Raw genomic sequence first — 57,671 nt, forward strand, 5'->3', positions numbered from 1 at the left:
TGGCGGGGCCGGGCGGAGCCCGGGGGAAACAAAGGGAGGGTGGGTGGGAGAACCACGGTCCTCTTCACGAGTTCACATTCGCGCGTCCACCTTGCGAGGACCTGCGGTGATGTTGTGTTCGGTGTGAAGGTGGGCTTGGGGGAAGGGGAGAATCGAGGTGGGCGGGTTCCCTCGCCGGTACCGTGGCAGGGTTGGTGGGAGAGGGCCGAGGCGGCCATAGAGGAGTGGGACGTGCGTGACGCCACGCGGCAGACCGTTGTATGGGACGCGCTTCGCGTCGCGCTGGCCGGGCGGGAGACCGCGACCGGGCGGGAGGCGCTGGACATCGTGGACGCGGGAGGGGGCACCGGGGGGTTCGCGGTGCCGCTGGCGCGGCTGGGGCATGCGGTGACGGTGGTCGATCCGACGCCTGACTCGCTGGCGGCGCTGGAGCGGCGGGCCGCTGAGGCGGGTGTGGCGGTCAAGGGGATCCAGGGGGATGCGGGAGATCTCGGGGAGCTGCTTTCGCCCGGGAGCGCCGATCTGGTGCTCTGCCACAGCGTGCTGGAGTATGTCGAGGATCCGGCGGCGGCGCTGGCCGCGATCGGGGGGTTGCTGCGGGCGGGCGGGGTGCTGAGCGTGCTCGCGGCCAATCCGGTGGCGACGGCCATTCACCGGGCGGTGGCCGGGAACTTCGGTGAGGCCCGCCAGGTGCTGGCCGATCCGGCGGGACGCTGGGGCGAGAAGGATCCGACGCCGCACCGGTTCACGGCGGCGGGGCTGACGAGCCTGCTGGGGAGCGCGGGGTTCACGGTGGGGGAGACGCACGGGGTGCGGATCTTCGCGGACCTGGTGCCGAGCCGGTTCGCCGAAGGGGATCCGGACGCGCTGGTGGCGCTGGAACAGGCCGCGGCCACCCATCCGGTGCTACGTGACATCGCCACCCAACTGCACCTCCTGGCATACCGATAAGCGGCTCGCGCCTGTGTCTGGACCGAGAAGTGCGGGTCGTGAACCGACTATGGGCAATCTCCGCGCCGTAGGTCGTGCGTCGCGGCTTGCCGTGCCTGTGCCTGGATCGAGAAGTGCGGGTCGCGAAGCAACTATGGGCAGCCTCCGCGCCGTAGTCGTATGCCCCGGCTTGGCCGCGCCTGTGTCTGGACCGAGGGACGCCGGGGAGTGACGTGACCCGGAGTGGCGAGGGAAGACGCAAGCTGAAGGTCGGGCGATTCGGGGGATTGGCTATGAGCATAGAACGGATGTTCGGATAGGCTGAGATTGTGTCCAGGAAACAGGTGCGGCCGGGTGGTGGGGGCGGTCTCGCGGATGACGCGGGGTGTCCGATCCTGCACGTGGACATGGACGCGTTCTTCGCCAGTGTGGAGCTGGTCGATCGGCCCGAGTTGCACGGGCTTCCGGTCATCATCGGGGCCGCGGGGGCGCGCGGTGTGGTGCTCAGCGCCACCTATGAGGCCCGGCGGTTCGGTGTGCACTCGGCGATGCCGATGACCAGGGCCAGGCGGCTGTGCCCTCAGGCCGTGGTGATCCCCCCGAGCCACGGGAAGTATGGCGCGATCTCCAAAGGTGTGATGGAGATTTTCCACGCGATCACCCCCGAGGTGGAGCCGCTCTCGGTGGACGAGGCCTTTCTGGACGTGGGCGGGGCCAGGCGCAGGCTCGGTTCCCCGGCCGGGATCGCGGCCATGATCCGCGAACAGGTGGCCGAGCGGTTCTCGATCACCTGTTCCGTCGGGGTGGCCAGCACCAAGTTCGTGGCCAAGCTGGCCTCCCGCGAGTGCAAGCCGGACGGCCTCCTGGTGGTCGCCGCCGACGGGGTGGCGGAGTTCCTGCACCCGCTGCCCGTGGCGGCCCTGTGGGGCGTAGGAGAGCGCACCGAGCAGGCCCTGACGCGGCTGGGCATCAACACGGTCGGCGATCTCGCCCAGGTGCCCGTGACGACCCTGCGGCGGGAGTTCGGGGTGGCCGGGGAGCACCTGCACGCGCTGGCCTGGGGCCGGGACGAGCGCCGGGTGGTGCCGCATACACCGGACAAGAGCATCGGCAACGAGGAGACGTTCGCCCAGGACGTGGACGATCCCGAGGTGATCGAGCGGGAGTTGCTGCGGCTGTCGGAGCGGGTGGCCTCCCGGCTCAGAGCGGCGGATCTGGTAGGGCGTACAATCAGTGTGAAACTACGCCGATCGGATTTCACCACGATCACGCGGTCTCGCACCCTGCGCGAGGCCACCGACGTGGCCAAGGAGATCCACGCCACCGCCTGCGACCTCTACCGGGCCGCGGGCCTGCAGCGGATTCGGCTGCGGCTGGTGGGAGTCCGGATGGAGAATCTCCGACCGGCGGGCACCGCGACCAGGCAACTGGGCCTCGGTGAGAAAGAGACCGGCTGGCGGGAGGCTGAACAGGCGATGGACAAGGCGATCCAGCGTTTCGGTCCGGATGCGGTGCGCCCGGCATCGCTTGTTCGCCGACCGTTTGGTCCAATGGATCTATGACGTCACCTCCGGTTTGTACCGCGCTTGTGGACGTTGTGACCGTTTTCTTTCGTCTACGTCTACAGACTCGTATTCTGGGGATAACCGACCGCAGGGTTCGGACACCCCGTGTCGTCCGTTGCCGTCTTCCCCGTAGTGGGGCTGTCCTTGGGAGGCGCCGTGCCGCTGTCTGAGCACGAGCAGCGCTTGCTCGACCAGATCGAGCAGGCGCTCTACGCCGAGGACCCGAAGTGGGCTAATACCGTCCGGATCAGTGATCCACGCAGCCATTACAAGCGCCGCCTGGTGAAAGCCTCCATTGGCTTCACGCTCGGCGTCGTCCTGTTGATGGTCGGCGTCGTGTCGAACACTATCTGGCTCGGCGTCGCCGGCTTCGTGGTCATGCTCGCGACCTGTCTGTGGGGTCTGTCCAGCTGGAAACGCATGAACGGTTTCGGCGGAGAGACCACGTCCCCGGCCGCTCCTCCCCAGGGCGGTCGCCGTGGCGGACGCCGGCCGGGCTTCATGGAGCGCATGGAAGAGCGCTGGCGCCGTCGTAACGACGAGAGATAACGAAAGGCCCGGGGGTTCGAAAACCCCCGGACCTTATCGAACTAGATATCGAGCCAGGTCGAATTAGCGCCGAGTCCCGGCCAGCGGGCGTTCCGCTGTGGGCTCGGCCTTCTCTGTCCGACCAGCCTTCCCAGCGCGGCGGGGCCGCCAGCCGATTCCCTCCAGCCGGTCGAACCCGTCCAGCAGCCCTTCGCCGATCGCCCTGAGTCGCAGCAATGCCGACACGGGCGTCAGCAGGGCGCCGATCCTGCGCTGCCAGGAGACGGTGGCGGCCAGCGCGCTCCTGGCCGTCTGGAGGTCGCTGACCAGCGGACCCGAGACAGCGGGGACCCGGGCGTACCGCAGCCGCTCCTCGGCCGAGGAGATCCTGGCGATGGCCGCCGCGGCCTCCCGGTCCAGCTCGTACCGCTCGGTGAGGCGGCGCCCGAGCGCCCGCGGGGTCTCGCTGGTCTGCCGGGCCATGCCCAGGTCGGTCAGCGTGTCGCAGAGCTCGGCCCAGGCCGCCTCCACCGCCGGGACGGTGAACTTGGCCGGATCCACGACGGGACGGTCGTCCGGATCGGCGGCGGAGCCGATCTCGTCACGGGTCCACCCGTCCGATTCAGGTTCTTCTCGTGTGCTCGATTCGATGGACCCAAATCCCGCCGCCCGGTTCACGATCCGCCGCCGCCACAGCCACAGGATCAACCGCAGCAGCGCCGGGATGAGGGACAGCAGCAACGCCACGCCCACCCCGATGAGGATCTTCACGATGAGCGGCAGGCCCGGATCGACCGCCGCCCCCGACGTGCCGGCGAACGGGTCCTCCAGCTCGCGGATGTTCCTGGCGGCCTCGGAGTTCGCGCCGGCCGGGTCGGTCGCCCCCGTCGACGGGTTGACCGAGGCCGTCGCCGTCGGGCCGGCCGTCGGGGTCACCGGCAGCGAGTACTGCGGCACCCGGGCGGTCGCCTGCCCGCCGCCGCCCGCCGGGGTCGGCTCGAACCTGAGCCAGCCCGCGCCCTCGAAGTAGAGCTCGGGCCAGGCGTGCGCGTCGTGGGTGCGCACCACCCAGCGGCCGTCGATCTTCGAACCGCCGGTGTAGCCGATCGAGACCCGGGCCGGGATGCCCAGCAGCCGGGCCATCACGGCCATCGCGCTGGCGAACTGCTCGCAGTAGCCGGTCCTGCTGTTCAGCAGGAACTCGGCCAGCGCCTCGTTCCCCGAGCCCCGGGTGGTCAGGCTGTAGGCGAACTGCCCGGTCTTGGTGAACCACTCCTGCAGCTTCACCGCCTGCTGGTACTGCGAGGACGCCCCGTCGGTCACCTCCATCGCCAGATCCATGATCCGGGGGTCGAGCCCGCGCGGCAGCGCCAGGAAGCGGGACTGCACCTCCACCGGCGCCACCGGCGCCTGGTCCAGCGTCTCGAACGTCGGCCGCAGGTCCATGCCGGTCACCTGGTATTCCAGACCGGCCGCCTCGTCGCGGGTGGAGAAGACCATCAGCGTGCTCCGGTCCGCCCGCCAGTCGCCGTCCACCGCCACCTGGGTGGCCGGGTACGGCAACGGCAGGAACCGCAGCTCCTCGATCTCGTCGCTGATCTGGATGGTGGTGGAGGTCCTGGTGGTCGGCGTGGTCGGGGACAGGCCCGGCACCGGCGGCATCGGTCCCTCGTCCACTTTGTCCTCCGGGCGCCCCTTCAGCGAGCTCGGCTTGAACTGCCGCCCGTCGAACACGTCCAGCGAGTAGATGCGCAGGTAGCGCGGGGTGTCGTCGGCCGAGGTGTAGCTCATCACGGTGGCGTTCACCGGCTGGGTGAGCTGCCCGCTGAGCTTGGCCACCGCGTCCGGGATGCCGACGTTGTTGCCGCCGTCGCCCAGGCCGTTGCCGACGCCGAAGCCGAACAGCGGGTCCGGGGTCAGCGTCGGGATCAGCGCGGGGATGGCGATCGACAGCGCGATCGCGGTCACGCCGACCCGCTTGCCCGACAGCGCCAGCCGCCCGGCGTCGGCGGTGGTCGTGGTCTTGGACCGGCGCACCAGCACGGCCCGGCCCCAGTGGCTGACCCGCTCCCGCCCGTCGGCGACCAGCAGCCCGACGTACCCGAGCGCGCCGATCACGAACGCCGGCCAGCCGATCGGCTCGTTCAGCACGGCGGCGGGCACGGTGAACAGGGCCAGCAGCGGCAGCCCGGCCAGGGCCGCCCGGCGCGCCCGCACCGCGAACAGGTCCACCAGGACCGCGATCAGGCCGGCCCCGCCCGCGGTGAGCAGGGTGATGCCGGGGTTGGCGGGCACCGGGGCCGCGTACTGCTGGATGTCGTCGAAGCCTTCCACCAGCAGGCCGGCCAGGGCCAGCACGGAGTCCTTGGTGGGGATGACCGCCAGCCAGGCGTCGTCCCTGGCGTACACCACGGTCAGGAAGATCCAGATGCCGCCGAGCATGCCCACGGGGGCCAGCCAGTCCGGGAGCGCCAGGCGGGTGATCAGCGTGGCCACCAGGGTTGTGACGATCAGCACGCCCAGGCTGGTCCAGAACCAGGCGCCGTCGGCGAACAGCGGGTAGAGGGTGAGCGAGACGGCTCCGGTGGCCAGTCCCGCCGAGATCGGCAGCCTCATCACGCCGCGCTCCTCTTGTATGCCGCGTCCGGCCAGACCGCGGCCAGCGACGTCCCGGCGGGCAGGCGCAGCACCCGCCAGCCCGTTCCGGTCAGTACGGCTTGCGCCTGCTCGAACCGCTCGTCGCTCGCGCGGGACTGCTCCCAACTGGCCACGTCCAGCATGACGGCGACGCCGGTCATGTGCCCGTGCCTGAGGCGGGCCAGCGCCTGCGCCTCCTCGGGGTCGATCGCGCCCAGCACGGCCACGATCAGGCCGTCGCCGCCGCCCTGGCGGAGCGCCGCGACGCCCTGCTCCAGGCTGCGCGACTGGCTCTGCCGCACCACCGCGAGGGTGTCGAGCAGCGACCAGGAGACGCCCTTGTCGGTGAGGTGCTGCGGCCCCTGGTCGGTGACCAGGCGCAGGCCGAGACCCTCGTGGGCCAGGTGCACGCCAATGGACGCGGCGGCCGAGACGGCCACCTCGAACGAGGAGCGCGGCCCGTCGCCGCGGTGGGCGGGGCGGCGGGTGTCCAGCAGCAGGGCGCCGCGGCTCTGCCACTGCTGCTCCTCCCGGCGCACCATCAGCTCGCCGTACCTGGCGGTGGAGCGCCAGTGCACCCGGCGCAGGTCGTCGCCCTGGCGGTACTCGCGCGGCGCCACGTCGTCGTCGCCCGCCGCCGCCACCGACCGGGTACGGCTGTCGCCCCCGCCGGTCCACTCCCCGGACAGGCGCACCGGCGGCAGCGGGATCACCTGCGGGGTGACCACCAGCGAGTCGGTCACGGTGAACGTCCTGGCCAGCTCGACGAGGCCGAACGGGTCGGTGATCCGGATCGCCAGCGGGCCGATGGTGAACCGGCCGCGCAGGTCGGAGCGGACCTTGTAGTCGATTTCGCGGACGCCCTTGGCCTCCACCCGGTCCAGCACGAAGCGGGGGCGGGTGCCCAGCGCGTACTGCAGGGTGTCCTCGATCAGGAGCAGGCCGGTGGGCAGCCGGGTGACGTTCTCCAGGCGGAGCGTCACCGTGCTGTCGCTGCCCGCCTCGACCCTGGCCGGGTCGAGACGGCGGGCGCAGCTCAGCCGGTACCTGGTCCTGGCCACCACCATCGCGGCCAGCAGCGGCAGCGCGGCGATCAGCACGGCCACCCGGAGCAGGTCGTGCTCGCCCAGGAAGAAGGCGCACAGCAGGGCCGCGAAACCCGAGGCCAGGAACGAGCGGCCCCGGGAGGTGAGCGCCTTGAGCCCGGTCATTTGCTGTCCGGCACCGGCACGCGCCGGACCAGCTCGGTCATCACCTGCTCGGGGTGACGGCGCTGGCCCTGGGCCTCCAGGCTGGGCAGCAGCCGGTGCGCGAGCACGGGGACGGCGAGCTCCTGCAGGTCGTCCGGGATGACGTAGTCCCGGCCCGACAGCGCGGCGTGCGCGCGGGCCGCCCGGACCAGGTGCAGGGTGGCCCGGGGGGAGGCGCCCAGGCGCAGGTCGGCCGAGTGCCGGGTGGCGCCGACCAGGTCGATCGCGTACTTCTTGACCGACTGCGAGACGTAGACCGCGCGGACGGCCCGGATCAGGGCCTGCACCTCGGCGGTGCTGGCCACCGGGTCCAGCTTGCCCAGCGGCTGCGGCGCGCCGTGCACGTCGAGCATCTCCAGCTCGGCGGCCGGTTCCGGGTAGCCCATCGCGATCTTCACGGTGAACCTGTCCCGCTGTGCCTCCGGCAGCGGATAGGTCCCCTCCATCTCGATCGGGTTCTGGGTGGCGATGACCATGAAAGGCGACTCCAGCGTGTACGTCACGCCGTCCACGGTCACCTGGTGCTCCTCCATGCACTCCAGCAACGCGGACTGGGTCTTCGGGGAGGCCCGGTTGATCTCGTCCCCGACCACGATGTTGGCGAACACCGGGCCCGGCTTGAACTCGAACTCCCGGGTCTGCTGGTTGTACGCGCTGACGCCGGTGATGTCGCTGGGCAGCAGGTCGGGGGTGAACTGCACGCGCCGGACGGGACAGTCGATGGATCGTGCCAGCGCTTTCGCCAGCATCGTCTTGCCGACCCCCGGCACGTCTTCGATCAGGAGGTGGCCCTCCGCGAGGAGAACTGTCAAGGTGAGCCGGACAACGTCGCTCTTGCCCTCGATAACCGATTCGATCGCGGTGCGGATCCGGTGCGCGACCTCGACCAGATCCTCAAGCCGTTCCGCGTCGACATCGGTGTCGGCGCCGTGTGTTACTGCCACCAGGCCTCCAGAGGCGTGCCGTATTACTGGGGGTTTGCCATTCCTTATCCATTGTGTGTACCGACACTATGCCGCGATGGGTTCCTGAGCGACTTTGTGCGAAACAACCGGGAACTGCCCCACAGTGTCGTGAACTTGCTTCTCGATCGGGTGGTACGGATGTCCAAATTCCGTGACATCGGGCCATCCGTTGCTGGTAATGGCCTTGATCCCCTCCATTACGCTCCACCCTGACCCGCCGGGAACCCCCGCGATCGGGGTTTTCGTGTCAAGTAGCGCCCGCGACACGCCCAAACACGGGGCACGGGCCGCACCCCGCCCCACTTTGCTCCACCCTTTCTGACCTGCGGAAACGCGAATTTAGCGCCGTCTCCATACCGTTTGAATCAGTTGACGGTGGGGAGAAGTGGAGTATGGTGGAGCCCAGTGGAGGGCCGTGGCTGCAGAGCTAGGTGTTCCGCAAGGTACGGGAGGTGGGGCCGGTGTTCCTCGGCACCCATCAGCCGCGCCTCGACGACAAAGGACGACTGTTCCTGCCGGCGAAGTATCGCGAGGAGCTGGCGGAGGGTCTTGTGATCACCAAAGGCCAGGAGCGCTGCCTCTACGTCTTCCCCGTAGAGGAGTTCCAGCGGCTCACTGAGGCTTTGCGCACCGCGCCGGTGACAGCCAAGGCCGTCCGCGACTACAGCCGCGTCTTCTTCGCCAGCGCTTCCGACGAAACGCCCGACAAGCAGGGGCGGATCACCATCCCCCCGAGCCTCAGGCAATACGCGGGACTGGAACGTGACTGCGTCGTCATCGGAGCCAACACCCGACTGGAGATCTGGGACGCCCGAGCCTGGGAGACCTACCTGGCCGAACAGGAGCCGGCGTTCGCCGATCTGTCGGAGGAGGTGTTGCCCGGAGTCCTGTAACCGGCGATCAGCCGTCCCTGGTGGGGTTATCGGGACAAAACCGATTGACCACACCATCGGCCGTACTGATCTTATTGTGACCCGTCGGTGACGTTCGGCGAGGTCTCCACCCGCACCCATCCGGCAGCTGATGCACCTTCCCCGGTGTCAGGTGCCGAGCAGCGGTCTGCGGATGGGGACCTGGCCGGACGGGTCGGCTCCCCGCCTGGGGCCGATCAGGGTGGGGACTAGATCATCGAGGGTGTGCGCCGCGTATCCGCGAGCCTAGAAGCGGCAGTCCGTTGGGGGTTGAACGATGTCTGAGGAGCGTCAGCAGCCGGGGGGTCACGTCCCGGTCCTGCTGGATCGTGTGCTGGAGCTGCTGGCCCCGGCGCTGACCGGGCCAGAGCCGGTCGTCGTCGACGCCAACCTCGGCCTCGGCGGGCACGCGGAGGCGCTGCTCGCCGCCCACCCGGCGCTGCACCTGATCGGCATCGACCGCGATCCCGTGGCCATCGAGCGATCCACCGCGCGGCTGGCGCCGTTCGCGGAGCGGGTCACGATCGTGCGCGCGGTCTCCGACGAGCTGGCCGGGGTGCTGGCCGATCTCGGCCGCCCGGTCGTCAACGGGGTGCTCTTCGACCTGGGCGTGTCCTCGCCCCAGCTGGACGAGGCCGAGCGCGGGTTCGCCTACTCGTACGACGCCCCGCTGGATATGCGGATGGATCGGGAGCAAGATCTTACCGCGGAAAAAGTGGTGAACACGTACCCGCCGGGCGAGCTCACCCGGATCCTGCGCGACTACGGCGAGGAGCGCTTCGCCTCCCGGGTGACCGGGCTGATCGTCAAGGAGCGGGCCAAGGAGCCCATCACCTCGACCAAGCGGCTCGCCGACCTGGTCAGGCAGGCGATCCCCGCGGCCACCCGGCGTACCGGGGGAAACCCCGCAAAACGAACTTTTCAGGCATTGCGCATCGAGGTGAACGCGGAGCTGTCGGCGCTGGAGACGGCGCTGCCGGCCGCGCTCGACGCGTTGGCCGTCGGCGGGCGCGTGGTCGTGCTCGCCTACCACTCCTTGGAGGACCGGCTCACGAAGCAGGTGCTCACGGCGCGGACCAGGGACACCGGCCCACCAGGGCTGCCGGTCCCGCTGGAGGCCCACCAGCCTCGGTTCCGCCTCCTGACGAGGGGAGCAGAGCTCCCGGACGACCACGAGGTGGCCCGCAACCCGCGGGCGGCCTCGGCCCGGATGCGGGCGGCAGAGAGGATCCGCCAGGGATGACGACCGACCAGGACAACCGGCGTGCCGGCACCGACATCCGGACCCGGGCACGGGTGCCGGGGCGGATGGTCCCCCCGCCGAAGCAGGCGCCCAAGCCGCAGCCTGCGCAGGTGCCCAACCCGGTGCCGAAGCAGACGCCCAAGCCGCAGCCGGAGCCCAAGGCGCCGCGACCGGCGAAGCCGCAGGCGACCCCCAAGGCTCCGCAGCCGCGGCCCCAGCCGAAGCGGCCGCAGGAGGCCGCGGCGGCCAAGCCCGTGCCGAAGCCGGTGGCGGCGCGGCTGGGCGACCGGCGGCCGCCGCGGGCGCCGTTCGTGCTGCTCGTGGTCGGGCTGCTCGGCGGCGGCCTGGTGAGCCTGCTGCTGCTGAACACCGTGCTCGCCCAGGACTCCTTCAAGTACAACGAGCTGCGCCGGGTCACCGAGCAGCTGCACCAGCAGGCCAACCAGGAGGAGGGCCGCATCCGCGACGCGCAGCAGCCCTCCGGCCTGGCCGAGCAGGCGGACGAGTTCGGCCTGCGGCCCGACGACTCGGCGCCGGAGTTCGTCGGCGAGGGGCTGCACCCGGCCAGCCTGGGCGAGCGCATCGCCGAGCCCACCGCCGACCCCGCCGCCGAGTCCGGGGCGCCGAGCCCCGCCGCCACGACGGAGGGCACGGTCCGGTGAAAGACGGCGGCGGCCGGCCGCCCAGCGCCGGCCGCGGCGGCCCGGGAGGCGGTTCCCCGGGCGGCCCCCGCGGTGGTCCTGGGAGCGGTTCTGGAGGCGCTCGCCGCACTCCCGGCCGCCCGAGGCCGCCCCTGCCGCCCCAGCCGCGCCCGGGGCTCCCACGCGAGCCCCGGCCCGCCCCGGGGCAGCCTCGCCCTGTCCAGAATCCGCCCCAGAACCCCGCTCAGCGCAAGGACGGTCCGAACAAGGACCCGCAGAACAAGACGGCACAGAACAAGACGGCACCGAGCAGGACGGCACAGGGCCGGGACGTCCGGGGCCGGGATACGCGCGACGCTCAGGGGCGTACCGTGCCGATCGGGCCGGGCAAGGGACGGGCCGGGGGCCCGCCGCGCCCGCCCGCGCGGCCCCCGCGCCCGCCCGCCATGCTGCGCCTGGGCGATCCGTCCCGGCGGATCAACGTCGCGCTGGTGGTGATGGCGTTCGTGCTGTCCCTGTTCGCCGGGCGGCTGGTCCAGCTGCAGGGCCTGGACTCCAAGTCGTTCCAGGCCAAGGCGGCCCAGCAGCGGGTGCAGCCGGAGACGCTGCCGGCCAGGCGCGGGCCGATCACCGACGTGAACGGCTACGAGCTGGCGCTCACCTCCGACGCCCGCGAGATCTACCTCGACCCCTACGAGGTCAGGCCCGCCCAGCGGGACATGATCGCGACCACGCTCGCCGCCGAGCTGGGCCGGCCCAAGGAGGAGATCGCCGCCAAGCTGGCCCAGGCCGACAAGCGCTACCTGGTGGTCGCCAAGGACGTGGACCCGCTCCGGGCCCGCAAGATCATGGGCCTCGGCTTCCGCGGGGTCGGCTCCAAGGCCACCTACCGGCGGCTCTACCCGGGCGGTTCGCTGGCCGGCGGCCTGGTCGGCTTCGTCGGCGACGAGGGCTTCGGCCTGGAGGGCCTGGAGCAGGCGCACAACAAGCTGCTGTCCGGCCAGGACGGCCAGCAGAGCATCGAGATCGGCCGCGACGGCCAGCGCATCCCGATGACCCGCAGCACCAGGGTCGCCCCCGTGCCCGGCCGCGAGCTGCGCCTCACCATCGACCGCTACATCCAGTGGGCCGCCCAGCAGGCCATCGCCAAGCAGGTGAAGGCGACCGGCGCGCGCAGCGGCAGCGTGATCGTGATGGACACCAAGACCGGGCAGATCATCGCGATGGCCAACGCCCCCGAGGTGGACCTGCGCAGCTGGCAGAAGGTCCCGGCCGAGCAGCGCGGCAACCGCGCCGCCGCCGAGGTGTTCGAGCCGGGCAGCACCAACAAGGTCATCACCGCCGCCGCGGCGCTGGAGGCCGGGGTGGTCGCCCCGCAGACGATCTTCACCGTGCCGGACCACATCCAGTGCGCCGACCGCACGCTGCGCGACGCCCACCCGCACGCGACCGAGCAGATGACCTACGCGGAGATCCTCGGCGAGTCCAGCAACGTGGGCACCATCCTGGCCGGGCAGAAAATCACCAACCAGCGCCTGTACGACATGTTCCGGTCGTTCGGCTTCGGCGCCAAGAGCGGCAGCGCCCTCCCGGGCGAGGAGGCCGGGCTGCTGCCCAAGTGGCAGGACTGGAGCGGCAGCCAGCGCTGCACCATCATGTACGGCCAGGGCATCTCGGTCACCGCCCTCCAGATGGCCAGCGTCTACCAGGCCATCGCCAACGGCGGCGTCAGGATCGCCCCCACGGTCGTGGCCGGGACGACCGACCAGCACGACCGGCTGGTCCCGGCCCCCCTCGGCAAGTCCACCCGGGTGATCAGCGACCTGACCGCCAAGCAGCTCACCGCGATGCTGGAGGGCGCGGTCTCCGGCACGGACGGCACCGGCAACGCCGCCGCCATCGACGGCTACCGGGTGGCGGGCAAAACCGGCACGGCAATGCGGTATGACCAGAAATGCGGAGGCTACTGTGGCTACACGGCCACTTTCGTCGGCTTCACGCCGGCGGAGGCTCCCCGGTTGCTGGCGCTGGCCGTGATCCAGGACCCGAAGAAGGACCACTACGGCGGGACGATCGCCGCGCCCGTGTTCAAGGACGTCATGACATTCGCGTTGAAGACCAAGAAAATCCCGCCTACCGGCTCGACGAGCGTTCTGCCGTGACCGGGAACGATACGCTCTCGCCGTGAACCAGCCCGCAGCGCATCCCACGGGCCATCCCGTGGATCACCCGATGCGCCCGTCCGCCACGCCGGCCCGCCCGCTCTCCGGGCTGGCCACCCTGCTCGGCGCGCCGTCCGCCTCCGGCCGGGTGGCCCGCGGCGTGATCACCGGCGTCACCATCGACTCCCGGCGGGTCCAGCGCGGCGACCTCTACGTGGCGCTGCCCGGCAAGGCCGCGCACGGCGCCGCGTTCTCCGCCGCGGCCTGCTCGGCGGGCGCGGTGGCCATCCTCACCGACGACGCCGGCCGCGACGAGGCCGCCGCCACCGGCCTGCCGGTGCTGGTGCTGCCGGATCCGCGCGCCCTGCTCGGCCAGGTCGCCGCCTGGGTGTACGGCCAGCCCGCCACCGACATCCTGGTCATCGGGGTGACCGGGACCAGCGGCAAGTCCACCTCCTCGTTCCTGCTGGAGGCGGGCCTGGCCGCCGCCGGGCACCGGACCGGCCTGGTCGGCGGGGTGGAGATCCACGCCGGGGACATCCGGATCACGCCCGAGCTGACCACGCCGGAGGCGAGCGATCTGCAGGGCCTGTTCGCGCTGATGCGCGAGCAGGGGGTCACCGCCGCCGCGATGGAGGTCTCCAGCCACGCGCTGGCGCTGGGCCGCGTCGACGGCATCTTCTACGATGTCGCGATATTTACGAATCTGTCCCAGGATCACCTGGACTTCCACCGGGACTTCGACGACTACTTCGCCACAAAGGCGCGGCTGTTCACCCCGGAGTTCGCCCGGCTCGGCGTGGTCAACACCGACGACCCGCACGGCCTCGAGCTGGCCGGGTTCGCCAAGATCCCGATCACCACGTTCTCGCCGGCCGGCGGCCCCGAGGCCGAGTGGCGGGCCGTGGACGTGCGCCTCGGCTCCGACGGCAGCGCCTTCCGCGTGGTCGGCCCCGGCGGCATCGAGGCCGACGTGTCGGTCGCCCTGCCCGGGCCCTTCAACGTGGCCAACGCGCTGGGCGTGCTGGTCGCGCTGGTCGAGACAGGCGTGCCGCTGCAGACCGCGGTGGCCGGGGTGAGCGGGTTCGCCGGGGTGCCGGGCCGGATGGAACGGGTGCCGTCCTCCGGCGGTTTCGAGGCGATCGTCGACTACGCCCACAAGCCCGGCGCGGTCGAGTCGGTGCTGCGCTCGCTCCGCGAGGTCACCGAGGGCACGCTGACCATCGTGCTCGGCTGCGGCGGCGACCGGGACCGGGGCAAACGCCCGCTGATGGGCGAGGCCGCCGCCCGGCTGGCCGATGTGGCCATCTTCACCAGCGACAATCCGCGCAGTGAGGACCCGCTGGCCATTCTGTCCGCGATGATGGACGGGGCGCTGGAGGTGCCGCCGCCGGAGCGGGCCCGCGTGATCGTGGAGCCGGACCGGGCCGAGGCCATCGAGCTGGCGATCTCCCGTGCCCGCGCGGGAGATGTGGTAGTTGTGGCCGGCAAGGGCCACGAGCAGGGCCAGTATGTCGCAGGCGAGGTCGTGCCATTCGACGACCGCCAGGTGGTCGCCGCCGCCATTCGCAGGAGGAACGCATGATCCCGTTGCCTTTGGGCCGGGTCGCAGAGATCACCGCGGGCGCCCTGATGGGCCTGACCGACCCCCGGGCCGTGGTGCGGGGTCCGGTCGTGATCGACTCCCGGGCCGCCGAGCCGGGGTCGCTGTTCGTCGCGCTCAAGGGCGAGCGGGTGGACGGGCACGACTACGCGGTCCAGGCCTGCGAATCCGGGGCGGTGGCCGTGCTGGCCGCGCGCCCGGTGGAGGCGCCCACCGTGATCGTCGGCGATGTGGTGGGCGCGCTGGCCGAGCTGGCCAGGGCCGTGGTGGCGGAGCTGCCCGAGCTGACCGTGGTCGGGGTGACCGGGTCGGCCGGCAAGACCTCGACCAAGGATCTGCTGGCCCGGATGACCGCGCGGATCGGGCCCACGGTCTCGCCCGCCGGGTCGTACAACAACGAGATCGGGCATCCGCTGACCGTGCTCAAGGCGGACGCGGAGACCCGGTATCTGGTGCTGGAGCTGAGCGCCCGCGATCTCGGGCACATCGCGTATCTGGCCGGGATCGCGCCGCCCAGGATCGGGGTGGTGCTCAACGTGGGCACGGCGCACCTGGGCGTGTTCGGCGGCAAGGACGTGATCGCGCGGGCCAAGGGCGAGCTGGTGGAGGCGCTGCCGAAGGACGGCGTGGCCGTGCTGAACGGCGACGACCCGCTGGTGGCGGGCATGGCGGAGCGCACCGAGGCCAGGGTGACCTGGTTCGGGCGCGGCGCCGGGGCGCACATCAGGGCCGAGCACGAGCGGCTCGACGAGCGGGGGCGGGCCGCCTTCACGCTGCGCACCCCGACCGGCGCGGCCCCGGTCCGGCTCCGCCTGTACGGCGCGCACGCCGTCGCCAACGCCCTGGCCGCCGCGGCCGCCGCCTACGAGCTGGGCCTGCCGGTGGCCACCATCGCCGACGAGTTGTCGCAGGCCGAGCCGCGCAGCCGCTGGCGGATGGAGGTGACCGACCGGGCCGACGGCGTCACCGTGATCAACGACGCGTACAACGCCAATCCGGACTCGATGCGGGCCGCCTTCGCCGCGCTGGACGCGATGGCCGCCGGGCGGCGCAGGTTCGCCGTGGTGGCCGCGCTGCGCGAGCTGGGCGAGGACGGACCCGAGCTGAACGAGGGCGTCGGCCGCCTGGCCGCGAGCGCGGGCCTGACCGCGCTGCTCGTGGTGGGCGAGAACGCCGGCGAGATCATGGCGGGGGCCCCGGACGCGATCCACGCGCCCGACGTGGAGGCCGCCGCTGCCGAACTCGCCGAGCGGCTCCGCCCGGGCGACGTGGTGCTGATCAAGGGTCCGCGGGCCGCCGGTCTGGAACGGGTGGCGCAGCGGCTGACAGGGGGTGACGCCCAGTGAGGGACATCCTCGTCGCCGCCGCGGTCGGCCTGGTGCTGTCCATGCTCGGCACGCCGCTGGCGATCCGGCTGTTCGCCCGCCGCGGCTACGGCCAGAACATCCGCGAGGAGGGGCCGTCCGGCCACCACGACAAGCGCGGCACCCCCACCATGGGCGGCACCGTCATCGTCATCGCGGCCCTGCTCGGCTACGGGGCGGCCCACCTGGCCACCCTGCTGTCGGCCGATCCGGCCCCGCCCACCGCCTCGGCGCTGCTGGTGCTGTTCCTGATGACCGGCCTGGGCATGGTCGGCTTCCTGGACGACTTCATCAAGATCTACAAGCAGCGCAGCCTGGGCCTGCGCAGCGGCGCGAAGGCGCTCGGGCAGCTGGTCGTGGGCGCCGTCTTCGCGGTGCTGGTGGTGCAGTTCCCGAACGCCTACTCGATCACCCCGGCCGAGACCCGGCTGTCGTTCCTGCGCGACTTCGGGCCCCCCATCGGCCTGTTCGGGTTCACCATCTGGGTGCTGATCATGATCGTCGGGTTCTCCAACGCGGTGAACCTCACCGACGGCCTGGACGGGCTCGCCTCCGGGGCGACCGGGATCGTGCTCGCCTCGTATGTGCTGATCGGCAACTGGCAGCTGCGTAACAGCTGCACCACCGCGATCCTCGGGCCGAACTGCTACATCGTCCGGGACCCGCTGGACCTGGCGGTGGTGGCGGCGGCTGTGCTGGGCGCGCTGGTCGGCTTCCTGTGGTGGAACGCCCCGCCCGCGAAGATCTTCATGGGCGACACCGGCTCGCTGGCCCTCGGCGGGGTGCTGGCCGGCCTGGCCATCACCACCAGGACCCAGCTGCTGCTGCTCATCCTGGCCGGCCTGTGCGTGGTGATCACCTCCTCGGTCATCATCCAGGTGGGCTTCTTCAAGATGACCAGGAGACGCATCTTCCGGATGGCCCCGCTCCAGCACCACTTCGAGCTGAAGGGCTGGGCGGAGACCACGATCGTGGTCCGGTTCTGGCTGATCGCCGCGCTCAGCGCGGCCGCCGGTCTCGGCCTGTTCTACGTGGAATGGATGCCGAAACTGTGAGGGGCTGCGTCGTCGTGGCCGGGCTCGGTCTGTCCGGCACCGCCGCCGCGCGCGGCCTGGCCAGGGGCGGGGAGCGGGTGGTCGTGCTGGAGCAGCGCGAGCGCCCGATCCCGGAGATCCTGTCCGAGCTCGGCGTGGAGGTCAGGTTCGGCGAGCAGGACCTGCCCGCCAGGACCGAGCTCGTGGTCACCTCGCCGGGCTGGAAGCCGGACCATCCGCTGCTGCGGGCGGCCGCCTCGGCCGGGGTCGAGGTCATCGGTGAGGTCGAGCTGGCCTGGCGGCTGCGGCACGAGGGCGCGGCGCCCTGGCTGGCGCTGACCGGCACCAACGGCAAGACCACCGCGGTCCGCATGCTCACCTCGATGCTGGCCGCCGCCGGGGAGCGCGCGCTGGCCGTCGGCAACGTGGGCGTCCCGATCGTGGACGCGGTGCTCGACCCGGGCGAGACCACCGTGCTCGCCGTCGAGCTGTCCAGCTTCCAGCTGCACTGGTCGGCCAGCCCGGCCCCGAAGGCGGCGGCGATCCTGAACGTGGCGCCCGACCACATCGACTGGCACGGCTCGCTGGAGGAGTACGCGCGGGCCAAGGCGCGGATCTTCGCCAAGGCGGAGCGGGTGATCTACAACGCCGACGATCCGTGGGCGGCGCGGCTGGCGGAGCCGTACCGGGCCAAAGGGGATGGCCGCTCGGTGGGGTGGACGCTGGGGGTGCCGCGGGCCGGGCAGCTGGGCGTGGTGGAGGATCTGCTCGTCGACCGGGCGTTCACCGGGGACCCGATGCGGTCGGCGGAGGAGCTGGCCGCGCTGTCGGACGTGCACCCGTTCGCGCCGCACAACGTGGCCAACGCGCTGGCCGCCGCGGCGTTGGCACGGTCCCACGGGGTGCCCGCCAGTGCCGTACGGCAGGGCCTGGCGGACTTCCGCCCCGACCCGCACCGGATCGCCCACGTGGCCCGGGTCGGCGAGGTCGACTACGTGGACGACTCCAAGGCCACCAACCCGCACGCGGCGGCGGCCTCGCTGGCGGCCTACCCGTCGATCGTCTGGATCGCCGGCGGCCAGCTGAAGGGCGCCGACGTGGAGGATCTGGTCCGGCGGGCCGCGCCCCGGCTGCGCGGCGCGGTGCTGCTGGGCGTGGACCGGGAACGGATCGCCGAGGCATTGGCGCGACACGCGGCGAATGTCCCCGTGCTTGAGGTGGCCGGGGACGACACTGGGGTGATGGATCGTGTCGTCACCGCAGCCGCCAGGCTCGCCTCCCCCGGGGACACCGTGTTGCTGGCCCCCGCCGGGGCCTCCCTGGACATGTTCCCCGGCTACGGCGCGCGAGGGGAGGCCTTCGCGCGAGCCGTCCGCAATCTGACCGGCCTGACCGGTCTGGTCGAGCGGTGACGGCCGCCACAGGGCCCGCCACGGAGGCCGCCACAGAAGGAGAGCGGCGCCGTCCCAGCTGGAGCAGGATCCAGCTGGCGCTGCTGCGCGAGCTGCTGAGCCGCCCGCTCACCTCCTACTACCTGGTCCTGGGCTGCAGCGCGCTGCTGCTCGCGCTCGGCCTGATGATGGTGCTGTCGGCCTCCAGCATCGAGGCGCTGCAGATCAAGGGCGACCCGTTCTACTGGTTCCTGAAGCAGTCGCTCTCGGTCGCGCTGGGCATCCCGCTCATGTACGCCTGCAGCAAGTTCCCGCAGCGCTTCTTCCGGCTGGCCGGATACCCGCTGCTGGCGCTGTCCATCATCGGCCTGGTGATGGTGATCTTCATCGGCTCCACCGAGCTGGGCGCGCAGCGCTGGATCTACATCGGCAGCCTCACCATCCAGCCGTCGGAACCGGCCAAGCTGGCCCTGGTGCTGTGGGGGGCCGACATCCTGGCCCGGCACGCGCGCGGCCGCCTGATGGAGTGGCGCAACCTGCTGATCCCGCTGATGCCCGGCGTGGCCATCCTGGCCGTGCTGGTCATGTGGGGCCGCGACCTGGGCACCACGCTGGTGCTGATGATGATCTTCCTGGCCCTGCTCTGGGTGGTGGGCGCGCCGGTACGGCTGTTCGCCGGCCTGCTCGGCGTGCTCGCCCTGGCCACCGTCTTCATGATCATCTCAGAGGGTTACCGGTCCGAGCGCATCACCGGCTGGCTCAACACCTGGGAGAACGCCCAGGGCTCCGGCTACCAGGCCGCCCAGGGGCAGATCGCGATGGGCTCCGGCGGCTGGTTCGGCCTGGGCCTGGGCAGCAGCAGGCAGAAGTGGGACTGGGTGCCGCACGCGGAGAGCGACTTCATCTTCTCCATCCTGGGCGAGGAGCTCGGCCTGATGGGCACGCTCGTCGTGATCGCCCTGTTCGGCCTGCTCGGCTACGCGGGCCTGCGCATCGCGGCCCGGGTCAACGACCCGTTCGTGCGGTTCGCCTCGGCGGCCTCGGTGGCCTGGATCGTCGGGCAGGCCATCGTGAACATCGGTGCGGTCATCGGCGTGCTGCCCATTACGGGCATTCCGCTGCCGCTCGTCTCGTACGGCGGATCCGCCCTGTTGCCGACGCTCGCCGCGCTTGGGATGTTGTTGTCGTTCGCGAAACGTGAGCCGGGCGCGGCCGAAGCGTTGGCCGCGCGGGGGCCCGGACCGGCTGCCCGGGCTCTAAGCTGGCTTGGCCTCCGGGCATAATCCGCGACTTGAAACACGCGGCTTTCACATAGGGAGAGACATGAGGGTGGTCCTCGCCGGCGGCGGGACGGCCGGCCATATTGAGCCGGCGCTCGCGCTGGCCGACGCGCTTCGTCAGATCGACCCCACGATCGGGATCACCTGCCTCGGCACCGATCGCGGCCTGGAGACCCGGCTGGTGCCGGCCCGGGGTTACGACCTGCAGCTGGTGCCCGCGGTGCCGCTGCCCCGCGCGATCACCCCGCAGCTGCTCGCGGTGCCGGGCCGGCTGGCCGGGGCGATCAACGCCGCCACCGGCATCCTGGACAAGGTCGGCGCCAACGTCCTGGTCGGGTTCGGCGGCTACGTGGCCACACCGGCCTACCTGGCCGCGCGCCGCCGCGGCATCCCGATCGTGGTGCACGAGGCCAATCCCCGGCCCGGCCTGGCCAACCGGCTGGGCGCGCGGCTGACCGACCACGTGTTCACCGGCCATCCGGACACCCCGCTGCCGGGGGCGGTGTGCATCGGCATCCCGCTGCGCCGCCAGGTGGTGGACATGGACCGGTTCTCGCTCGGCGACAAGGCCCGCTCCTACTTCGGCCTGGAGTCGGACCGGCCGACGCTGCTGGTGTTCGGCGGCTCCCAGGGCGCCCGGTCGATCAACAAGGCCGCGCTGGACGCCGCGCCCGCGCTGCGCGCCGCCGGGGTGCAGGTGCTGCACGTGATCGGCCCGAAGAACACGGTCGAGCAGGAGCCCCCGCCCGGCGACCCGCAGTACGTCATCCTGCCGTATGTGGACCGCATGGACCTGGCGTACGCGGCGGCCGACCTGGTGCTGTGCCGGAGCGGTGCGATGACCTGCGCCGAGCTGACCGCCGTGGGCCTGCCCGCGGCCTACGTGCCGCTGCCGCACGGCAACGGCGAGCAGCGCTTAAACGCCCTGCCGATCGTCCAGGCGGGCGGTGGGCTGATGGTGGAGGACGCCGACCTCACCCCCGAGTGGATCATGAGGGTGCTGGCGCCGCTGCTGAACAACCCGGAGAAGGTGGCCGTGATGTGCGAGGCGGCCCTGCAGATGGGGCGCAAGGACGCCGACGTGACGCTCGCCCGCAAGGTTCTGGAGATCGCAGCGCGATGAGTCTGGTGAAACTGATTGAGCCGGTGCCGGCCGAGGAGCTCGGCCGGGTGCATTTCATCGGCATCGGCGGGGCGGGCATGTCGGGCATCGCCAGGATCCTGCTCAAGCGCGGGGTGGCCGTGTCCGGCAGCGACGCCCGCAGCTCGGACATGCTCACCGAGCTGCGCGAGCTGGGCGCGACCGTGCACGTCGGGCACGCGGCCTCGCACATCAGGGACGTGAACACGGTCGTGGTGTCCACCGCCATCCGGGACTCCAACCCGGAGCTGGGGGAGGCGCTGCGGCAGAACGTGCGGATCATCCCGCGCGCGGCGGCGCTGGCGGCGGTGATGACCGGGCGGGTCGGCATCGCGATCGCGGGCACTCACGGCAAGACCACGACCACCTCCATGCTCACCGTGGCGCTACAGAAGTGTGGCGCGGACCCGTCGTACTGCGTGGGCGGGCAGCTGGTCACCACCGGGCTCGGCGCGGACGAGGGCACCGGGGACGTCTTCGTGGCCGAGGCCGACGAGAGCGACGGCTCGTTCCTGATGCTGGCCCCCCGGATCGCCGTGGTGACCAACGTCGAGGCCGACCACCTGGACAACTACGGCGACCCCGAGGCGGTCTACGACAGCTTCAACCGGTTCGTCGAGCGGATCGGGTCCACGCTGGTGCTCTGCGCCGACGACCCGGGCGCGGCCAAGCTGGCGCCCGTCGCCCGGGCGCGCGGCCTCAAGGTCGTCACGTACGGCGAGGGTGAGGCGGACGTCCGGGTCGCCGAGGTGCTCCCGAAGGGCCTGGGCGTGGAGTTCGAGGTGTCCGGGCTCGGCCGGGTCAAGCTCTCGGTGCCCGGGCGGCACAACGCGCTCAACGCGGCCGCCGTGATCGCCGTGGCGCTCGAGCTCGGCCTGCCGTTCGAGGAGGTCAGGGACGGCCTGGCGGCCTTCACCGGGGCCAAGCGCCGGTTCGAGGCCAAGGGCGAGGCGGACGGCGTCAGCGTCTTCGACAGCTACGCCCACCATCCCACCGAGCTCGCCGCCGACCTGGCCGCGGCCAGGGACGTGGTGTCCGGGAGCGGCCGGGTCATCGCCGTCTTCCAGCCGCACCTGTACTCCAGGACCCGGTTCTTCGCCGCCGAGTTCGGCGCCGCCCTCGGCCTGGCCGACGAGGCGATCGTGCTGGACGTCTACGGCGCGCGCGAGGACCCCGAGCCCGGCGTCTCCGGCGCGCTGGTGGCGGGCCAGATCCCGCTCCCGTCGGCACAGGTCTCGTATGCTCCGGACAGGTCCGCGGTGCCCGCCCTGGTGGCGGGCAGGGCCCGGCCGGGCGACATCGTGCTCACCATGGGCGCCGGCGACGTCACCGAGCTCGGCCCGCACATCGTCGCGGAGCTGCACGCCCGATAGTTAATGAGAAAGGCGTGATCTGGCAGCCGCAGCGGTGAGTCGCCTGGTCGGCGGCTAGGCGGCTGTCGGGGATGGTTTTCTCGTTAATAGGGAGCCCGCGGTGAGGAAGAGCGTCCTTTGGCGTACGGCTGTCGCCACCCTGCTGGCCGGTGGGGTGGTGGCGGTGGCCGGATGGGTGGTGTTCCTCTCGCCGGTCCTGGGGGTGCGCGAAGTCGCCGTGATCGGCAACCAGCGGCTGCCCGCCGAGGAAGTCCGCAGGGCCGCCGCAGTACCGCCGGACACCCCGCTGGTCGGGGTGGACACCGACGCCGTCAGGGCCAGGGTGGCCGCGCTGCGGGCGGTCGAGTCGGTCACCGTGGACCGGGAGTGGCCGGGCACGTTGCTGATCTCCGTGGTGGAGCGGATGCCGCTGGTGGCGGTGCCGATCAACGGCAGGACGACGGTCGTGGACCGGTTCGGCGTCGTGCTGGACCTGGTGAACACCACGGACACCGCGGATCCCGCGGGGGCGGTGGATCCGGTGACCTTGCGGCTGCCCGAGCTGAAGACCAACCGGTTCGATCCGGCCGATCCCGGGATCAAGGCCGCGCTGGCCGTGCTCGCCAGCCTGCCGGAGAGCCTGTCCCGGCGGGTGCGGCAGGTGAGCGCCGCGTCCGCGGAAACCGTGACGCTGACGCTCGCCGATGGCCGTACCGTGGTGTGGGGCGGTCCCGAGCGGACCGGGGACAAAGCCAGGATCCTGACCACGCTGCTTCGCGAGAACGCCATGACCTTCGACGTCAGCTCCCCTGACGTGGTAACCGTCAAGTGAGATGGGCGACACGCCGGACGTGCTTGCGGCGCGGTTAGTTGACCCTGGGGGAGGCGCAACCCTACTGTCCGTATCAATCCTCAGGTTGACATAACTCTAAACTTCAACTTGAGGGTGAGGGTTTGAACAGAGCGGGCAGCCGTCCGCGTTGCGACGCGTCGCAATGACAACAGACATATGTAAGCGAGCGGAAAGGCCCCTCGTCGTGGCAGCACCGCAGAACTACCTCGCGGTCATCAAGGTCGTCGGCATCGGCGGCGGCGGAGTGAACGCCGTGAACCGGATGATTGAGGAGGGACTCAAGGGCGTCGAGTTCATCGCCATCAACACCGACGCCCAGGCGCTGCTGATGAGTGACGCCGATGTGAAACTGGACGTGGGGCGTGAGCTCACGCGTGGCCTGGGCGCCGGCGCCAACCCCGAGGTGGGGCGCAAGGCCGCCGAGGATCACCGCGAGGAGATCGAAGAGGTCATCAAGGGCGCCGACATGGTGTTCGTGACGGCCGGGGAGGGCGGCGGCACCGGCACCGGCGGCGCGCCCGTGGTGGCCAACATCGCCAGGTCGCTGGGCGCCCTGACCATAGGGGTGGTGACCCGCCCGTTCAGCTTCGAGGGCAAGCGCCGCGCCATGCAGGCGGAGGCCGGAATAGAGAATCTCCGGGCGGAGGTGGACACCCTCATCGTCATCCCGAACGACCGGCTGCTGTCCATCTCGGACCGCCAGGTGAGCGTGCTGGACGCGTTCAAGGCCGCTGACCAGGTGCTGCTCTCGGGTGTGCAGGGCATCACCGACCTGATCACCACGCCGGGCCTGATCAACCTGGACTTCGCCGACGTGAAGTCGGTCATGTCCGGGGCCGGGTCCGCGCTGATGGGCATCGGCCACGCCCGGGGCGACGACCGCTCGGTGGCCGCCGCCGAGATGGCGGTCTCCAGCCCGCTGCTGGAAGCCAGCATCGACGGCGCGCACGGCGTGCTGCTGTCCATCGCGGGCGGCTCCGACCTGGGCCTGTTCGAGATCAACGAGGCCGCCCAGCTGGTCTCCAGCGCGGCCGCGCCGGACGCCAACATCATCTTCGGCACGGTCATCGACGACGCGCTCGGCGACGAGGTCCGGGTCACGGTGATCGCGGCCGGGTTCGACGAGCCGGTGCCGGAGAAGCCCGCCGTCATGCCGCAGCCGCGCCAGCAGCAGGCCCGCCCCGCCCCCGCCCAGGCCCCGGCCCAGGCCGCCCCGGCGGGCCGGGAGCGTCCCGCGCTGTCGTCCTTCGTGGCGCCGGCCAAGCCCGAGCCCCGCCATGACTCCCGGCAGGAGTCGCGGCCCGACCCGCGGACGGAGCAGCCGCCCGCGCCGGTGCGCCCGCTCACCCCGGCGGTCTCGCCGCCGGTCTCGCCCGTGCAGCCGACGCCGCCGATCACCTCGCCCCCGGCCCAGCCGGGGCCGAACCACCCGGCGGCGCAGCCCCAGGTGGCCTCGGCCGAGCAGGTCGCGCCCGCGGTGCCGTTCGGACGGGAGGGCGAGGCTTCGCGGCCGGACCACCAGGGGGCGTCGGGCACCGGCCCTTTCGCCATCCCGCGGCCGACCGAGCCGCCGACTCCGATCACCTCCAAGCTCACCCAGCCGGTCCCCCGGCGCCCGGTGGTCTTCGAGGAGCAGGAGGAGGAGCTGGACGTGCCGGACTTCCTGAAGTGATCCACGGCACGTGATGGACCCGGATCCCCCCGCCGGGCGCCGTATCGAGCTCGCGGCCGCGCTGGCCGACGTGGAGCGGCGCATCCTGGACGCGTGCCGCGCCACCGGCAGGGCCCGCGAGGAGCTGACGCTGATCGCGGTCACCAAGACGTACCCGGCGGCCGACCTGCGGTTGCTGGCTGAGCTTGGGGTGCGCGATGTGGGGGAGAACCGCGACCAGGAGGCGGCGGTCAAGGCCGCTGAATGCGCGGATCTCCCTCTTACCTGGCATTTCATCGGTCAGGTGCAGACGAACAAGGCCAGATCCATCGTCTCGTACGCGGATCTGATCCACGGCGTGGACCGGAGCCGCCTGGTGGCGGCGCTGAGCCGCGAAGCCGTCCGGGCGGGACGCGAGGTCGGCTGCCTCGTTCAGGTGGCCCTGGACGACCGTCCTGAGCGCGGTGGCGCCCGTCCTGCCGACGTCCCTGCCCTCGCCGCCGCTCTGGCCGAGGCGCCGGGTCTGCGGCTGCGGGGGGTCATGGCGGTGGCCCCGCTGGGATCTGACCCGGATGTCGCTTTCGCCCGTTTGTTCGACGTGGCGCAAGCCGTACAGAAGGAGCATCCTGGGGCGGATGTGATTTCTGCCGGGATGAGTGGCGATCTCGCGCAGGCGATAGCGAAAGGTGCGACACACCTGCGTGTCGGTACGGCGTTGCTCGGCCGCCGGACGCCCTTCGTCAGGTAATGTCCCCCGAGTAAAGGTAGAGGTCGATCAGCGGTTCGCCAGTCGGGGGGTTAGGCTTCCGCCACGGACCTTCAAGGCCCTCGACGGCGCCCGGCACGCTAGGGTGGCCGCAGAGGCACGGTAGACGGAGGACGACGGAGCGATGGCCGGCGCGATGCGCAAGATGGCGGTCTACCTCGGTCTCGTGGAGGACGACGACCGCTACGACAGGTATCGGGACTACGACGCCGACGATTTCGGCGTGGACCCGTATGACGGGCAGGGCGAGGAGTTCGCCGCTGCCGGGACCCACGGGCGCGATGCGGGCGACGACACGCCGGTTCCCGCGCCGAGGCCCTCCACCGCGGTGATCGAGCGCCGAACGACGGATCTGGCGCGGATCACCACCCTGCACCCCCGCACGTACAACGAGGCGCGCACGATCGGGGAGCACTTCCGGGAGGGCACGCCGGTCATCATGAATCTGACCGAAATGGTTGACAGCGACGCGAAACGTCTAGTCGATTTTGCGGCAGGTCTGGTTTTTGGGCTACACGGCAGCATTGAACGTGTTACCAACAAGGTGTTCCTGTTGTCCCCTGCCAATGTTGAGGTGACCGCGGAGGACAAGGCTCGGATCGCGGAACGCGGCTTCTTCAACCAGAGCTAGAGTTCCTTGTATGGACAGTGAAAAGCTGAGCGGTGCCCACGGGGACCGGAGGCGGCGAACCTGGCAGCGGGCCAGGACGGAGGCGGGGCGCGACCGTGGGGATCGTTAGTGGTGTCTTGGTCTTCGTCCTGTCCCTCTACCTGGTCCTGCTGATCGGCAGGATGATCTTCGAGACGGTGCAGGCGTTCGCCCGGGCCTGGCGGCCCCGAGGGCCGGTTCTGGTCCTCGCCGAGGCCACTTACACGGCCACGGATCCACCCCTCAAATTCCTCCGCCGTTTCATTCCTCCCCTGAGGTTGGGTACGGTGGCCTTTGACCTAAGCTTCACAGTGCTGTTCATTGTGGTCTTGGTCTTGATCCAAGTCGTGTCCGCGTTTGGTCGAGGATAGGTCACTTCTCTCCGGACAGACTCCAAGCGCGCCAAGGAGACCCAAATGCCGCTGACGCCCGCTGATGTGCGGAACAAGCAGTTCAGTACGACCCGGCTGAGGCCGGGCTACGACGAGGAAGAGGTGGACGCCTTCCTCGACGAGGTCGAGGCCGAACTCGACCGCCTCATCCAGGAGAACGAGGAGCTCCGCGCCAAGCTGGCCGAGTGCCTGCGGGGCAAGGTCCCCGGCGGCATGGCCGGGGGGATGGCGGGAGGCATGGCCGGCGGCATGATGGGCGGCGGCATGCAGATGGCTCCCGCGCCCGTCGCCGAGCCCAAGCCGGAGATGATGGTTCCGCAGCCGGAGCCGATGCGCCAGCCCGAGCCGGTGCGTCCCGAGCCCGTCCCCGTCGGCATGGGCCTGCCGCCCGCCGAGGACAACATGGACACCGCGGCTCGGGTGCTGGCCCTGGCCCAGCAGACCGCCGACCAGGCCATCGCGGACGCCCGCCGGGAGGCGGACGAGACCGTGACCCGGGCCCGCCGCGAGGCCGACGAGGTGCTGGGCAAGGCGCGCCGCCAGGCCGAGCAGATCATCGGCGACGCCCGTGCCCGCGCCGAGACGCTGGAACGTGACGCTCAGGAGCGGCACCGCCAGGCGATGGGGTCGCTGGTGCAGACCAGGGACGAGCTGGAGCGCAAGGTCGAGGAGCTGCGCAGCTTCGAGCGGGAGTACCGCAGCCGCCTCAAGCTGTACCTGGAGAACCAGCTCGCCGAGCTGAACGTCTCCGCCGAGGGCAGCGGTGGCTTCCCGATCGTGCAGGGTCAGGTGTCAGGTGCGCAGCAGATGGCGCACGCCATCGCGCCCGGCGGCCAGCAGATGCCCGCGCCGAACCCGTTCGGCGGCGACCCGCAGCACTCGGGCGCGTTCCAGAACCCCGAGGGCCCGCACGGCGACCGCCGGTAACCTTCCGCGTGGAAGTGTTGTCCGGGTCAGGTGTCCGGTAGGCGTCTGGTCACGCGTTCGGTAGTTCGGAGATCCCCCCAGTGATCCTTGTCAGTGCCGCCCTGGTGCTCGCCGCGATCGTCCTGCTGATCGCGGGCGTCGTCCTGGCGAAGCCGTTCCTCGTGATGTGGTCGATCGTGGTCAGCGTGCTGTCCGCGGTCTGCCTGCTGATCGGGGCGTTGCTCAGGCGGCACGAGCTGTTCCCGGCCGGCGGGCGGTCTCCGGCCGCCACCCCCCAGCCGATGCCCCAGCCCATGCCCCAACTGCCGCAGGGGTTACCGCAGCACGCGCAGCAGCCGATGACGCAGGCCTCCCCCCAGATGGCGCACTCCGCCGCCTACAGCGGGGGGCCGACGCAGCAGATGGCGAACCCGATGATGGCCGCACCCGTGCCAGGACCGGTGGCGGCCCCTGTGCCTCCCGCGCCATCGATGGCGACCCAGCAGGTTCCCTTCCCGGGAGCGGCCGGTCAGGAGCCGCCGGAACGGCGGCCACGTCCCCCGATGCCCCGGTCCCTGCCGGGCGGTGGTCTCGGGCCCGACTCGATCGTGCTGGTCATCCCGGGCCGGAAACGGTTCCACCTGCCCAACTGCCGTCAGCTGGCCGATCGCGAGATCGAAGAGCTGACCCTGGAGGAGGCCCGCGAGGAGGGCTTCACGCCGTGCACCGCCTGCGTCGCCGAGAGCGCCGCCCCCGGGCAGCCGGGAGAGCCGGCCGAGACCGCACCCGGGCGCGCCGGGTCCGCGTCTCCCGCGGCCCCCACCGGCTCCGCCACGAGCATGGACGCTCCCACGGTCTCCGCGTCGATGCCCCGGCCCGAAACGCATCAGCCCGGAGCACCTCGTTCAGAAACGCCCCGGTCTGACGCACCCCGGTCTGACGCGCCCTGGCCAGAATCGCCCCGGTCTGAAAAGCCACGACCTGAAACACCACGGTCTGAAACGACACGGTCTGAAACGACACGGTCTGAAACGGTCAACCCGACGGTGTCCGTCCCCGTGCCTCCGGCCTCTGTGCCGCCCGTGGTTCCGGTGCCTTCGTTCCCCTCGGTGCCGCCCGCCTCGTCTGAATGGTCCGCCTTCTCGCGTCCGTCGCCGACCAAGGCGCCGACTTCGCCCGCGCCCGACCCCGAGCCCAGCAAGCCCGAGCCGGTGGTCGCCGAATCCGCGGCGGTCAAGGACGAGAAGCCGCGCCCCTTCGACTCGACGGTCGAGGCCACCCGGCCGGTCACGGCCAAGGACGACGGCGCCAAGGATGACGGCGAGGACGCCACCCCGGAGAAGGCACCCGAGCGGGCGGACGGCGAGATCGTCCACGTGCTGGTCGGAACCCGGCGGTATCACCGTGCGGAGTGCTCGCTCGTCGGCGACGACAGCGCCGACATCGAGACCATGACCAAGACCAAGGCCGAAGAAGCCGGTCTGACCCCCTGCTCGGCCTGCGCCGAGAGGTAATAGCCGAACAGCCAAAGGTATCGGTGAAACCTCCTTGTCGTTCATCCCTTGGTGGCTCCGGCGGTCAGACCGGCGACGATCCACCGCTGGAGCAGCGTGTACGCGATGAGGATCGGCACGACCGCGATGAGGATCCCTGCGGCCAGGCCGGTGTTGTTGTTGGAGAACTGGCCCTGGAAGTTGAGCAGCCCGACGGGAAGAGTCTTGTTCTCATCGGAGTTCAGCAGGATCAGGGCGAACAGGAACTCGTTCCACGTGGCCACGGCGTCCAGGATCAACACGGTGACCAGGGCGGGCGCCGACAGCGGCAGCACGACCCGCCAGAAGATCCGCCAGTCACCGGCGCCGTCCACCCGCGCCGCCTCGACGATCTCGTTGGGGATCTGCCGGAAGAACGAGTGCAGGACGAGGACCTCGAACGGGATGCCGAAGGCGAGGTAGGGGCCGATCAGGCCGATGACGCTGTCGGTCGCGCCGACGCTCCGCATCATGATGAACACCGGCACGATCGTGATGTAGATCGGGATCGTCAGCCCGAGGAAGACCCCGAACATCACACTCCGGCGGAACTTCATCCGCAGCTTCGCCAGGGCGAAGCCGAGCATCGCCGAGATCAGCACGCCGAGCGGTACCTTGAGGATCAGCAGCAGCCCGCTGTTGCCGTAGGTGGTGGCGAAGTTGCCGATGCCCCAGGCATCGGCGAAGTTCTCCCAGGTGAACGCGGACGGCCAGGACATCGGGCCGTTGCCGACGAAGTCCGCCAGCGGCCGCAGCGCCGTCACGATGAGCAGGGCCAGCGGCGAGATCCAGAAGACGGCCGCCGCGCTGATCACGATGGTCAGGACGAGGCCGCCCTTGCCCTTCTTCTCGGCGGGAGGCCGCGCGGAGGCGGCGGCCGGCGTCCTGGTGGCTGGGGCGATCGAGGTCATCGCGCGTGCTCCCTGGTCTGAGAGCGCACGTACGGAATCCCCACCGCTATGGCCACCAGGGTGATCACGACGGCGATGGCCGTGCCGTATCCGGCTTGGTAGTACTGGAAGACGTTGGCGTACATCCAGGTCCCCATCACTTGGGTGGCGGTGCCAGGACCTCCGTAGGTCATGGCGTAGACCAGGTCGAAGACCTTGAAGGAGTCGATCAGGGACAGCGCCAGCACGATGTAGTGCGTCGGGCGCAGACCGGGCATGGTGACATGCCAGAACTGCTCCCAGCGGGTCGCCCCGTCGACTCTCGCCGCCTCGTAGAGGTCTTTGGGAATTCCTTGCAGAGCGGCCAGGTAGAGCAACATCGGAAAGCCCGTCCGCAGCCACACCGCCGGCACCATCACCGCCCACAGCGCGGTGGAGTCCTGGCCGAGCCACGGCTGGGCCAGGCCGTCCAGGCCGATGAGCCGCAGGAAGGAGTTGATGGCGCCGAGGTCGGGGTTGTAGAGCCAGCCCCAGATGGAGGCGATCGAGACCAGCGGCAGCACGCCCGGCGCGTAGAAGATCAAGCGCAGCACGGGCTTGCCGCGGGCCTTGCCGTTCAGCAGCAGCGCCAGGGCCAGGCCGATCGTCACCGGGAAGACGATCGTCACCACCGACCAGATGAGATTGTTCTTGCCCGCCGTCAGCACCACCGGGTCGCTGAGCATCCGCGTGTAGTTGTCCAGGCCGACGACATTGTAGGCCGGGCTGAGGCCGTCCCAGTCGGTGAAGCTGAACCACAGCGACGACAGGGCCGGGTAGACGAGGAAGGCGACGTAGACCGCCAGCGCGGGAAGCGCGAAGAGCCAGGGCCGCCATCCGCCGTGCTGCCGGTGGCGCCGTATGCCGTGCTGGCCGGCACGCCCGGGGGTCAGAATGGTCATGAACGGCCTCGTGTCAGTTACGGGCCCAGGCGGAGATGATCTCCTGCATCTTCTTGGCCGCCGCGGCCGGCGCCACCTTGCCCTGCAGCAGGTCGCTTTGCACGCTGAAGTACTGGTCGGACTGCTGCTTGGGGAAGGCCTGATCCTGGATGGTGTAGAAGGGGCTCTCGCCGTGCTTCTGGCCCCACTCCGCCGACAGCGGCAGTTGCCCGGCGTCGGGCTCCGCGCCCTTGACGGTGGAGGAGGTGATCTGCATGGCCTTCTGGCTGTCCGGCTTCATCAGGAAGTCGATCAGTGCCGCCGCCTTGTCCTTGTTGCCCGACCTGGCGTTGATCATGTACCCCTCGACGAACCCGGAGTGCCGGGCGGGAGAATGGCCGGTCGGCAACTGGAAGCTGCCGAACTGCGCGGGGTCCTTCTTGGCCGCCAGGATGTCGGCCTCGGTCCAGTTACCTTCGATGCCGTAGGCGGCCTTGCCCTGCACGTACGCGCGGCTGACGTCGGCGGGATCGAGGCCCAGCGCGCCCTCGGGCAGCCACTTGTTGTCCTGCCACTTCTTGAACAGCGTGAACGCCTCGACGACCTCGGGCCGATCCCAGCTCTCCTGTCCCGCCAGCAGCTTGTCGTGCAGCGTGGGACCCGCGGTGTGCTCCAGCAGGTACTCGAACAGCCGCATGATGTGCCAGCCGTACTTGCCGCCCAGCCCGCACGGCGTCACGCCGGCAGCCACCAGCCGTTCGTTCATCTGCTCGAGTTCGGCGTATGTCGTGGGCGGGGCGTCGACCCCTGCCTTGGCCAGCAGCTCCTTGTTGTACCAGGCGCCCACGCCGCGCAGGACGAACGGGACACCCGCCTTGACGCCATCGAACGTCATGCCCTGGATGGCCGCGGCGTTGATGGAGGAGTCCCAGCCGTACTTCTGGTAGTACGGCGCGAGGTCGGCGGCCTGCTTCGCCTTGGCGAACGGCGCGCCGAGCTGGCCACCCCAGATACGCCAGACATCGGGACCGGCCCCGCCGAGCAGCTCGGTGCGCAGTTTGTCGGGGAACTGGGCCGCACCCGAGCCCGGCAGGCTGTTGACCGTGGTCGTGGTGCCGTTCTGCTGGTCGAACTTCTGGATCTGCGCCTTCAGCATGCCGATGGTGGTGTCGTCCTCGTAGGTGAACAGGCGCAGCTTGTTCGAGGCCGGCGCCGTGCTCGCGCCGCCGCTGCCGGAGGTGCCGGTGCAGGCGCTGACGGCGAGTCCGACGGCCGTGACGGACGACAGCGCGAGGAATCCCCGACGGGTGAATGAACTGCCGGTCATGTCGATCTCCTTGGTCGGCGGGGCAGGTGGCTCCTCATGTGGAGCGCGCGTCAGGCGTGGCCGCGGCCGAAGGCCCGGATCTTGGCGAACATGTCTTCCAGCAGGAAGCGCACGTCGACTTCCTCACAAACCCGGATCGGGTGGTTGGAGCCGGGCTGGTAGGAGCCGTCGGCGCCGAAGCGGGGCGCGGGTGTCACGCGCAGGTTGCCGCTCTGGGGGAAGAGCATCAGCGCGACAGCCGGGGAGTCGCCCAGCGAGCGGGACTCGATGGGCGACGGGTGGTAGGCGGCGTTCCACTCGTGCAGTTGCTTGATCAGGTAGCGGCCCAGCGGGCCGGCGTCACCGATCTTCTCCTGCAGCTCGGCATAGCTCACCGACACCTTGGTGTAGACGTCGCGGGGCACCTGCCACACGGTGATCCCCGAGTCGAACACCACGTTGGCGGCGTGGATGTCGTTGGAGAGGTTGAACTCGACTTCCGTGCCCTCGTCGTAGCCGCGGTATCCGGAGCCGCCGATCCAGATCACAACCACCGGCCGCCGGACGAGCTCAGGGTCCAGCAGGACGGCGGCGGCCATGTCGGTCAACGGCCCGAGGAAGGCCACGTGGAGCGGGTCGTCCTCGCTCGCCAGCATCGACTCCTCGATGATCAGCCGAGCGCCCGGCGAGTCCACCGGGGTCCGCTCGTCCGGCAGTGCCGTCGGCGCGCCGTCGGCGACGGGGACGGTCAGCCCGAGCAGGTCGAGCAAGAGGTCGATCTCCTGGCGGGACTCCTGCATGCTGCGCTGCGATCGCCGGGTACCGAAATGGGCCGGGATCAGGCCTCGCAGGTCGAAACTGGGTGACAGCAATGCGTGGACGATGGCGAACTGGTCATCGGCTTCGTTCTTGGCATCGGTATTGATGATCACTCTGCGCTGGCGCAAGAAGCCTCCAGGTGCATAATTATGCGATACTGAATAATCTGTGCCCGTAGATTGGCCGATCCGTGAAGTGCTGTCAATAACTTCATGAAACGTTCGCCTGTGAGGGGGTGCTTCTCGCGCGCACCACGAGGGCTTCGCGGCCGAGCCGGCCAGAGGCGGCATTCCGGCTGCACGAGGAGCGAACGTCCAGGCTCCGGGCCTGGTCGGCACGGCTGAGATCCGCCAGAGCCTGATCACCGACGCGGCCATGCAGTCGGTGGCCGAGGAGTGGCAAGCATGCGGCCATCCGCGCTGCGATCACTGGCGGCTGGGTCAACGTCATCATCACCGACGTCGTGACGGCCAACGCGCTACTCGACGAGGATCAGCTAGTGCCGTAAGGACCACGTGTCCTGGCTGACTTGATGAGCCCCGGCCTTTGCTTGATCACGTATCGACGGCCGTCGCTGCCTCATATCTATTCAGTATTGACACGAAACCGGATCGCCGACCACCCTGTGAGCGCACAGACATTCGTGTGTGACTAGAAATTCACATCATCTTCACTGGAGAGTCTCGGCATGAGAAGAACGACGGCAGCGTGGGCTCTTACGCCACGCCCCGGGCACTCCCTCAGGCGGCGGCGGGTCATCCGCACCATCGGCTTAGCTGGAGCGCTCGGTGCCCTGGCGGTCGGCGGCCTGGCGCCGGCCCATGCGCAGACCATCGGCAGCATGCACGCGGCCGGCGCACCGATGGCGGCCGCTGGTGAGGTAGCGGCTCTCGCCACGGCTTCGAATCCAGCGGCGACCAAGACAACCCGGGTGGTCGTGACCACGGACGGTGAGGGCGACGACCAGGCCTCCATGCACCGACTGCTGCTCTACGGGAACGACCTGGACATCGCGGCGATCGTCAGCTCCTCCTCCAGATGGCACTGGGCCGGCGACCCGACGGCCAATCCGCCCATCCCGGCCAGACGGTGGTCCGGCACTGCCTGGATTCCCCAGTTGATCGACGGCGGCTACCGCCAGGTGTACCCGAACCTGATCAAGCAGGATGCGCGATACCCCAGCGCTGACGCCCTGCTGAAGATCGTCAAGGACGGGAACGTCACCGCTGAAGGCGAGATGGCGAAGGACACGCCGGGCTCTCTGCTCGTCAAGAGCATCTTGCTGGACAACGATCCTCGGCAAGTGAGTCTGGAGGCGTGGGGCGGCACCAACACCATCGCAGCGGCGCTTCGATCCATCGAGGATCAGTACGCGAATACGCCGCAGTGGGCCTCCGTCTACAAGAAGATCGTCGCGAAGGCGAACCTGTACATCATTCAGGACCAGGACTCGACCTACAAGAACTACGTCACGGTCAAGTGGCCGGACCTGAAGACGGTCATGAACCGGGATGAGTTCGAGGCGTTCGCCTATCGCTGGGAGGGCACGCCGGAACCGATCATCAACGTGTTCCGGAAGGCCTTCGTCAGTCAGTACCTGACCCAGGGCCCGTACATGGCCAGTTACCCCGTCGCCGCCACTGGTGACTGGTTCTCTGAGGGCGACTCGCCGGCGTTGCTGCACGCGATCCCGACCGGGCTGGGGAACTTCTCCGACCCCACCTACGGTGGCTGGGGCGGACGGTTCGTCCAGATCAATAAGAACCTGTGGGCGGACGACCCGCGGTACTTGGACGTCGACCAAGACCGCGCCAACGACAGCAGCTTGTACGGCTTGACGAAGAGCACCACTCGTGGCCTGTTCACCGTCACCCTGACCGCTGCCGCGCCGGCAGGGACCAGCACCATCACCCTCTCCGACAACAAGAGCGCCCACACCTCGGGCATCTGGCGGGTGTCGCAAATCTTCCCCGGGAACGTAGTTACCGTCGGGGTTGGGCCGGCCACCGAGCAGCGCACCATCGTGGCCGCCCAGACCACCACTGCTCCGTACACCATCACCCTGGACCAGCCGCTCACGTCGAACCACGCTGTCGGTGACGTCGTGGTCAACTACAGCAGCCCCCATTGGGCCCAGGCGCGCTGGGACGAGGCGATCCAGCACGACTTCGCGGCTCGCGCTGCCTGGACCACCGCGCGTTCTTACTCAGCGGCGAACCACGCACCGGTCGTCAGCATCCGCCACACCAAGATCTCCGCGAAGCCTGGGCAGCGGGTGCTCCTTACCGGCACCGCGAAGGATCCAGACCGCAACGCGCTGACCTACCAGTGGTGGGACTACCCCGAGGCCGGCACCTACAAGGGTGGCGAGGTCGCCGTCGAAAGTTCTCCGGGGCTGCCTGGCGCGGCATCCTTCGTGGTGCCGAAGGACGCCAAGAAGGGCGACACCATTCACATCATTCTGCAGGTGAGTGACGATGCTCCACTGAGCCTGACCAGCTACGCCCGTGGGGTCGTGACCGTCGAGTAGCAGTGCAACGGCTTCAACCAGGGCTCTGAATCCGGCAAGGCAAGAAGCGAGTAGACAGAAGAGGTCCGCTGCCGTCTCGCGACGGTACCGGACCTCTTCTGATCAGACCTTGCGCAGCTGGAAGCTGAGCCCCAGATCGGCGTCCTGGTGCACCACCAGGCCGGTGTCCAGGTCGGCTTCGGCGAACGAGGTCGCCAGCACCTCCTCGGCCACCGTGCCGCCCCCGCCGCGCAGCGCCTCGGCGAGCTCGTCGGAACCCGCCGCCCAGCGCAGCTCGATCCGGTCGGTGATGGCCAGCCCGCTGGCCTTGCGCGCCTCCTGGACCAGCCGGATGACCTCCCGGACCAGCCCGGCCCTGCGCAGCTCGGGTGTGATCGCCAGGTCCAGCGCCACCGTCTCGCCGGTCCCGGTGTCGACCGCGCCGGTCTCCACCGCCCAGCCCGACTTGGGCTGCTCGGTGACGATCACGTCGTCCGGCCCGACGGTCACCGCGCCGAGCTCTCCGGCGTCGAGGGTGGCGGCCGTACCGGCCCTGAGGGTCTGGGCGAGGGCCGCCGGGTCGGCGGCGGTGACGGCGGCGGCGACCAGCTTGGTCTGGGAGCCGAACCGTTTGCCCAGCGCCCGGAAGTTGGGCTTGACGGTGAACGTCACCAGATCAGCGGAAAAACCGGACATGTCCTCCAAGGCCAGCACGTTCAGCTCGTCCGCGATCAGGTCGCGCAGCTCGCCGGTGAGCCCGGGCCAGCCCGGCGCGCCGACCAGCGCGCGGCCGAGCGGCTGGCGGGTCTTGACCGAGGAGGACGCGCGGGCCGAGCGGCCCAGCTCGACCAAGCGGCGGACCAGGGCCATCTGCTCGGACAGGGCTGGGTCTACCAGCTCGGCCTTCACCTGCGGCCAGGTGGCCAGGTGCACCGAGGAGGGCGCATCCTGGCCGCGCAGCACGTCCCACACGTAGTCGGTGGTGAACGGCACCAGGGGGGCCATCAGCCGGGTGACCGTCTCCAGGCACTCGTACAGGGTGGCGAAAGCGGCCGGTTCGCCGGTCCAGAAGCGGCGGCGAGAGCGCCGGACATACCAGTTGGACAGATCGTCCAGGAACTCCGTGATCCGGCGTCCGGCGCGGGCCGTGTCGAAGACGTCCAGGGCGGCCGTGACCTCGGCCACCGTGCGCTGGAGCTCGGCCAGGGCCCAGCGGTCGATGAGCGGGCACTCGCCGTCGTGGGTCTGCCCGGGCTGCCAGCCGGAGGCGTTGGCGTACAGGGTGAAGAAGGAGGCCGTGTTCCAGTAGGTCAGCAGGACCTTCCTGACGATCTCCTCCAGTGGGCCGTGGCCGATCCGCCGGGGCGACCAGGGCGAGCCGGAGGTGGCCATGTACCAGCGCAGCGCGTCCGCGCCGTGCTCGTCCATGAGCGGCATCGGCTGGAGCACGTTGCCCAGGTGCTTGCTCATCTTGCGGCCGTCCTCGGCCAGGATCAGGCCCAGGCAGAGCACGTTCTCGTAGGCGGAGCGGTCGAAGACGAGCGCCCCCACGGTCATCATCGAGTAGAACCAGCCGCGGGTCTGGTCGATGGCCTCGCAGATGAACTGGCCCGGGTAGGAGGCCTCGAAGACCTCCTTGTTGACGTGCGGGGCGCCCCACTGGGCGAAGGGCATCGCGCCGGAGTCGTACCAGACGTCGATCACGTCGGGCACCCGGCGGGCCTCGCCGCCGCAGTCGGCGCACGCGAACGTGACGTCGTCCACGAACGGGCGGTGCGGGTCCAGCGCGGACAGGTCCTGGCCCGCCAGGGCGCCCAGGTCGGCGAGGGAGCCGACGCAGGTGACGTGGTCCTCCTCGCAGACCCACAGCGGGAGCGGGGTGCCCCAGTAACGGGAGCGGGACAGCGCCCAGTCGACGTTGTTGCGCAGCCACTCGCCGTACCGGCCGTGCTTGATGGTCTCGGGGAACCAGTTGGTGCGCTCGTTCTCGGCGAGCAGCAGGTCCTTGATCTGGGTGGTCCTGATGTACCAGGAGGGGAGGGCGTAGTAGAGCAGCGGGGTGTGGCAGCGCCAGCAGTGCGGGTAGCTGTGGTCGAAGTGGCTGCCCCGGAAGAGCAGGCCGCGGGCGCGCAGGTCCGCGGTGAGGCCCTCGTCGGCGTCCTTGAAGAACTCGCCGCCGACCTGGGGGACGTCGGGCAGGAACCGGCCGTCGGGGCCGATCGGGTTGACCACGGGCAGGCCGTACCGCTTGCAGACGGTCATGTCGTCGGCGCCGAACGCGGGAGCCTGGTGCACCAGGCCGGTGCCGTCCTCGACGGTGACGTAGTCGCCGAGCACGACGAAGTGCGCGCCGGGGATGTCGACCAGCTCGAACGGCCGCTGGTACGGCGTGTGCTCCAGCTCGGCGCCGGAGAAGCTCTCCCTGGCCGTCCAGCCCTCGCCGAGGGCGGCGGCGAGCAGCGGCTCGGCCACGATGACCGGGCGCTCGCCGTCCTTCTCGGCCACCACGTACGTCACGTCCGGGTGCACCGCCACCGCCGTGTTGGACACCAGGGTCCACGGCGTGGTCGTCCAGATGAGCAGGTCCACGCCCGCGAAACGCCCCGCCGTGACCGGCATGCGCACGTACACCGACGGGCTGGACACGGTCTCGTAGCCGCCGGGCTGGCCCAGCTCGTGGTCGGACAGGCCGGTGCCGCACCGCGGGCAGTACGGCGTGATCCGGAAGTCCCGGAACAGCAGCCCCTTGTCCCAGATGACCTTGAGCGACCACCAGACGGCCTCCACGTACGCGGGGTCCATCGTGCGGTAGGCCTGGGACATGTCCACCCAGTAGCCCATGCGCTCGGTCATCTCTTCGAACGCGTCCACATGCCGGAGCACCGATTCGCGGCATTTGGCGTTGAACTCCGCGATGCCGTACGCCTCGATCTCGGGCTTGCCGGACAGGCCGAGCTCCTTCTCGACGGCCACCTCGACGGGCAGGCCGTGGCAGTCCCAGCCCGCCTTGCGGGGGACGTGGAAGCCGCGCATGGACTTGTACCGGGGAAACACGTCCTTGAACACGCGCGCCTCGACGTGGTGCACGCCGGGCATGCCGTTGGCGGTCGGGGGGCCCTCGTAGAAGACCCAGGAAGGGCCGCCGGCGTTCTGCTCCAGCGACCGCTCGAAGACCTTGCCGTCGCGCCATCGCTCCAGCACCTCGTGTTCGAGGGCCGGCAGGTCCACCTGCGCGGGTAGCGAGCGGAAAGAGTGGGAAGACACCGGACCTCCACGCTGATTCGACAGGGCGTGGAGGGACGAAGCCACGCTTGGCTCCGCGGTACCACCCTCCTTGGCCGCCCTCGCGGGGGCCCACTCATTCAGGTCGCGGCCGGGTCTAATAAGCGTCTACCAGAGGTAAAGCCGTTCTTCCGGCGGCTCCGGGCTGATCTTCCCCCCGCGGCTCGCCCCGGGCTCGCACCGTCCCCGGGTCGCTCGTGCGAGTGGGTGCGGAGGTACTCGTCCCATCAACGCCTTGCAGACCTCACGATAACGCAGCGGAGGGCGTCAGGCTTCCCGGTTTCATTCTGGTAGTTCCAGCGGAACACGGGACGGGGTGTTGTTGTTCAGGATGTACCTGGCATAGGGGGATGAGCATTCCGAGCCTGGTACGGATGGCGTAAATGCATCGGCGAGTCGATTGCCGCGCTCCAATCCGGCACCTATGCTGCCCGGACTGCTTGATCACTGTTCATGGGGAGGCCACATGGCGACGCGCGCGGCGAAGAGCGCCATCACGGGGAACGCCGTCACGGAGGGCTCTGTCACGGAGAATTCTGTCACTACTACCGATATCTGGTCCGCCGGCGAGCTCGCCGAGGTGCGCGAGCGACTGCTGGCGGAAATTGACGAACTGCACACCGAGATCCTGCGGGCCGAGACCGAGCTCGCGGCCGGGAACGCCAGCGAGGGCGCGGGCGACGATCCGGCCGACGCCGGGGCCAAGACCTATGAGCGCGAACGTGAGATCGCCCTTACCCTGAATGCGCGCGATGTGCTCGCGCAGAACGAGCGGGCGATCGCCCGTATCGACGCAGGGACGTATGGAGTGTGCGAATCGTGCCAACGGCCGATCGGCAAGGAACGCCTGCAGGCGTTCCCGAGGGCGACGCTGTGCGTGGCGTGCAAGCAGCGGGAGGAACGCCGCTGACCGCCGCCGCCGGGGGAGTACGGGCACGGCGGATCGGGTTGCTCGCCGCCGTGGCCGTGCTCATTTACGTGTTCGATCTGGTGACTAAGTACCTGGTGGTCGAATACCTGGAGAAAGACCCTCCGGTCGTGGTCGTGCCGGACGTGCTCGTGATCAATGTGATCAGGAATTCGGGGGCCGCGTTCAGCATCGGCACCGGGATGACCATCATTTTCACGATCATCGCCACGGCCGTGGTGATCGCGATCATTCGCACCGCGCGGCAGCTGCGCAGCATGCCGTGGGGGATCACGCTCGGGCTGCTGCTCGGCGGCGCGTTCGGGAACCTGACCGACCGCATCTTCCGGGCCCCCGCCCCGTTCCAGGGGCACGTGGTGGACTTCATGCAGGTCTTCCCCGCGACCGGGTTCCCGATCTTCAATGTGGCCGATTCGGCGATCGTGTGCGGCGGGATCCTGGCGGTCTTCCTGGCCTGGCGGGGCTACCAGATCGACGGCACGCGGGAGACGGGGGCCGAGAAGGATGGGTGACCTGCGCAGCCTGCCGGTGCCGGACGGGCTCGAGGGCGAACGCCTCGACGCCGCGCTGGCCCGCCTGTTCGGCTTCTCCCGGACCAGGGCCGCCGAGCTGATCGCGTCCGGGGACGTGCTCGTGGACGGCTCGACCCCCGCCAAGTCGGACCGCGTCCGCGGCGGAGCCTGGCTGGACGTCACCATCCCGCCGCCGCCCGCCGCGCCCATGCCGGTCGCCGAACCCGTCCCCGGCATGACGATCCTGTACGAGGACGACGACATCGTGGTCGTCAACAAGCCGATCGGCGTGGCCGCCCACCCCAGCGTCGGCTGGACCGGCCCGACCGTGATCGGCGGGCTGCTCGGGGCCGGGCACCGGGTGTCCACCAGCGGCGCGGCCGAGCGCCAGGGCATCGTGCACCGGCTGGATGCCAACACCACCGGCGCGATGGTGGTGGCCAAGAGCGAGCGGGCGTACACGGCGCTGAAGCGCGCGTTCAAGGAGCGCACGGTCGACAAGCGGTATCACGCGCTGGTGCAGGGCCACATGGATCCGCTCCGCGGCACCGTGGACGCCCCCATCGACCGGCACCCGTCCGGGGACGGCCGCTGGGCGGTGGTCGCCGGGGGCAAGGACTCGATCACCCACTACGACACGATCGAGGCGTTCCGCGCGGCCTCCCTGCTGGACATCAAGCTGGAAACCGGCCGCACCCACCAGATCCGCGTGCACATGTCCGCGCTCCGCCACCCCTGCGTCGGCGACCTGCAGTACGGCGCCGACCCGACCCTGGCGGCCCGCCTCGGCGTCACCCGCCAGTGGCTGCACGCGGTATCCCTGGCCTTCGACCACCCGGCCACCGGCGAGTGGGTCTCCTTCACGACCGATTACCCGGCCGACCTCGCCGAGGCGCTCGACCGCGCCGACGACTCCTGATCACATCCCCAGCAGGCGGGTCGCGGCGGTCACCACCGCCGCCGCGATCAGGATCACCAGGAAGGGCGCTCTGAGCAGCAGCGCGACCACGGCCGCCGCCATGCCCGCCAGGCGCGCGCCGTCCAGGTGCAGGTCCTGGCCGTGCCCGAAGGTCTGTACGGCGATCAGCGCCGCCAGCAGCCCGACCGGGACCAGCCTGGCGAAACGCCGTACGCCGGGGTGGTCGAGGACCCGGCGGGGGGCGGCCAGGCCCGCGAGCTTGAGCAGGTAGCAGCCCAGGCAGGTGACGGCGATCGCCCACCAGACGGTCATTCCGCAGCCGCCCTCTCCGGGGTTCCAGGGGTTTCGGGGGTGAGCATCACGACCAGGGCCGCCACCGCGGCCAGCAGGACAGGGACACCGGGCGCGGTGAACGGGGTCGCGAGCAGCGCGATGGCGGCGCCTCCGGCGGCGATCATACGCAACTGGGCGGTCTCTTGTTGGGAGGTGTTCGCGTCGCCGCGCAGCCGGGGCCAGAGCAGGGCCAGGAAGGTGGCGGGGCCGACCGCGTCCAGGCCGAAGACGGCGGGGTCGCTGACCTGGGACGCGCCGAACGCGCCGAGCAGCGTGGTCAGGTTCCAGCACAGGTAGATCGCGCCGAAAGTGGTGTAGAAGCCCGCGCGGGCGGCGGCCGGGGTGGGCTGGGCGAACGCGACGGCGGAGCTCTCGTCGATGACGCCCTGGGCGGTGACCAGGGTGCGCAGCGGGCCACGGGTCCCGCCGAGGACCACGGCCAGCCGCAGGCCGTAGAAGCTGTTCCTGGCGCCGAGCAGGAGCGCGCCCGCCGCTCCGGCCACCAGACCGCCACCGGCGCCCACCACGCCCGCGAGGGCGAACTGGGAGGCGCCGGTGAAGGCGAACAGGCTGAGCGCGCACGCCTGGGCCACGGTGAGCCCCGCCGTGATCGCGGCCGCCCCGAAGGCCACCCCGGAGACCCCGACCGCGACTCCGACACCGAGCCCGTCCCTGATCGCGGCCCTGCGCTGCTGCCGCTCCGTGTCATGCATGTCGGCAATATTAGGACCTGACAGGGGTGGGCTTTGCCGGGGTTTTGCCCGGTACGTGGCCACGGCAACTCAGCCGTGTTCGACCTGATCCTGAGCTCGTTTTCAGGAAAGTCACGTACAAACCAACGTATGGACGCATCCCTTCCCGCCAAGGTCCTGGTCGTCGATGACGAGCCGAGCATTCGTGATCTCCTGTCCGAGGCGCTGGAGCTGAACGGGTTCACCGTCCGGACCGTCTCGTGCGGGCGCGCGGCGCTTCAGGAGGTCGGGAGAGACAGGCCTGACATCGTGGTGCTCGACGTGATGCTGCCCGACATCGACGGCTTCTCGGTGGCGCGCCGGCTGCGGGAGGCCCGGTGCGGCCCGCCGGTCCTGTTCCTGACCGCGAAGGACGCGGTCGGCGACCGGATCGCCGGGCTGACCGCCGGTGGTGACGACTACGTCACCAAGCCTTTCAGCCTGGAGGAGGTGGTGCTGCGGCTGCGGGCGATCCTGCGCCGCATCCGGCCGCAGGAGGAGTGGTTCGACGACGACGGGGTGGTGCGGTACGCGGACCTGGAGCTCGACGAGGAGGCGCACGCGGTGCGGCGGGCGGGGCGGGCGATCCGGTTGTCGCCTACGGAGTTCGCGTTGCTGCGCTATCTGATGATCAATGCTGACCGGGTGGTCAGCAGGACGCAGATTCTGGAGCGGGTGTGGGATCACGGGTTCGACACCGACAGCCGGATCGTCGAGTCCTACATCAGCTACCTCCGGCGCAAGATCGACACCGGCGGGCCGCCGCTGATCCACACCCTGCGCGGGGTCGGCTACCGCCTGTCCCTGACGCCGTGAAGCGTCCCTGGCCGCTGCGTCTGCGGTTGCTGGCGGCGTTGCTGAGCCTGTCGGCGCTGGGGCTGGCGGTCTTCGCCGTGTCCGGTGTGCTGGTGCTGGAGCGGTCATTGCTGGCGCGTGCCGACACCCAGCTGCGCGACTTCGCCGTGAGCGTCGCCCTGCGTCCGCCACCACGGGCCGCGCAGCCGCCGCCACCGGCGAACCTGGAGCTGCCGAGCCAGTTCCGGGTCGCCTTCTACTCCCCGTCCGGTGTGCTGGAACGTCGGATGCCCGCGGCGTCAGGCGACGAATCGGTCGTCCCCGCCGAGGCCGTCGCCCGGGCGTCGCACCAGCCGTTCACCGTGGGGGACTGGCGGGTGGTGGTCGAGCGGCTGCCGTCGGGCGGGCGGGTGGCGGTCGCGATGTCGCTGGAGTCCAGCCAGGTGACCGTGCGGCAGCTGCTGGTCATCGAGACGGTCGCCGGGGTCGTGGTGCTGACGTTGCTCGGCGCGCTGGCCTGGGTGGTGGTACGGCTCGGGCTGCGGCCGCTGACCAGGATGGAGCGGACCGCCGAGGCGATCGCGGCCGGTGACATCGACCGCCGGGTGGCCGACGCCGACACGCGCACGGAGGCCGGCCGGCTCGGCGGGGCGCTGAACACGATGCTGGAGCGCCTGGCCTCGGCGCTGCGGGCCAGGGAGCAGTCGGAACGGCGGCTGCGGCATTTCGTCGCGGACGCCTCCCACGAGCTGCGCACTCCGCTGACCTCGATCCGGGGCTTCGCCGAGCTCTACCACCACGGGCAGCAGGCCCGCGATCCGGTGGCCGAGCGGCTGCTCGGCCGGATCGAGAACGAGGCCCGGCGCATGGGGGTGCTCGTGGAGGACATGCTGTTGCTCGCCCGGCTGGACCGGGAGCCGGTGCTGGAGCAGGGCACGGTCGACCTGCGGGTCCTGGCCGGTGACGTGGTGCACGCCGCCCGCGCCCGCGACCCCGGACGGCCGATCGCGCTGGAGGTGCCGGCCGACCCGGTCACCGTGCTCGGCGACGAACACCGGCTGCACCAGGTGATCGGCAACCTGGTCGGCAACGCGGTCACCCACACCACCGGCAGGGTATCCGTCGAGGTCGCCCGGCCCGACCCGGGCACGGCGCTGGTGGCGGTACGTGACCAGGGCGAGGGCATCGACCCCGCGCACCTGCCGCACGTCTTCGACCGCTTCTACCGTGCCGACCCCGGCCGGTCGCGCGCCTACGGCGGCACCGGTCTTGGCCTGGCCATCGCCGCCGCACTGGTCGAGGCGCACCAGGGCCGGATCGAGGTGACCAGCACCCCCGGCGAGGGGACCACGTTCAAGGTCGCCCTGCCGTTCATCTCTGGTTCGTGCTGAGTTCACACATTGTTCCCAGGTTCGTTCTGTCAGATATGCGCATGCTGCAACGACTCCGCACCCCTGTGGACGACGCCGGGCACCGCCTGCGCGCACCGAGCACGCTGCACGCCTTCAACCGCTACGAGATCAAGTACCTGATCGACGTCGATCAGGTCGAGAGCCTGCGGCAGGAGATGGAACGCCGCCTAGACCGGGACCAGCACTGCCCCGACGAGGGCTACAACATCTGGAGCGTCTACTACGACACCCGTCGGCTGCGCTTCTACTGGGAGAAGATCGAGGGCCTGAAGTTCCGCCGCAAGCTGCGCATCCGCCACTACGGCGACCGCTTCGCCGCCACCGGCGACACCCCGGTCTTCGTCGAGATCAAGCAGCGCGTCAACCGGGTCACCCAGAAGCGCCGGGTCCGCCTGCCCTACGCCGACGCGCTCGGCCTGTGCGACGGCCGGCGCATGGTCGGCCACGAGCCCGGCCAGCGGGCCTTCCTGGAGGAGGTCCTCGACCTGGTGTCCCGCCTCGACCTGCACGCCACCGCGATGACCGGCTACACCCGCCACGCCTATATGGGGCGCGACGCCGACGTCGGTCTGCGGGTCACCTTCGACCAGCGCGTCCGGGGCCGGGACCGCGACTTCCAGCTGGGCGCCCAGGCGGAGAACCGGCTCATCGTGCCGGCCCGCAAGGCGATCCTCGAAGTGAAGGTCAACGAGCGGGTGCCGTACTGGTTCACCGATCTCGCCGCCGCCAGGAACCTGCAGGTCGTGCGGGTGTCCAAGTACTGCCAGAGCGTGGAGGCCTACGGGCTGGCGCCGCGCTCGATCTTCCATCTGCCCGCTCACTCGGAGGCATGACCCCATGGACTTCACCTTCCAGGATCTGTCCGGCACGTTCAGCGTGGCCGACATCGCCATCGCCATGAGCCTGTCGTTCGTGCTGAGCGCGATGATCGGCTGGATCTACCGGGCGACGCACCGCAACGTCTCCTACAGCCAGTCCTACGTGCAGACGCTGGTCATCCTCGGCATGCTCATCTCGCTGATCATGCTGGTCGTCGGCTCGAACATCGCCCGCGCGTTCGCCCTGGTCGGGGCGTTGTCGGTGGTGCGCTTCCGCAACGCGATCAAGGAGACCCGCGACGTCGGCTTCATCTTCCTGGTGATGGGCGTCGGCATGGCCGTCGGCACCCGCTTCTACCTGCTGGCCATCGTGGCCGCCGTGGCCATCTCGCTGATCATCGTGATCATGCACCGGTTCAACTGGTTCCAGCTCAACACCCGCCGCCAGGTGGTCAAGGTGCAGGTGCCCTCCGACGACGACTACACCCTCGTCATCCAGGACGTCCTGATCCAGCACACCGACGAGTTCGAGCTGGTCAGCATGGAGTCCATCCGCGGCGGGGCGCTGCTGGAGCTGATGTACACGGTCAAGATCAAGAAGGGGCACGAGCCGGCGGACGTGATCACCGCCCTGCGCGCGCGCAACCACGGCCAGCCGGTCACGGTCCTGACCGGCTACGACCAGACCGACCTGTGATCGCCATGGCCCGCCTGAGGCATCGCATCCCGGTCAGCCTCCGCCAGAACTGGAAGCTGGTCGTCGCGTGCGGGGTGTTCCTCGCGGTGTGCGCCGGAGTCTTCGGCAGCGGGACGATCCGTCCGTACGTGACCAGCGCCCGCGCCGCCTCCGGTGCGACGGTCGTCACCGACCTGGCCGGCGGCAAGGAACTGTTCGACCCCTCCGCCGCCCACGAGGTGAGGCTGACCTTCACCGACCAGGCGTACGAGGACATGCTGAGCGAGTACTTCAAGAGCGGCGATAAGACCTACGTCGAAGCCGACCTGGTCATCGACGGCACCACGATCCCCAGCGTGGGCGTGCGGCTCAAGGGCAACTCGACGCTGTCGGGCCTGACCTGGAAGGGCGAGTCCCGGCAAGGAGGCCGCGGCGGACCGGGCGGCGGCCAGCGCCCGGAGGGACTTCCCGAGGGTTTCCAGCCCCCGGACGGTTTCCAGCCGCCTGACGGTTTTGAGCTGCCTGAGGGTGCCGAGCTGCCTGAGGGTGCCGAGTTGCCAGACGGTGCCGGGATGGCGGAAGGCGGGGCTGGTTTCGGCGGGTTCGGACGGGCGTCGCTGAAGGCCGAGGAACCGGAGAACCTGCCCTGGCTGGTCAGCTTCGACGAGTTCGTCGAGGGCCGCCGCTATCAGGGGCACAGCCAGATCGCCGTGCGACCGGTGTCGATGGGCTCCGCGACACTCCTCAAGGAGTCACTGGCGATCTCCATGGTCGGCGCGTCCGGTGAGCCCTCCCAGGGGTACGCCTACAGTTCCTTCACGGTCAACGGCCGTTCCTCGGCGCCCCGGCTGCTGGTGGAGTATCTCGACGAGGGATACGCAGAAGAGCTGGGTGACGGGGTGCTGTACAAGTCCCTGGCGACCTCGACCTTCTCGTACAAGGGAGAGGACCAGACCGCCTACACCGACGACTTCAAGCAGGTCAACGCCAAGGGCGAGCAGGACCTTCAGCCGGTGATCGATCTGGTCAAGTGGGTGGAGCAGGCCTCGGACGAGGAGTTCGCCTCCGGTCTGGCCGCCCGGCTCGACGTGGAGTCCTTCGCGCGCTACCTCGCGCTGCAGAACATGTTGCTGAACTTCGACGACATGGCGGGCCCTGGCCGTAACTACTACCTGTGGTACGACCTGAGCGGCAAGAAGTTCAAAGTCATCAACTGGGACCTCAACCTCGCCTTCAGCGGCGACGCGAGCGCGGGCCCGGACGACGCCCTGAGCATGGGCGGATTCGGCCGACAGCAGCCTGAGGGGCAGGCCGGTCAGCAGCCTGAGGGGCAGGCCGGTCAGCGGCCCGGTGGCGGTGGCATGCGCATGGGGCACGCGCTGAAGGACCGCTTTCTCGAGACGGCCGCCTTCAAGGAGGTCTACCAGGAGCAGTACCGGAAGCTTTACCAGGATCTTCTGGCCAGCGGGAAGGCGGAGACTCTCCTGGACCAGGCGGTGGCGTCCTACCAGGCGAACCAGGGCGCCGACGCCGCCGAGGCCCAGAAGGAGGCCACCACGCTGCGCACGACGCTCGCCACCCGTGCCGAAGCGCTGGGCGAGGCGTTCGCGGAGCAGGGAAGCTGATCAGCCTACCCAGGTCCGGTCCGCGAGCCGGAGGTCCGCAGATTCGTCTGCCGGAACGCCGCCTGCTCGCGGCGGACCTTTGTTGAGCAGGTTCTTTGTCCGGCCATCACGGGCGAAATGTCGTGAGAAATGTGTCGAAGTAGGAGCGGGCGGCTTCCCAGTTGCTTTCGGGGACCTGCCAGTAGAGGGCGTAGCAGTCGTCGCCGATCCGGAAGGCGCGGTCGATGACACGCTGCCGCCCGGCGGAGGTGGCGAAGGTGAACTCCCAGTCGGCGGCGGCCACGCCCCGGTATTCCGCGGGTTCGATGCTGATCTTCTCGTACTTCGGCAGCAGGCCCTTCGCGGTGGAGTTGCGCTCCACCGTCTCCAGGGCGGCCACGGGGTCGCTCTCCTCCCAGGGCGTGAGGTCGACCTGGAGGTAGCCGGGCATGGCCGGGCCCCGGAACCGGACCCGGGCGGCGTTCGGCACCCGCTCGGCCTTCCACCCCCGCGGCAGCGCGATCGCGAAGCCGAGCTCGTCCCGGTAGGACCGCCAGCCCGGCGGGAGACGGTTCACGGGCGATGCCGAGGGAGCGGAGGTCGCCGTCTCCCTGGGCGTCTCTGTGGGCGTCTCCACGGGCGTCCCTGTGGCCGTCACGTGGGATGTCGCGGCGGCGGTCTCCGTCGGGGTCCCGTCGATGGTCTCCGTGGGGGTGTCCGCGGTGGGCAGCGTGATGACGCCGGATCCCGGATCACCCGCGAGCTGCTGGTACCCGAACCACCCGGCCACGCCCAGCGCGACGACGAGCACGGGAACCAGCACGAAACCAATCAAACGTTTGTTCGATGACGCTGGGCGCGGCTGGGTCGGCACCGGCGGGACGCCCCATTCGCCGCCGCCCCAGGAGCCCGCCCCGGCCTGCGGCCACCCGGCCTGCGACCACCCGCCCGGCGGTCCGGTCGGACCAGGAGTCGCACCAGGAGTCGCACCAGGAGTCGCACCAGGGCCCCACGGAGGCGGCGTTTGAGGCGGCCCAGCCGGTACCGGGGTCTGTGGCGACATAAGTGACATAGGCGACATAGACGGATTGGTTCCGGAAGCTGCCTGCTTCAGGAGTTCCTGCGCCTCCACGGCGTCGATCCGCCGGCCGGGCTCCTTGCGCAGCAACCCCTCGATCACCGAGGTCAGCGGCCCCGCCCGGCGCGGCATATCGGGCTGGCTGTGCAGGATGGCCGCCATGCTGGCGATCGGCGTGCCCCGGTCGTACGGCGAGCGCCCCTCCACCGCCGCGTAGATCGTCGCACCCAGCGACCAGAGATCCGACTCCGGCGTGGCGGGCTGCCCCATCAGGCGCTCCGGCGGCATGAACGCGGGCGTCCCCGTGATGCTCCCGGTCATCGTGAGCCCCGGGTCCTCCGTCATGGTCGCGATGCCGAAATCGGTGAGCACCACCCGGTTGTCGCCGCTGAGCAGCACGTTCTCGGGTTTCACGTCGCGGTGCAGGACGCCGGCGGCGTGTGCCGTACACAGCGCGTCCAGGATCTGCAGCCCCATGGCGGCGGCGCGTTCGGGGATGAGCGGCCCGTGCTCGCGCAGGACCTGGCCGAGCGAGCGGGCCTGGACCAGCTGCATGACGATCCAGGGGCGGTCGTCCTCCTCGATCACGTCGTGCACCACGACCACGTTCGGATGCGAGAGCCGCCCGGCGGCCCTGGCCTCGCGGATCGTCCTGCGGTTGAAGGCGACCCGGTCATCCTCGCTCAGCGCGGTGTACAGCACCTCCTTGATCGCGACGGCCCGGTCGAGCAGGTCGTCGTGGGCACGCCAGACCACGCCCATGCCGCCCCTGCCGATGGGTTCGAGCAGCTGGTACCTGCCCGCCAGGCGACGCGCTTCGTCCAACGCAACCCCCTCCGGGACGAAAGGCTACTTGTCCGGCTTGAAGGTGGCCGTGAACGTCTCGAAGTAGTGGAAGTACTTCTTCCAGTCCGAGTCGCGGGTCTTCCAGAAGATCGCGTACCCGTGCTTCTTGTCGGTGACGAACCCGCGGTTCATGACGTGGCCGGTCGAGCCGCCGGGCTCCCAGGTGAACTCCCAGTCGGCGGCCTCGTCGAAGTAGTCCACCGACTCGATCTTGATCCGCTTGTAGCCGGGCCAGTTGCCCACGCTCCCCCGCTCCTGCTCCTTCCAGTCCTTCACCGCGTCCTTCCTCGGCGAGCTGGTGAACCCGATCTGGAGGTACGCCCCCTCCAGCGGCCCCCGGAAGAACACGCCCATGCTGTTGCGATTGTCCTGCTTCCAGCCCTTGGGGAGGGCCAGCGAGAAGCCGCTGCTGTCCTTGTAGCGCTTCCAGCCGTCCGGAAGCGCGTCCCCGGATGATTCGGGCTTGGGCGACTCGGCCGCCTTGGAGGGTTCGGCTGAGGGCTTTTCAGCGGTCGGCTCCGCGCTGCCCGACGGCGGGGCGGAGCTCGGGGGCGCGGACCCGGCGGCGGTGGCCGCCGGAGAGCCGCCCTCGTCGTCGGCCTGCTGAGCCCCCAGCCAGACGCCCACACCCGCGATGAGCAGCAGCACGGGCACGATCACCAGCGCCGCCCTGACCGCCAGGGGCCGCCGCTCCGGCGGGTTGATGTTCCAGTCCGGATACGACACGGGCAGCTTCGACCGCGCGGTGTCGGCCCCGTCGCCGGCGCTCCAGCTCGGCTCGGCCGGCGGCTCCTCCTCGCGCTTCCATTCCGCCGGTACGGCCCGAGCCCCCGTCTCCACCGGATACGGGTCCTTCCGGACGGCGGCGGCCGGGACCGGGCTGCGCCTCGGCGTCTCCTCCCGATCCGCGGCCTCCTCGGGTTCGACCTGGGGCTTCGGCTCGGGTTTCGGCTCGGGCTTGGGTTTGGGCTTGGGCACCGGCTTGGGCGTCGGCTTGGGCACCGCCAACGATCGCGGCGGCTCGGCGCGCTTGGGTTCCGGCCGCTGCGGCGGGACCGGCGCCTCGACCGGCAGTTCGACCGGACCGGTGTCGGCCTCGCTCGCCTTGACCGCCTGGAAGGCCTTGGTGGGCGGGGGTTCGGTCTTGGCGCGGCGCAGCAGCCGGACCGTCTCGTCGTAGCTCGGGCGGTCGCCGGGCTCCTTGACCAGGAGCCGGTCCAGGACCACGCCCAGGCGGCCCGCGTGCACGGCGGGGTCGGGCTGGTCGTTCAGCACGGCGTGCATGGTCGCCATCGCCATGCCCTTGTCGTGCGGTGGGCGCCCCTCCACGGCCGCGTAGAGGGTCGCGCCCAGCGACCACAGGTCCGACTCGCGCTGGGCGGGACCGCCGCGTAACCGTTCCGGCGCGATGAACGCGGGGGTGCCCACGAGCCCGGTCCTGGTCATCGTCGAGTCGGTCTCCACCCGGGCGATGCCGAAGTCGGTCAGGACCACCCGGCCGTCCTCGGTGAGCAGAACGTTCTCCGGCTTTACGTCCCGGTGCAGCACCCCCTGGCCGTGCGCGGCGCGCAGCGCGTCCAGGACCTGCAGCCCGATGTCGGTGACCCGGGCGGGCGGCAGCGGCCCGTCCTCGCGGATCACCTGCCCGAGCGAGCGGGACTCCACCAGCTGCATGATGATCCAGGGACGGCCGTCCTCCTCGATCACATCGTGCACCACGACCACGTTCGGGTGGGTGAGCCGCCCGGCGGCTCTGGCCTCCCGCATGGTCCGGCGGTTGAGCTCCTCCAGCTCGTCGCCCATGGCGCTGTCGTACCTGACCTCTTTGACGGCGACCGTGCGGTCCAGCAGCTCGTCGTGGGCCTTCCACACGATGCCCATGCCTCCCCGGCCGATGGGCTCGATCAGTTGGTACCGGCCTCCGACGAGTCGGCCTTCCGCGTTCGACATCCACACCCCTCTCGAAACCCAAGAATCGTCCCACGGATGGCAAATGGATCAAACGAGAGACCACTGCCCTAATCCTGCGATGTGAGACAGAACATTCTCAGGCCGGGGGAACCGGGTCAGCTGAGCGTATCCGGTGCGGGCCGGGCCGCGGGCTCGGCAGCGCGCTCGCTTAAGGCACGGCGCATGCCCACCACGCGCCAGCCGACCGCGATGGCGATCGCGAGCACGGGGATCAGGAAGAAGGCGACCCGCTGGTCGGGGTCCGCGAACGGCATCAGCACCAGGATCAGCGCCAGGAAGGCGAGGCCGACCCAGTTGCTGACCGGCGAGCCCGGCATCCGGAAGGACGGGCGCTCGATCTCGCCGCGCAGGCAGGCCTCGCGCAGTTTGATCTGGCAGTAGAGGAATGTCCCCCAGGTCGTGATCACGCCGAGCGAGGAGACGGCGATCGCGATGTTGAACGCGCGCCCGGGAAGGAAGTAGTAGAGCGCCACCCCGGCGAGCAGGACGACGGCGGTGAACACGATGCCGCCGGCGGGCACCTGCCGCCTGCTCATCGCCCCCGTGAACGCCGGGGCCTCGCCCTTGAGCGCCATCGAACGCAGGATGCGGCCGGTCGCGTACAGCCCGGAGTTGCACGACGACATGGCGGCGGTGATCACCACGAGGTTCATCACGTCACCCGCCCCCGCGAATCCGATGTGGGAGAAGACGGTGACGAACGGTGATTCGCCCGCGCTGTAGGCCGTCCACGGCAGCACCATGGCGAGCAGGATCACCGACCCCACGTAGAACACCGCGATCCGCCACATCACGCTGTTGACGGCCCTCGGCATGACCTTGCGCGGCTCCTTGGTCTCCCCGGCCGTGATGCCGACCATCTCGATCGCCGAGTACGCGAACACGACCGCCTGCAAACTCACCAGAACCGGGCCGAACCCCGTGGGAAAGAACCCCCCGTGCGTGACCAGGTTCCCGGCCCCCGCGCCGTTGACCGAGAACAGCACGAGATAGAGCCCGACCACCAGGAACGTGATGATCGCCATGACCTTCAGCAGCGCGAACCAGAACTCCAGCTCGCCGAACAGCCGCACCGAGACCAGGTTGACCGTCAGGACCAGGCCCAGCGCGATCAGCGCGGTGAGCCAGCGGGGAAAGTCGGGCGCCCATTTCGCGATGTAGATGGCGACGGCCGTCAGCTCGGCCACGCCGGTGGCGGCCCAGTTCACCCAGTACATCCAGCCGGTGGCGAACCCCGCCCACGGCCCGATGAACGTCGTCGCGTACTCCACGAAAGAGCCTGAGACCGGTCGGTACAGGACGAGTTCTCCGAGGGCGCGCATCACGAGAAAGGCGGCCACGCCCGCCAGCGCGTACGAGATGATCAGGCCGGGACCGGCGGCGGCGAGCCTGCCGCCGGCGCCCAGGAAGAGCCCGACGCCGATCGCCCCGCCGATCGCGATCATCTGCACCTGGCGGTTCCCGAGCGCGTGCTTGTAGCCCTCGCCGGTCTCGCCTCTGGTCTTCTCGTCCACCCGGACATCTCCCCCCGAAGATCGTGGCCACGCTACCGGCCAACTCCTGGGGTCCCTGCCAGCCACTCCTAAATATGGGGATTCCTTTGGACAATCGCGGTGAAAACGCTCAGCCCACGTTGAGGCGGAAATAGGGGATCAGGGAGCGCAGCACGACGGCCGCGTGCCAGGCGGCGGTCGCCTGCTGGCTGTCGTCCTTCCGTTGATCGTCCTTCCGCTGGTCGGCGTTGTCGCTGATGCCGCGCACCACGGCCCAGCCGCGGACCGGGCTCGACCGCTCCCGCTCGTGGAAGGCCTGGGCGAGCCCGCCCGCCTCCATGTCGACCGCCAGGATCTTGTCGTTGACCGCGCGCAGGTGGTGGACGATCTCCGAATCCGCGTCGGCGATCACGGCCTCGCCGGAGCCGATCGGGCCGTGCAGGACCCGGTGGCCGCGGGAGACGCCGCGGGCGTCGGCGGTCTGGAAGCGCGCCGGATCGCCGTAGTCGGTGAAGAAGCAGTTCACCGCGTGGGTGATGGTGGCGGGGGAGGACTGCTCCGAGGTTCGGCGGCGGATCTCGAAGGCGGTTTCCTTGCGCAGGTCGTAGTAGACCACCTCGGTGGAGACGGCGACGTCGCCGATCGCGATGTGCGGGTTGACCCCGCCCGCGATGCCGCTGATGACCACGATCTCCGGCGCGTACTGCTGGACCAGCCGGGTGAACGCCATGACGGCGGAGCGCTGCCCCTGGCTGTGGGCGCGCAGCGCGGCCACCCGCGTGGAGGTGCCCCTGACGTGCACGGTGCCCTCGTAGAAGGGCGTGCCGCCGGTCATCGCCAGGGTCAGGTCGAGCACGTCGCGCACCGCGCCCATCTCGACCGGCAGGATCGTGATCACCCCGATGTCCGCCTGGCGCTCCGGGCGGGGATCGGCCCGGGGCCCGGTGGAGGTCTGGACGGTCGCCCCCGTGCCGACCGCCGACCCCGTGATGTTCGCGGTACCACCGCCGATGACGATGCCGCTGTTGGTGCTGACGTCGCCGTTCACCGCGCGCTCCTCACGCTCGCTATTCCTCGAAGGTGGTGCCGCCGGCGTGGACCCGGGCGTTGGCCCCGACAGCCGACTGGTTCATGTCGATCTTGCCGCCCATGTTGAGCACACCCAGGTTGTTGATGATGCTCGCGGCCCCGCGCCGGAACGACACGGGATCGAGCCCCGCCGACGCCAGGAACTCCTCCGTCGCCGTGAGCAGCAGCCGCTCGATGATCTTCAAGTGATCCTGGATCAAGGTCTCGTCCAGACGCGCGTCTGCCCACGGGACGCTCGCCCAGTCCTCCCGGACGCTGCGCCGCGTGCCTATTGTCCCCCCACGCCGGGGCACCAGCGTACGATCCCGCCCCGCCAGTATCGCCCCGATCACCAGCCCCGGCGCCGCCACCAGCCGCCACACCCCGGCCACCTGGCCGGGCAGCTCGCCCACCCCGCGCGCGACGGCCCGCACGACCGCTCCGGGCCCGTTCTCCGCGTACGCCTCGACCTGCTGGAACTCCGGCGGCGTACGGGTGAGCGCGCAGGTGACCAGTTCCAGGCTGAGCGTGCGCGCCTTGACCGTGGCCCGCAGGAACACCGTGACGACGACCTCCTCGGCCACGTGTGTGGTGATCTCCAGGAAGTGCCGCACCCGGCCGAAGGGGTTGTCGACGACCGTGTCGATCTCCTCCTGGCCGGGCCGGATCCGCAGGAAGTCCCGGTCGCCGAGCACGTCCTCCTCGGCGACGTAGAGCCGGTCGCGGAGCTCGAAGCCGGGCAGCTCGGCCAGGGGTTCCAGGACGTCCTTGAGCCGGGCGACCAGCGCGGAGGCGCGCACGTGCGGGGTTTCGTCCGGCTGGAGCGCGTCGGCTCGTTTCAGCGGGACCCCCATCGCCCACCGGTGGACCAGCTTGCCGCTGCCCACGAAGAGCTTGTCGGCGCCGGTCCGCCGGTAGACGACGTAGGGGTACCGCTGCTGCCGGTCGATCTCGTGCAGGCGCGGGCCCCCGCGCCGCACCCGCATCGAGCTCGCCCAGTAGGTCTGGTTGAGCGCCTGCTGCCGCAGCCCGCCCGCGAGGCCCGCCACCACGGCCAGCAGGATCCCCATGCCGCCGGCCGTCCGCCCCAGCTCCCCGAGCGGCGTCCGCACGGCCTGGGCCACCACGGGCGGGACGAGCGCGAACAGCAGGCAGCCGGTCACGCCGAGCCGCAGGAGCCGCGTCCGCCCCGGCGTCACCTCGCCGCGGCGCGGCCGACGGTGTTCCCGCGCCTTGACGGCCCCGCGGACGGTCAGCCGGGCCAGGCCCCAGAAGCCGAGCCCCCCGGCCACCACGATCGTCGCCGGGGCGTTCCTGGCGAAGCAGGCGGCCAGCAGGCCGAGCAGCGCGACCTGCTGACCGGTCTCCAGCACCCAGGCCCGCCAGGCGTGCCGTACGACCGGGACGAGGTCGAACCCGTAGGAGGGCGCGATCCGGTGCTTGCTGTCGTTGTGGACCTCGCGGAGGACGTTCCCGCGGAATTCCCGATCGAGGTAGGTTCCCGCGCAGAGGTGGCGGGTGGTGGCGTCGAGCCGGAACGCGGTGAGGTCCCGGCCTGCCGGAATGTGGGCCATAGTGCCCCCCGCAGACTATTAAGGTAAGGATGACCTTAATACGCGGAAGGGCTTTTGGTCAAGTTGACGTTTAGTAGGGTGGAGCGGTGATCGGTACGACCGGGCATGACCCGGAGGTGTCCCTGCTGGCCGTGACCGTGGACTTGGTGATCTTCACGGTTCGTGGGGATGAGCTGCACATTCTGGTCATAGAACGGGGGAATGCGCCATTCCTGGGGGTCATGGCACTGCCTGGGGGATATGTGCGGCCGGGGGAGACGCTCGATGAGGCCGCGGAGCGGGAGTTGCGCGAGGAGACCTCCCTCGATGGGAGCGCTCTCCATCTGGAACAGCTGCGCGCCTACAGCGAACCGGAACGCGACCCGCGCGGGCGCGTGATCACCGTCGCCTACCTGGCGCTCGGCCCGGATATGCCGCCGCCGGTGGCGGGGACCGACGCGCGGGAGGCCGTCTGGGTGCCGGTCGCCTCGATCCTCGGGGGAGGTACCGAGCTTGCCTTCGACCACGCCACGATCCTGCGAGATGCGCTCGAGCACGCCAGATCGCAGCTGGAGCACACCACGGTCGCGGCCAGGTTCTGCCCCGAGCCGTTCACGGTGGGCGAGCTGCGCCGGATCTACGAGGTGGTGTGGGGGTTCAAGCTCGACCCCAGCAACTTCCGCAGGAAGATGACACGCGCGGAGGCGTTTCTGGAGCCCACCGGGGAGCAGCGGTTCCCCGACGTGGGCCGGCCGGCGGCGCTGTACCGGCGCGGCAGCGCGCGTTTCCTGGTCCCGCCGCTGCTGCGCACCGCCGCTTCGCACGATGACGCCCGCGTTCACCCTGGGTGACGACATATTCGGGTTCGGTGACGCCTTGTGTTACGTTGACGCTGCATGCGCTCCCCCTGGTCGTTTCATGGTCGGCGAGGGGAACTGCGATGGCGCGGGTTGGCGCTGCGGGCGGGCTGGCGTTGTGCGGGGCGGTCGGCGGGCTGCTGGCGGCCGCGGTGGCGGTGCCGGCGGTGGTCGGGGCCGGTGTCGTCGGCAACGCCACGGCCGAGACGTTCACCGAGCTGCCACCGCCGCCCCGGGAGGAGCCGCTGCCCGAGCTCACCCGGATCCTGGACAAGAACGGCAAAAAGATCGCCCAGTTCTACTACCAGAACCGCAGATCCATCCCGATCGGCCAGGTCTCCCGGCCGATGCGCAACGCCATCATCGCCATCGAGGACGCGCGCTTCTACGAGCACGCCGGGCTTGACGTCAAGGGCACCCTGCGCGCGCTGGTGGCCAACGCCCAGGCGGGCGGCATCAAGCAGGGCGGCAGCTCGCTGACCCAGCAGCTGGTGAAGAACATCCTGGTCAACCGGGCCGAGTCGGAGCGGGACCGGGACTCCGCCCGGGTGCAGAGCATCCGCCGCAAGCTCGCCGAGCTGCGCTACGCGCTGTCCCTGGAGGAGGTCTACACCAAGGACGAGATCCTGGAGCGCTACCTGAACATCGCCTACTTCGGCGCGGGGGCGTTCGGCGTGCAGGCCGCCGCGCAGCGGTTCTTCGGCGTGGACGCGGCCCGGCTCACGCTCGTTCAGGGGGCGACGCTGGCGGGGGCGGTGCGCACGCCGTACTGGACTGATCCGTCGCTGGGGAAGGAGCAGCAGGCGCGGCTGCTGGAGCGGCGGAACCTGGTGCTCGAACGGATGGAGCAGCTGCGCATGGCGACGCCGCAGGAGGCGGCGCGGGCCAAGGCGGAGCCGCTCGGCCTGCGCATGCAGGCCGAGGGGGGCGGCTGCGGGGCGAGCCGGTTCCCGTACTTCTGCGCGTACGTCCAGGCGGAGATGCTGACCAGCTCCGCCTTCGGCTACTCCAAAGCCGACCGGGAGCGGCGGCTGCAGCGCGGCGGCCTGACCCTGCGCACCACCCTCGATCCGATCGCCCAGGAGGCCGCGGAGCGGGCCATCTCCGCCCGGGTCGCGCCCAAGGACACCGAGGTGGCCGCCGAGGCCATGATCCAGCCGGGCACCGGCCAGATCCGCGCGCTGGCCGCCAGCAAGCACTACGGCCGCAACCCCAACCGGGCGACCAGCATCAACCTGCCCGCCGACCGGGAACACGGCGGCGGCATGGGCTTGCAGGCCGGGTCCACCTTCAAGATCTTCACGCTGGCCACCGCGCTGGCCAAGGGCTGGCGGTTCGGGCAGGGGTTCAACACCCCGGGCGCGTACGTCCCCTCGGAGGGGTTCACCAACTGCGCGGGCGACAAGGTCAACGCCCCCAACGCCACGATCTACAACGCCAGCGGCGAGGGCAAGGGCGGCCCCTACAGCCTGGAGCTCGGCACCTGGAAGTCCTCCAACATCTTCTACATGATGCTGGAGCGGGACGTCGGCCTGTGCGACGTGGTGAAGACCGCGCGGGCGCTGGGCGTCAAGCGGGCCGACGGCGGGCCGCTGGCCGAGGTGC

The 57,671-nt window shown here is 70.3% G+C and carries 47 protein-coding genes (1 of these 47 only partly in view); 32 read left to right on the forward strand and 15 right to left on the reverse strand.

Going from position 1 to position 57,671, the window contains the following annotated elements:
• Window positions 1-231 precede the first annotated feature (231 nt).
• The 3 genes from Aple_RS03075 (at window position 232) to Aple_RS03085 (ending at window position 3,044) form a co-directional block, all read left to right on the forward strand.
• Window positions 232-951, forward strand: a complete 720-nt coding sequence (locus Aple_RS03075) for a methyltransferase domain-containing protein (protein WP_155342908.1) — start codon at window positions 232-234, stop codon at window positions 949-951.
• A 308-nt stretch (window positions 952-1,259) separates the two neighbouring features.
• Complete coding sequence (locus tag Aple_RS03080) at window positions 1,260-2,492, forward strand: DNA polymerase IV (RefSeq protein WP_155342909.1); 1,233 nt, start codon at window positions 1,260-1,262, stop codon at window positions 2,490-2,492.
• 159 nt (window positions 2,493-2,651) lie between these two features.
• Window positions 2,652-3,044, forward strand: a complete 393-nt coding sequence (locus Aple_RS03085; RefSeq protein WP_155342910.1) for an SCO2097 family morphological protein — start codon at window positions 2,652-2,654, stop codon at window positions 3,042-3,044.
• 63 nt (window positions 3,045-3,107) lie between these two features.
• On the opposite strand, the gene Aple_RS03090 is transcribed toward Aple_RS03085, so the two are convergent.
• Genes Aple_RS03090 through Aple_RS03100 form a run of 3 tightly spaced genes read right to left on the reverse strand, consistent with a single transcriptional unit; the run spans window position 3,108 to window position 7,854 of the window.
• Entirely contained in the window at window positions 3,108-5,639 is a 2,532-nt protein-coding gene (locus Aple_RS03090; protein WP_155343105.1) for a transglutaminase TgpA family protein, read from the reverse strand.
• Entirely contained in the window at window positions 5,639-6,871 is a 1,233-nt protein-coding gene (locus Aple_RS03095) for a DUF58 domain-containing protein (protein WP_155342911.1), read from the reverse strand. The genes Aple_RS03090 and Aple_RS03095 overlap by 1 nt, the downstream gene beginning before the upstream one ends.
• The gene (locus tag Aple_RS03100; protein ID WP_155342912.1) at window positions 6,868-7,854 is read right to left on the reverse strand and encodes an AAA family ATPase; all 987 of its coding nucleotides are present in this window, start codon (window positions 7,852-7,854) and stop codon (window positions 6,868-6,870) included. The genes Aple_RS03095 and Aple_RS03100 overlap by 4 nt, the downstream gene beginning before the upstream one ends.
• 482 nt (window positions 7,855-8,336) lie before the next feature.
• Here Aple_RS03100 and mraZ point away from each other — a divergent pair, with 482 nt between their 5' ends.
• From mraZ to Aple_RS03190, 18 genes are all read left to right on the forward strand, one after another.
• Window positions 8,337-8,768 carry a division/cell wall cluster transcriptional repressor MraZ gene (gene mraZ / locus Aple_RS03105; RefSeq protein WP_155343106.1) on the forward strand — a complete coding sequence of 144 codons (432 nt, stop codon included), beginning with the start codon at window positions 8,337-8,339 and terminating at the stop codon, window positions 8,766-8,768.
• Between the two features lie 295 nt (window positions 8,769-9,063).
• The gene (gene rsmH, locus Aple_RS03110) at window positions 9,064-10,029 is read left to right on the forward strand and encodes a 16S rRNA (cytosine(1402)-N(4))-methyltransferase RsmH (protein WP_155342913.1); all 966 of its coding nucleotides are present in this window, start codon (window positions 9,064-9,066) and stop codon (window positions 10,027-10,029) included.
• On the forward strand, window positions 10,026-10,691 hold the full coding sequence (gene ftsL, locus Aple_RS03115; protein WP_155342914.1) for a cell division protein FtsL: 666 nt from the start codon (window positions 10,026-10,028) through the stop codon (window positions 10,689-10,691). The genes rsmH and ftsL overlap by 4 nt, the downstream gene beginning before the upstream one ends.
• Before the next feature lie 425 nt (window positions 10,692-11,116).
• Window positions 11,117-12,832, forward strand: a complete 1,716-nt coding sequence (locus Aple_RS03120) for a peptidoglycan D,D-transpeptidase FtsI family protein (RefSeq protein WP_486303363.1) — start codon at window positions 11,117-11,119, stop codon at window positions 12,830-12,832.
• A 70-nt stretch (window positions 12,833-12,902) separates the two neighbouring features.
• Window positions 12,903-14,417 carry a UDP-N-acetylmuramoyl-L-alanyl-D-glutamate--2,6-diaminopimelate ligase gene (locus tag Aple_RS03125; protein WP_155343107.1) on the forward strand — a complete coding sequence of 505 codons (1,515 nt, stop codon included), beginning with the start codon at window positions 12,903-12,905 and terminating at the stop codon, window positions 14,415-14,417.
• A complete protein-coding gene (locus tag Aple_RS03130; RefSeq protein WP_155342916.1) occupies window positions 14,414-15,781 on the forward strand; it encodes a UDP-N-acetylmuramoyl-tripeptide--D-alanyl-D-alanine ligase in 1,368 nt (455 codons plus the stop codon). Before Aple_RS03125 ends, Aple_RS03130 begins: the two co-directional genes overlap by 4 nt.
• Entirely contained in the window at window positions 15,778-16,854 is a 1,077-nt protein-coding gene (mraY, locus tag Aple_RS03135) for a phospho-N-acetylmuramoyl-pentapeptide-transferase (protein ID WP_155342917.1), read from the forward strand. Before Aple_RS03130 ends, mraY begins: the two co-directional genes overlap by 4 nt.
• Entirely contained in the window at window positions 16,836-18,245 is a 1,410-nt protein-coding gene (gene murD / locus Aple_RS03140) for a UDP-N-acetylmuramoyl-L-alanine--D-glutamate ligase (RefSeq protein WP_155342918.1), read from the forward strand. Before mraY ends, murD begins: the two co-directional genes overlap by 19 nt.
• Window positions 18,242-19,507, forward strand: coding sequence for a putative lipid II flippase FtsW (gene ftsW, locus Aple_RS03145; RefSeq protein WP_155342919.1), 1,266 nt, complete (start codon window positions 18,242-18,244; stop codon window positions 19,505-19,507). Before murD ends, ftsW begins: the two co-directional genes overlap by 4 nt.
• Window positions 19,508-19,547: 40 nt before the next feature.
• Window positions 19,548-20,627, forward strand: a complete 1,080-nt coding sequence (murG, locus tag Aple_RS03150) for an undecaprenyldiphospho-muramoylpentapeptide beta-N-acetylglucosaminyltransferase (RefSeq protein ID WP_155342920.1) — start codon at window positions 19,548-19,550, stop codon at window positions 20,625-20,627.
• Window positions 20,624-22,018 carry a UDP-N-acetylmuramate--L-alanine ligase gene (murC, locus tag Aple_RS03155; protein WP_155342921.1) on the forward strand — a complete coding sequence of 465 codons (1,395 nt, stop codon included), beginning with the start codon at window positions 20,624-20,626 and terminating at the stop codon, window positions 22,016-22,018. The genes murG and murC overlap by 4 nt, the downstream gene beginning before the upstream one ends.
• Window positions 22,019-22,118: 100 nt before the next feature.
• A complete protein-coding gene (locus Aple_RS03160; protein ID WP_155342922.1) occupies window positions 22,119-22,829 on the forward strand; it encodes a cell division protein FtsQ/DivIB in 711 nt (236 codons plus the stop codon).
• A 205-nt stretch (window positions 22,830-23,034) separates the two neighbouring features.
• Window positions 23,035-24,522 (forward strand): cell division protein FtsZ, encoded by a 1,488-nt coding sequence (ftsZ, locus tag Aple_RS03165; RefSeq protein WP_155342923.1) that lies wholly within the window; start codon window positions 23,035-23,037, stop codon window positions 24,520-24,522.
• Between the two features lie 13 nt (window positions 24,523-24,535).
• Window positions 24,536-25,249, forward strand: coding sequence for a YggS family pyridoxal phosphate-dependent enzyme (locus Aple_RS03170; RefSeq protein WP_155342924.1), 714 nt, complete (start codon window positions 24,536-24,538; stop codon window positions 25,247-25,249).
• Between the two features lie 142 nt (window positions 25,250-25,391).
• On the forward strand, window positions 25,392-25,898 hold the full coding sequence (locus tag Aple_RS03175) for a cell division protein SepF (RefSeq protein WP_155342925.1): 507 nt from the start codon (window positions 25,392-25,394) through the stop codon (window positions 25,896-25,898).
• A 95-nt stretch (window positions 25,899-25,993) separates the two neighbouring features.
• The gene (locus Aple_RS03180) at window positions 25,994-26,287 is read left to right on the forward strand and encodes a YggT family protein (RefSeq protein WP_155342926.1); all 294 of its coding nucleotides are present in this window, start codon (window positions 25,994-25,996) and stop codon (window positions 26,285-26,287) included.
• A 45-nt stretch (window positions 26,288-26,332) separates the two neighbouring features.
• On the forward strand, window positions 26,333-27,235 hold the full coding sequence (locus Aple_RS03185) for a DivIVA domain-containing protein (protein ID WP_155342927.1): 903 nt from the start codon (window positions 26,333-26,335) through the stop codon (window positions 27,233-27,235).
• Between the two features lie 80 nt (window positions 27,236-27,315).
• On the forward strand, window positions 27,316-28,728 hold the full coding sequence (locus Aple_RS03190) for a hypothetical protein (RefSeq protein ID WP_155342928.1): 1,413 nt from the start codon (window positions 27,316-27,318) through the stop codon (window positions 28,726-28,728).
• Window positions 28,729-28,769: 41 nt separating this feature from the next.
• Here Aple_RS03190 and Aple_RS03195 read toward each other — a convergent pair whose 3' ends face one another.
• The 4 genes from Aple_RS03195 to Aple_RS03210 are packed head-to-tail and all read right to left on the reverse strand — an operon-like array spanning window position 28,770 to window position 32,809.
• Entirely contained in the window at window positions 28,770-29,657 is an 888-nt protein-coding gene (locus Aple_RS03195) for a carbohydrate ABC transporter permease (protein ID WP_155342929.1), read from the reverse strand.
• Window positions 29,654-30,577 carry a carbohydrate ABC transporter permease gene (locus Aple_RS03200; RefSeq protein ID WP_155342930.1) on the reverse strand — a complete coding sequence of 308 codons (924 nt, stop codon included), beginning with the start codon at window positions 30,575-30,577 and terminating at the stop codon, window positions 29,654-29,656. The genes Aple_RS03195 and Aple_RS03200 overlap by 4 nt, the downstream gene beginning before the upstream one ends.
• Before the next feature lie 13 nt (window positions 30,578-30,590).
• Window positions 30,591-31,883 carry an ABC transporter substrate-binding protein gene (locus tag Aple_RS03205; RefSeq protein WP_155342931.1) on the reverse strand — a complete coding sequence of 431 codons (1,293 nt, stop codon included), beginning with the start codon at window positions 31,881-31,883 and terminating at the stop codon, window positions 30,591-30,593.
• Between the two features lie 50 nt (window positions 31,884-31,933).
• On the reverse strand, window positions 31,934-32,809 hold the full coding sequence (locus Aple_RS03210) for a nucleoside hydrolase (RefSeq protein ID WP_218038094.1): 876 nt from the start codon (window positions 32,807-32,809) through the stop codon (window positions 31,934-31,936).
• 560 nt (window positions 32,810-33,369) lie between these two features.
• Here Aple_RS03210 and Aple_RS03220 point away from each other — a divergent pair.
• Window positions 33,370-35,211, forward strand: a complete 1,842-nt coding sequence (locus tag Aple_RS03220; protein ID WP_155342933.1) for a DUF1593 domain-containing protein — start codon at window positions 33,370-33,372, stop codon at window positions 35,209-35,211.
• A 102-nt stretch (window positions 35,212-35,313) separates the two neighbouring features.
• On the opposite strand, the gene ileS is transcribed toward Aple_RS03220, so the two are convergent.
• Window positions 35,314-38,454, reverse strand: coding sequence for an isoleucine--tRNA ligase (gene ileS, locus Aple_RS03225; protein WP_155342934.1), 3,141 nt, complete (start codon window positions 38,452-38,454; stop codon window positions 35,314-35,316).
• Between the two features lie 484 nt (window positions 38,455-38,938).
• Between ileS and Aple_RS03230 the strand changes: the two genes are divergently transcribed.
• From Aple_RS03230 to Aple_RS03240, 3 genes are read left to right on the forward strand one after another with little or no spacing between them, the layout of a single operon-like run.
• A complete protein-coding gene (locus Aple_RS03230; RefSeq protein WP_174889779.1) occupies window positions 38,939-39,382 on the forward strand; it encodes a TraR/DksA family transcriptional regulator in 444 nt (147 codons plus the stop codon).
• Window positions 39,355-39,912 (forward strand): signal peptidase II, encoded by a 558-nt coding sequence (lspA, locus tag Aple_RS03235; RefSeq protein WP_174889780.1) that lies wholly within the window; start codon window positions 39,355-39,357, stop codon window positions 39,910-39,912. The genes Aple_RS03230 and lspA overlap by 28 nt, the downstream gene beginning before the upstream one ends.
• On the forward strand, window positions 39,905-40,831 hold the full coding sequence (locus Aple_RS03240; protein WP_155342936.1) for an RluA family pseudouridine synthase: 927 nt from the start codon (window positions 39,905-39,907) through the stop codon (window positions 40,829-40,831). Before lspA ends, Aple_RS03240 begins: the two co-directional genes overlap by 8 nt.
• On the opposite strand, the gene Aple_RS03245 is transcribed toward Aple_RS03240, so the two are convergent.
• Together Aple_RS03245 and Aple_RS03250 are read right to left on the reverse strand one after the other, a co-directional pair.
• Window positions 40,832-41,143, reverse strand: coding sequence for an AzlD domain-containing protein (locus Aple_RS03245; protein ID WP_155342937.1), 312 nt, complete (start codon window positions 41,141-41,143; stop codon window positions 40,832-40,834). It lies immediately after the preceding gene.
• Window positions 41,140-41,877 (reverse strand): AzlC family ABC transporter permease, encoded by a 738-nt coding sequence (locus tag Aple_RS03250; protein ID WP_155342938.1) that lies wholly within the window; start codon window positions 41,875-41,877, stop codon window positions 41,140-41,142. The genes Aple_RS03245 and Aple_RS03250 overlap by 4 nt, the downstream gene beginning before the upstream one ends.
• A 129-nt stretch (window positions 41,878-42,006) precedes the next feature.
• Between Aple_RS03250 and Aple_RS03255 the strand changes: the two genes are divergently transcribed.
• Genes Aple_RS03255 through Aple_RS03275 form a run of 5 tightly spaced genes read left to right on the forward strand, consistent with a single transcriptional unit; the run spans window position 42,007 to window position 47,221 of the window.
• The gene (locus tag Aple_RS03255) at window positions 42,007-42,711 is read left to right on the forward strand and encodes a response regulator transcription factor (protein WP_155342939.1); all 705 of its coding nucleotides are present in this window, start codon (window positions 42,007-42,009) and stop codon (window positions 42,709-42,711) included.
• Window positions 42,708-44,081 (forward strand): sensor histidine kinase, encoded by a 1,374-nt coding sequence (locus Aple_RS03260; RefSeq protein ID WP_155342940.1) that lies wholly within the window; start codon window positions 42,708-42,710, stop codon window positions 44,079-44,081. The genes Aple_RS03255 and Aple_RS03260 overlap by 4 nt, the downstream gene beginning before the upstream one ends.
• 41 nt (window positions 44,082-44,122) lie before the next feature.
• Complete coding sequence (locus Aple_RS03265; protein ID WP_155342941.1) at window positions 44,123-44,935, forward strand: polyphosphate polymerase domain-containing protein; 813 nt, start codon at window positions 44,123-44,125, stop codon at window positions 44,933-44,935.
• 4 nt (window positions 44,936-44,939) lie between these two features.
• Window positions 44,940-45,617: a DUF4956 domain-containing protein gene (locus Aple_RS03270; RefSeq protein WP_155342942.1), complete on the forward strand. Its 678-nt coding sequence runs from the start codon at window positions 44,940-44,942 to the stop codon at window positions 45,615-45,617.
• Window positions 45,618-45,622: 5 nt separating this feature from the next.
• Complete coding sequence (locus tag Aple_RS03275) at window positions 45,623-47,221, forward strand: CotH kinase family protein (RefSeq protein ID WP_155342943.1); 1,599 nt, start codon at window positions 45,623-45,625, stop codon at window positions 47,219-47,221.
• A gap of 106 nt (window positions 47,222-47,327) precedes the next feature.
• Here Aple_RS03275 and Aple_RS03280 read toward each other — a convergent pair whose 3' ends face one another.
• The 5 genes from Aple_RS03280 to Aple_RS03300 all read right to left on the reverse strand — a co-directional run bounded on the left by Aple_RS03280 (window position 47,328) and on the right by Aple_RS03300 (window position 55,230).
• Entirely contained in the window at window positions 47,328-49,103 is a 1,776-nt protein-coding gene (locus tag Aple_RS03280) for a serine/threonine-protein kinase (RefSeq protein ID WP_155342944.1), read from the reverse strand.
• Window positions 49,104-49,127: 24 nt separating this feature from the next.
• Window positions 49,128-51,074 (reverse strand): serine/threonine-protein kinase, encoded by a 1,947-nt coding sequence (locus Aple_RS55430; RefSeq protein ID WP_155342945.1) that lies wholly within the window; start codon window positions 51,072-51,074, stop codon window positions 49,128-49,130.
• Between the two features lie 116 nt (window positions 51,075-51,190).
• The gene (locus Aple_RS03290; RefSeq protein ID WP_246264082.1) at window positions 51,191-52,609 is read right to left on the reverse strand and encodes an amino acid permease; all 1,419 of its coding nucleotides are present in this window, start codon (window positions 52,607-52,609) and stop codon (window positions 51,191-51,193) included.
• Between the two features lie 109 nt (window positions 52,610-52,718).
• Window positions 52,719-53,636, reverse strand: a complete 918-nt coding sequence (locus Aple_RS03295; RefSeq protein ID WP_155342946.1) for a 5'-methylthioadenosine/S-adenosylhomocysteine nucleosidase family protein — start codon at window positions 53,634-53,636, stop codon at window positions 52,719-52,721.
• A gap of 19 nt (window positions 53,637-53,655) precedes the next feature.
• The gene (locus Aple_RS03300; RefSeq protein WP_155342947.1) at window positions 53,656-55,230 is read right to left on the reverse strand and encodes an AbeC-like domain-containing protein; all 1,575 of its coding nucleotides are present in this window, start codon (window positions 55,228-55,230) and stop codon (window positions 53,656-53,658) included.
• 86 nt (window positions 55,231-55,316) lie between these two features.
• Between Aple_RS03300 and Aple_RS03305 the strand changes: the two genes are divergently transcribed.
• On the forward strand, window positions 55,317-56,060 hold the full coding sequence (locus tag Aple_RS03305) for an NUDIX hydrolase (protein WP_246264083.1): 744 nt from the start codon (window positions 55,317-55,319) through the stop codon (window positions 56,058-56,060).
• An 89-nt stretch (window positions 56,061-56,149) separates the two neighbouring features.
• Window positions 56,150-57,671, forward strand: partial view of a transglycosylase domain-containing protein gene (locus tag Aple_RS03310; protein WP_155342948.1) — the 5' portion only. It continues 755 nt past the right edge of the window; the window shows 1,522 of its 2,277 coding nt (coding positions 1-1,522); the start codon lies at window positions 56,150-56,152; its stop codon lies beyond the right edge, outside the window.

The sequence above is a fragment of the Acrocarpospora pleiomorpha genome (genome assembly GCF_009687885.1).
In the GTDB taxonomy this organism is placed as follows: Bacteria; Actinomycetota; Actinomycetes; order Streptosporangiales; family Streptosporangiaceae; genus Acrocarpospora; species Acrocarpospora pleiomorpha.

Bases quoted from the DNA above. Each gene is read 5' to 3' on its own strand.
- Aple_RS03120 (WP_486303363.1), top strand. From the start codon at position 11,117: ATGCTGCGCCTGGGCGATCCGTCCCGGCGGATCAACGTCGCGCTGGTG.
- Aple_RS03275 (WP_155342943.1), top strand. From the start codon at position 45,623: ATGGCCCGCCTGAGGCATCGCATCCCGGTCAGCCTCCGCCAGAACTGG.
- Aple_RS03200 (WP_155342930.1), bottom strand. From the start codon at position 30,577: ATGACCATTCTGACCCCCGGGCGTGCCGGCCAGCACGGCATACGGCGC.
- Aple_RS03245 (WP_155342937.1), bottom strand. From the start codon at position 41,143: ATGACCGTCTGGTGGGCGATCGCCGTCACCTGCCTGGGCTGCTACCTG.
- murC (WP_155342921.1), top strand. From the start codon at position 20,624: ATGAGTCTGGTGAAACTGATTGAGCCGGTGCCGGCCGAGGAGCTCGGC.
- Aple_RS03130 (WP_155342916.1), top strand. From the start codon at position 14,414: ATGATCCCGTTGCCTTTGGGCCGGGTCGCAGAGATCACCGCGGGCGCC.
- murG (WP_155342920.1), top strand. From the start codon at position 19,548: ATGAGGGTGGTCCTCGCCGGCGGCGGGACGGCCGGCCATATTGAGCCG.
- Aple_RS03170 (WP_155342924.1), top strand. From the start codon at position 24,536: ATGGACCCGGATCCCCCCGCCGGGCGCCGTATCGAGCTCGCGGCCGCG.
- murD (WP_155342918.1), top strand. From the start codon at position 16,836: ATGGATGCCGAAACTGTGAGGGGCTGCGTCGTCGTGGCCGGGCTCGGT.
- Aple_RS03090 (WP_155343105.1), bottom strand. From the start codon at position 5,639: ATGAGGCTGCCGATCTCGGCGGGACTGGCCACCGGAGCCGTCTCGCTC.
- Aple_RS03300 (WP_155342947.1), bottom strand. From the start codon at position 55,230: ATGGCCCACATTCCGGCAGGCCGGGACCTCACCGCGTTCCGGCTCGAC.
- Aple_RS03185 (WP_155342927.1), top strand. From the start codon at position 26,333: ATGCCGCTGACGCCCGCTGATGTGCGGAACAAGCAGTTCAGTACGACC.
- Aple_RS03270 (WP_155342942.1), top strand. From the start codon at position 44,940: ATGGACTTCACCTTCCAGGATCTGTCCGGCACGTTCAGCGTGGCCGAC.
- Aple_RS03250 (WP_155342938.1), bottom strand. From the start codon at position 41,877: ATGCATGACACGGAGCGGCAGCAGCGCAGGGCCGCGATCAGGGACGGG.
- Aple_RS03175 (WP_155342925.1), top strand. From the start codon at position 25,392: ATGGCCGGCGCGATGCGCAAGATGGCGGTCTACCTCGGTCTCGTGGAG.
- Aple_RS03255 (WP_155342939.1), top strand. From the start codon at position 42,007: ATGGACGCATCCCTTCCCGCCAAGGTCCTGGTCGTCGATGACGAGCCG.
- Aple_RS03220 (WP_155342933.1), top strand. From the start codon at position 33,370: ATGAGAAGAACGACGGCAGCGTGGGCTCTTACGCCACGCCCCGGGCAC.
- Aple_RS03095 (WP_155342911.1), bottom strand. From the start codon at position 6,871: ATGACCGGGCTCAAGGCGCTCACCTCCCGGGGCCGCTCGTTCCTGGCC.
- Aple_RS03205 (WP_155342931.1), bottom strand. From the start codon at position 31,883: ATGACCGGCAGTTCATTCACCCGTCGGGGATTCCTCGCGCTGTCGTCC.
- ftsL (WP_155342914.1), top strand. From the start codon at position 10,026: ATGACGACCGACCAGGACAACCGGCGTGCCGGCACCGACATCCGGACC.
- Aple_RS03240 (WP_155342936.1), top strand. From the start codon at position 39,905: ATGGGTGACCTGCGCAGCCTGCCGGTGCCGGACGGGCTCGAGGGCGAA.
- Aple_RS03125 (WP_155343107.1), top strand. From the start codon at position 12,903: ATGCGCCCGTCCGCCACGCCGGCCCGCCCGCTCTCCGGGCTGGCCACC.
- Aple_RS03195 (WP_155342929.1), bottom strand. From the start codon at position 29,657: ATGACCTCGATCGCCCCAGCCACCAGGACGCCGGCCGCCGCCTCCGCG.
- Aple_RS03265 (WP_155342941.1), top strand. From the start codon at position 44,123: ATGCTGCAACGACTCCGCACCCCTGTGGACGACGCCGGGCACCGCCTG.
- rsmH (WP_155342913.1), top strand. From the start codon at position 9,064: ATGTCTGAGGAGCGTCAGCAGCCGGGGGGTCACGTCCCGGTCCTGCTG.
- Aple_RS03230 (WP_174889779.1), top strand. From the start codon at position 38,939: ATGGCGACGCGCGCGGCGAAGAGCGCCATCACGGGGAACGCCGTCACG.
- Aple_RS55430 (WP_155342945.1), bottom strand. From the start codon at position 51,074: ATGTCGAACGCGGAAGGCCGACTCGTCGGAGGCCGGTACCAACTGATC.